This is a genomic window from Massilia terrae, from assembly GCF_024753145.1.
GTDB classification, from domain to species: domain Bacteria; phylum Pseudomonadota; class Gammaproteobacteria; order Burkholderiales; family Burkholderiaceae_D; genus Telluria; species Telluria terrae.
Map to the genome: position 1 here is coordinate 281,728 of NZ_JANUGU010000005.1, position 55,448 is coordinate 337,175.

The window sequence follows — 55,448 nt, forward strand, 5'->3', positions numbered from 1 at the left end:
GCCGCCTTCTCGATGCACGGCCTGACGCTGGGCGACGAACCGCGGTTCCAGAAGCGCCACCACCTTTTCAAATACCTGGGCGGCCTGAAGGAGTTCCCTTCCATCCTCGGCAAGAACCTGCGCAAGAGCAGCCGTGCGAAGATCGTGCAGACGCTGACCGAGGTGTATCGCGCCGACGCCCGCCTGTACGACGGCGTCGCCGACCTGATCAAGTCGCTGGTGGCCGCGCCCGACGTGGCGGTCGGCCTGGTCACGCGCAACATCACCAATGAGCCGATCGAGACGCTGGGCAAGCTGTTCCAGCGCCACGACATCGACATCAAGGAACTCGATTTCGTCGCCCACATCCCGCTGAGCGAAACGAAGACCGAGCAGTTCCGGCAGATCCGCGTCCGCTTCGGCATCAATCCCGCGCTGTCGTACGTGTGCGGCGACGAGCACAAGGATTATCTGGCGGCGGTCAACACCGGCATGCATCCGTTCATGGTGTCGTACGGCTTCGAGGACCATGACCGCCTGGCCGGAAAATTCGAGATCCCGACGGAGATCATTTCGCGCTCGCCGCGTGAACTATGCGGACGCGTGCGCCACGCGCTGATGCTCGATACCTAGACCCGGAACGAGTACACGTACAGCGCGGCGCCGACCAGGCCGAACATCCAGTAGTCGACCGGCGCGCCGAGCACCCAGCGCTTGTGCCAGTGGATGTGCTCCTGCCTGAAGCGCTTCACGCCGAAGGCCGGGTTGATGACGAACCACAGGAAGTCCTCGAGGATCCAGAAAAACATCACGCAGGCTGCGACACGCGCTTCGAGGTGGAACGACCACTGCGCCATCACGAACAGCGGGAAGTGGAAGACCAGTCCGATGAAGGAAAAGATCCACGCGTGGTAGCCGGTCATGGGACGGCCGCCCCAGAAGACATCGAGCAGCCAGTGGTTTTCGATGCGCCAGGTGGGCAGGTTCGCAGCCCAGCCGGCATCGCCTTCGATGTGGACCTCCGCATTGGCGAACAGCCAGGCCAGCAGGAACACGCCAACGATGGGCATCACGAACGGCAGCGCGAAATCAGGCATGGATCTCCACTTTCTTCAAGACGGTCTTGATGACGCGCCCGGCCGCATCGACGCGGCCGAGCATCTGTGCGCGGCTGCGCATCGCATCCAGTTTCCCAGGATGCGCCATCAGGTAGCGCAGGCGGTATTCGAGCGATGGCAGGTCGAAGGCGCGCAAGGCCGCGCCGTGTTCGAGCACGTAGTTGGCGTTGCGGTCTTCCTGGCCGGGAATCGGCGACATCACGATCATCGGCAGGCCCATCGCGAGGCATTCGGCGGTGGTGACGCCGCCGGGCTTGGTGATCACGAGATCGGCGCAGGCCATCAGGCGTTCGACCTTGTTGGTGTAGCCTTGCGGCGCGAGCTTGCCGGGATGCGCGGCCGCCAGCGCCTGCAGCTTCGCCAGCTCTGCCTCGTTCTTGCCGGCCAGTGCGATCAGCTGGAATTTTCCAGGCAGGTCCAGCACCCGCCGCGCGGTCGCGCTCAGGCCGCCGATGCCGGCGCCGCCGCCCATCAGCAGGAAGGTCGTCACGCCCGGATCGAGGCCGAGCTCGCGGGCGCATCCGGCGCGTTCGGGCTTGCGCGAGAAAGCCGGCATGATCGGCATGCCGGTCACGTGGATGGTCCCTGGTGCGATGCCCTGCTCGCGCATCCGGAACGCGACCTCGCTATTGGTGGCGAAGTAGCCATCGATATGCGGGTGCACCCACATGCGGTGCAGGTCGTAGTCGGTCACCTGCACCCACACCGGGCAGCTCAGCTCTCCGGCGCCGATCTGCTGCGACAGGATCTCGGCCGGCAGGAAGTGTGTGCAGATGATCAGTTCCGGTTCGATGCGGGCGATCTCGTCGACCAGCTTCTGGCAATCGCGGCGCTCGACGCGGCGGCGGATCCGGTTGGTCCATCCGCCGGGCCGCGCTTCGTTGGTCATGCGGTAGACGTGGCTCCACAGCGAGGGGGCGCGCTGCACCAGCGACAGGTAGAACTGCGAGTAGATGCGGCGCAGGCGCGGGGTGACGAATTCGAGGGCGTCCAGGTGGATCGCTTCGGCGTCGGGCAGCGCCTGCGCCGCCTCCACCCGCAAGGCCTCCGCTACCCGCATGTGGCCTGCGCCGGCGGAGACACTCAATAACAGGATTTTTCGGCGGCCAGTGGTCGACATATCAGCCGAAGTCTATCGGCCGATTGTGTCAGCAAGGTGACCGATCCTAGCCCTCGCAAAAAAGAGATCGCCGTTCCCGCCTTCGCGACGTTCTCTCCTATTATTCGGTCCAGCTCAAAGCGCCCGGTCGATCAGCTCGATCCAGTGCGCCACTGGAATATCCGTCCCCGACTGCAGGTGCGTGAGGCAGCCGATGTTGGCCGATACGATTTCGTCCGCGCCGGTCGCTTCGAGGTGGGTCAGCTTGCGATCGCGCAGCGCCATTGAGATTTCCGGCTGCAGCACCGAATACGTCCCCGCCGACCCGCAGCACAGATGGCTCTCCGCACACAGCGTCACATCCACGCCCACCGCACGCAGCACGCCTTCGACCTTGCCGCGGATCTGCTGGCCGTGCTGCAGCGTGCACGGCGGATGGTAGGCGACGCGCTTGCCCACCCTGCCCTTCATGCGCTCGGCCAGCTGCGCCTCGAACTGCGGCATGATTTCCGACAGGTCGCGCGTCATCTCCGAAATGCGCTTGGCCTTGGCGGCGTAGGCGCCGTCGTGTTGAAGCAGGTGCCCGTACTCCTTGACCGTGACGCCGCAACCGGACGCCGTCATCACGATCGCCTCGACCTGATCGACGTAAGGCCACCATGCATCGATATTGCGGCGCATGTCGGCAAGGCCGCCGTCCTGGTCGTTCATGTGGTAGCGCAGCGCGCCACAGCAGCCGGCCTTGGGCGCGATCACCAGCTGCACGCCCAGCGCATCGAGCACGCGCGCGGTGGCGGCGTTGATGTTGGGCGCCATGGCGGGCTGCACGCAGCCGTCGAGCACCAGCATCTTGCGTGCATGCTGGGTGGTCGGCCACTGTCCCGCCGGGCGCGGCGGCTGCAGCTTGTCCTGCAGTTTGGCCGACAACAGCGGACGCGCCATCAGGCCGGCCTTGAACCCGGCCTTGAACAGGCCCGCCCGCGGCAGCGCTTCCTTCAGCGTGGTGCGCTTGATGCGCTCGCCCAGCGGACGCGCCACGCGCTGCTCCACTACCTTGCGGCCGATGTCGACCAGGCGGCCATACTTCACGCCCGAAGGACAGGTCGATTCGCAATTGCGGCAGGTAAGGCAGCGGTCCAGGTGCAGCTGGGTCTTGTGGGTCGGCTCGGCGCCTTCCAGCACCTGCTTGATCAGGTAGATGCGGCCGCGCGGGCCATCCAGTTCGTCGCCGAGCAGCTGGTAGGTCGGGCAGGTCGCGGTGCAGAAGCCGCAGTGCACGCAGGCGCGCAGGATCGCTTCCGCTTCCGCGCCTTCGGGCGTGCCTTTGATGAAATCGGCCAGGTTGGTTTGCATGGTTCAGTACATCCGTCCGGGATTGAATACGTTCGACGGATCGAATGCCGCCTTCATGCGCTCGTGGATGCGCGCGACCGCCGGCGCCAGCGGCTGGAACACGCCGACGCGCTTGTCGCCGCCGCGGAACAGGGTCGCGTGGCCGCCAGCCGCCGCGACGGTGGCGCGGATGCTCTCGGCGGCATCCGACGGCGCACGCAGCCAGCGCTGGGCGCCGCCCCACTCGATCAGCTGCGCGCCCTTGAGCACCAGCGCGCTGGTGGTCGACGGCACCGACAGGCGCCACAGCGCTTCGTCGCCATCGAAGAAGGGATGCTGCTGTTCGCGCAGCGCGAGCCAGAACTGGTCGGCGTTTTCGACGATGTCGCCGCCCAGCGACTTGACCGCCGCATCCACCGCGGCCTGCGCACCGGACAGGCGCAGCGCCAGCACGCCGTTGTGCCAGCAGCTCGCCGACACCGGCAGCGGCTGGCCGCCCCACTCGTTCAGCCTGCGGAGCGCGGCGATCTCGTCGATGTCGAAGCGCAGCGTGGTTTCGCGCACCGCGCACGGCAGCACCTTGACCGACACCTCCAGCAGCAGGCCCAGGGTGCCGAGCGAGCCGGCCATCAGGCGCGAGACATCGTAGCCGGCCACGTTCTTCATTACCTGGCCGCCGAAGGATAGAACCTCGCCCTTGCCGTCCATGACCTTGGCGCCGAGGACGAAATCGCGCACCGCGCCGCAGTTGGCGCGGCGCGGGCCGGACAGACCGGCCGCGATGGCGCCGCCGAAGCTTGCGTTCGGCCCGAAGTGCGGCGGCTCGAAGGCCAGCATCTGGTTGCGTTCGGCCAGCGCCGATTCGATCTCGGCCAACGGCGTGCCGCAGCGCGCCGTGATCACCAGCTCGGTCGGCTCGTAGTCGACGATGCCGCGGTAGCCGCGCGTTTCGAGGATGTCGCCGTCGAAGTGCTGGCCGTACCAGTCCTTGGTGCCGCCGCCGCGGATGCGCAGCGCGCCCTTGCGCGCAGCCGCCGCGAGTACCCGCTCACGAAAGTATTCAATATCTTGCATATTCTAGAAGCGCTCCAGGTGCGGGAACGGCAGCGCGCCGCCCGAGACATGCATCCTGCCGAATTCGGCGCAGCGGTGCGGCGTCGGGATGGCCTTGTCGGGATTGAGCAGCATCGGCACATCGAAGGCGCGCTTCACCGCGAAGAAGGCGTCCAGCTCCTCGCGGCGGAACTGCACGCACATCGAATTGATCTTCTCGATGCCCACGCCGTGTTCGCCGGTGATGGTGCCGCCGACTTCCACGCACAGCGCGAGGATCGCGGCGCCGAAGGCTTCCGCGCGTTCGAATTCGCCAGGCTGGTTGGCGTCGAACAGGATCAGCGGATGCAGGTTGCCGTCGCCGGCGTGGAACACGTTGGCGCAGCGCAGGCCGAAGGTGGTCTCCATCTGCTCGATGCCGGTCAGGACTTCGGCCAGCCGCTTGCGCGGGATGGTGCCGTCCATGCAGTAGTAATCCGGCGAGATGCGGCCCGCCGCCGGGAAGGCGTTCTTGCGGCCGGACCAGAAGCGCATGCGCTCCGCCTCGTCGCAAGACACGGCGATCGCGGTCGCGCCGGCGCCATCCAGCACCGCTGCCATGCGCTCGATTTCCTCGGCCACTTCGAGTTCGGTGCCGTCGGCCTCGCACAGCAGGATGGCGGCAGCCTCGGTGTCGTAGCCGGCCTTCACGAACGGTTCGACCATGCGCGCCGAGGTGCGGTCCATCATTTCGAGACCGGCGGGGATAATGCCGGCCGCGATCACGCTGGCGACCGCATTGCCGCCGGTGACCACGTCGTCGAAGGACGCCATGATCACGCGCGCCTGCACCGGCTTGGGCACCAGCTTGACCGTCACTTCGGTGACGATGCCCAGCATGCCCTCGGAGCCGATGAACACGGCCAGCAGGTCCAGGCCCGGCGCGTCGAGCGCCTCGCTGCCAAGCTCGATGATCTCGCCGTCGATGGTGGCGACCCGCACGCGCAGCACGTTGTGCACGGTCAGGCCGTATTTGAGGCAGTGCACACCGCCCGAGTTTTCGGCCACGTTGCCGCCGATGGTGCAGGCGATTTGCGAGGACGGGTCCGGCGCGTAGTACAGGCCGTGCGGCGCGGCCGCCTCCGAGATGGCGAGGTTGCGCACGCCCGGCTGGACCACGGCGGTGCGCGCGTAGGGGGCGACGCGGACGATGCGGTTCAGGCGCGCGGTCGAGATCACAACGCCTTCCGCGATCGGCAGCGCGCCGCCGGACAGGCCGGTGCCTGCGCCGCGCGGGACGATGGGTACCTGCAGCTCCCGGCACACATTGAGGATTTCCAGCACCTCGGCCTCACTGGTGGGCAGCGTGACGATCATCGGCAGCTGGCGGTAAGCCGCCAGGCCATCGCATTCGTAAGGACGGGTATCTTCGGGGTCGGACAGGACGCAGTGCGCGGGCAGCCGCGTGCGCAGTGCGTCCGATACCTGCCGGCGGCGTTCGGGATTGGTGGAAGCGGGCGCGTTCATAGGGAGATTGTAGGCACAATAAGCGTGTTTTGTCGTATCCTCCAGCTATCTTTTTTTGCACGTTAGGCATAAACATGGGCAATCGACTTTCAAAAATCGCCACGCGAACCGGCGATGACGGCAGCACCGGACTGGGCGACGGCAGCCGCACCGGTAAAGACAGCGCGCGCATCGCGGCGCTCGGCGAAGTCGACGAACTGAACTCCTTCGTCGGCCTGCTCCTGTGCGAGGACATGCCGGCGGCGCTGCGCGACGAGCTGGTCACGGTGCAGCACGACCTGTTCGACCTCGGCGGCGAACTGTGCATCCCGGGCTACCAGCTGATCACCGACGACCACGTCGCGCGGCTCGACGGCCTGCTCGAGAAGTACAACGCTGACCTGCCGCGCCTGAAGGAGTTCATCCTGCCGGCCGGCTCGCGCGCGGCCTCGCTGGCGCACGTGTGCCGTACCGTGTGCCGCCGCGCCGAGCGCAGCATCGTCGCGCTGTCGAAGGACGAGGACATCAACGCGCAGCCGCGCCAGTACGTGAACCGCCTGTCGGACCTGATGTTCGTGCTGGCGCGCGTGCTCAACCGCTACGCCGGCGGCAGCGACGTGCTGTGGCAGCACGACCGCAAGCCCCGTCCCAAAGACGCGCAGGAATGACGGCAGGCCCGCGCTTCGAGGTCCGATTCCGTGCCGGCGGCAGGCGCCGCGCGGGGAATCCGTTCAACTTCAACGGCATGGGCTCGATCAGCTTCGAGCCGGACTTCGTGGTCCTGCGCGGGAGCCGCTACCGCACCCTGCGCGCGTCCGCCCCCGAGGAGCAGCGCGTGCGCGTGGTCGATATCGTCAACGCCTGCACCGATGGCAAGCAGGTCGAGTTCGAGATCGTCGGCGTGAAGAAGGACGAGAAGGTCGGCTTCGACGTGCCCAATCCGGTCGACATCGAGGACATCCTCAGGCTGCTGCCGGCGCGGCAGACACCGGAATTCGCGACCGAGATGGCGGAGAGCGCCGTGTTCCATGACCGGATCGACCACTGGACGCCGCGCACGCCGATGATCTTCGCGCTGCTGGCGATGAATATCGCCGTGTACGTGCTGATGATGTTCGATCCTTCGGGTGGTTCGCCGGCGGCGGATTCGGCGAAGCTGGTGCGCTGGGGCTCGAACGCGGGACCGTTGACGCTGCACGGGCAGTGGTGGAGGCTGGTGACCTCGATGTTCATCCATGGCGGTCTGCTGCACATCAGCTTCAATATGTACGCGCTGTGGCAGGCGGGGCGGCTGGTCGAGCGCATGTTCGGCAGCGCGCGCTTCATTGCGCTCTACATGATCGCGGGGGTGTGCGGCAGCATCGCCAGCGTGGCGTGGAATACGCAGGTGAACAGCGTGGGGGCGTCGGGGGCGATCTTCGGGATTATCGGGGGGCTGCTGGCGTTTATCCGCAGGCCGGATAGCGGGGTGCCGCCGACGATCGTAAAGGATCTGCGCGGGTCGCTGGGGGGATTCCTGCTATTTAATATCGCCGCTGGCCTGGTGTATCCACACACGGATAACGCGGCGCATATTGGGGGGCTGGTGGGTGGCTACATCGCCGGTCACCTGCTGGCGCGCTCGCTCTACGTCCCGCACCACTAAACTCCGTCGTCCCGGCGGAGGCCGGGACCCATGCTGAGCGAACCGGCTCGCGGCAATCGCTCCACTATTCAAGCGTTCAATGGGTCCCGGCCTTCGCCGGGACGACGGTCTTTAAGCTAACGAATTACATCAGGCGTTGTTGACGACCAAGCGAGGCTCCGCCACGCCCGCACGCTCACGAATCGAAGCAGCGATGCCCTTCGCATCCAGCCCGACGGACGCCAGCAGCAAGCCCGGATCGCCATGGTCGATGAACTTGTCCGGCAGGCCCAGGTGCAGGATCGGCTTGGTGATGCCTGCTTCCGCCAGCGCTTCCGCCACCGCCGAACCGGCGCCGCCCATGATGCAGCCCTCTTCCACCGTCACCAGGTAGTCGTGGTCGCGCGCCAGGCGCGTGACCAGTTCCACGTCGAGCGGCTTCACGAAGCGCATATTTGCCACCGTGGCGCCCAGCTGCTCGCCCGCGCCAAGGCTCGGCGCGACCATCGAGCCGAACGCCAGGATCGCAATGCCCTTGCCCTCGCGGCGCACTTCGCCCTTGCCGATCTCGATCGACTTCAGCTCCTGCTCCGTCTTGGCGCCGACGCCCGCGCCGCGCGGATAACGCACCGCCGCCGGTCCCGGGAAGTGGTAGGCAGTGGTCAGCATCTGGCGGCACTCGTTCTCGTCCGACGGCGCCATCACCACCATATTCGGGATGCAGCGCAGGTAGGCCATATCGTAGTTGCCTGCGTGCGTCGCGCCATCGGCGCCGACGATGCCGGCGCGGTCCAGCGCGAAAGTCACGTCCAGGTTCTGCAGCGCCACGTCATGGATCAGCTGGTCATAGGCGCGCTGCAGGAAGGTCGAGTAGATCGCCACCACCGGCTTCATGCCCTCCGTCGCGAGGCCGGCGGCGAAGGTCACCGAATGCTGCTCGGCGATGCCGACGTCGAAGTAACGCTCCGGGAACTGCTGGTGGAACTTGACCATGCCCGAGCCTTCGCGCATCGCCGGCGTGATCCCGACCAGCTTCTTGTCGACTACCGCCATGTCGCACAGCCAGTTGCCGAACACCTCGGTGTAGGTCAGCTTGGACGGCGCCGCGGCCGGCTTGATGCCTTCGGTCGGATTGAACTTGCCGGTGCCGTGGTACAGGATCGGCTCGGCCTCGGCCAGCTTGTAGCCCTGGCCCTTCTTGGTGACCACGTGCAGGAACTGCGGGCCCTTGAGGTTCTTGATGTTCTCCAGCGTCGGGATCAGCGAGTCGAGGTCGTGGCCATCGATCGGGCCGATGTAGTTGAAGCCGAATTCCTCGAACATCGTGGCCGGGACCACCATGCCTTTCGCGTGTTCTTCCAGGCGCTTGGCCAGCTCGCGCATCGGCGCCGGCAGCACGGTCTTGCCGACGTTCTTGGCGGCGGCGTAGAACTTGCCCGACATGAGGCGCGCCAGGTAGCGGTTGAGCGCACCGACCGGCGGCGAGATCGACATGTCGTTGTCGTTCAGGACGACCAGCAGGTCGCAGTCGTCTTCCACGCCGGCGTTGTTCAGCGCCTCGAAGGCCATGCCGGCGGACATGGAGCCGTCACCGATGACGGCGATCGCGTGGCGCTTCTCGCCTTTCAGCTTGGCCGCAGCGGCCATGCCCAGCGCCGCCGAGATCGAGGTCGACGAATGCGCGGTGCCGAAGGTGTCGTACACGCTTTCGTCGCGCTTGGGGAAGCCGGACAGGCCGTCCAGCTGGCGCAGCGTGGGCATGCGCTCGCGCCGGCCGGTGAGGATCTTGTGCGAATAGGTCTGGTGGCCGACGTCCCACACGATGCGGTCGTACGGCGTGTTGAACACGTAGTGCAGCGCGATGGTCAGTTCGACGGTGCCGAGGTTGGACGACAGGTGGCCGCCGGTCTTGGACACGGAATCGAGCAGGAAGCTGCGCAACTCATGCGCGAGCGGCGTCAACTGCGCGCGCGGGAGCTTGCGCAGGTCGGCGGGATCGTTGATGGTTTCTAGCAGTTTCATTTATGCCTTCCGCTGCACGATGAGGTCAGCCAGTTCGCGCAGCCGCAATGCTTGTTCGCCAAACGGCGCCAGCGCCTCATGCGCGTCGCGCCGCAGTTGTTCGGCCAGCGCCCGCGAGGGTTCCAGGCCAAGGATCGACACATAGGTCGGCTTGTTGTCGGCCGCGTCCTTGCCGGCGGTCTTGCCGAGCGTGGCCGAATCGGCGGTCGCGTCGAGCACGTCGTCGACCACCTGGAACGCCAGGCCGATCGCCTTCGAATACGCGGCCAGCGCGTCCAGCTCGTGCGGCGCCAGGTCGCGGCCGGCCAGTGCGCCGAGGATCACGGAGGCGCGCAGCAGCGCGCCGGTCTTCAGCTGGTGCATGCGCTCCAGCTGCTCCAGCGTCAGCGCCAGGCCGACGCTGTCCAGATCGATCGCCTGGCCGCCGCACATGCCGCTTGATCCCGCCGCCTCGGCCAGCAGGCGCAGCATCGCCACCAGCCGCCCGGCCGGCAGCGTGTCGCTTTCGGCCAGCACCTGGAAGGCCTGCGACTGCAGCGCATCGCCCACCAGCAGCGCGGTCGCTTCGTCATATGCGACGTGCACGGTCGGCTTGCCGCGCCGGAGCTCGTCGTCGTCCATGCACGGCATGTCGTCGTGGACCAGCGAATAAGCGTGGATCATCTCGACCGCGCAGGCCGCGCGCGCCAGCGCCTTGGGATCGGCGCCCGACAGCGCGCCGCTCGCGTACACCAGCAGCGGACGCACGCGCTTGCCGCCGCCCAGCGTGGTGTAGCGCATCGCCGCGTGCAGCTTGGCGGGCACCGCATCCACCGCGGGCAGGTAGCGGTCGAGCGCCTGCTCGACTTCATCCTGCACGTCCTTCATCCAAACGCCGAAAGCTGCCGTCATTGCGCGCCCTCGCCGGCGGTATCCGCGGCAAACGGCTTGAGCATGTCGCCCTCGAGCACCTTGACCTGCGATTCGACCTTGTCCAGCTGCGCGGCGCAGTACTTGACCAGCTCCGAGCCGCGCGCGTAGGCCGCGACCGAGGCTTCCAGCGGCAGCTGGCCGGATTCCATTTGCGTGACCAGCTGGGCCAGTTCGGCCATCGCCTGCTCGAACGATTCGGGCGGCGGTGACGAGGAGGTAGTGTTCGACATAGTTAATCTTTTTCTAACGACCGCGCCGCCAGCCCGCAACACGTGCGCCGCCGCTAAGTCCAATCGCGTATTTTAGAACAATCCAACCGCCCGGGTGGCGATAAGCGTGTCGCGTCACCCTCTTGCCAATCAATCCACATTGTAAGGTATCGACCCCGGACCTCATGAAAACCATGCAGTTCAGGCAATATCTTTCCACCTCGACACCACAATGTCGCGATGGGCCATTACGGTAGACCTCGTTAGACGGTATAATCTCCGGTTCTGTTCCGAAATACCGTATTACGTCGCCGAATACTGGTCTTTGGATTTTCTCTTCTTTGGCTCGCTCTTATTTAAGGGGGGTTGGGATGTCCGATCTGGCTACCCAGGCGAAGTTGTCGCGCTCGTGCGCGCAGCTTCCGGTAAGTGTTTATTTTGATGAAGCGCTTCTGCAGCGCGAAATGCAGGAACTGTTCCACAAGGGGCCGCGCTACGTCGGGCACGAACTGATGGTTCCGGAAGTCGGCGACTTCCACACGCTGGCGGCGGAAAAAGAAGGCCGCATGCTGGTCCGTAACCAGAATGGCATCGAACTGCTGTCGAACGTGTGCCGCCACCGGCAGGCGCTGATGTTCAATGGCCGTGGCAATACCGGCAACATCGTGTGCCCGCTGCACCGCTGGACCTATGACCTGAAGGGCGAGCTGATCGGCGCGCCGCACTTCGACGATACGCCCTGCCTGAACCTGTCGCGCACCCCGCTGCAGAACTGGAACGGGCTGCTGTTCGAACAGAACGGCTACAACGTGATGGAAAAGCTGGGCAAGCTGCCGGTCACCCGGGACCTCGACTTCTCGGGCTACATGCTCGACCACGTCGAGGTGCACGATTGCGACTACAACTGGAAGACCTTCATCGAAGTCTACCTGGAGGACTACCACGTCGAGCCCTTCCACCCGGGCCTGGGCAACTTCGTCACCTGCGAAGACCTGAGCTGGGACTTCGGCAAGGACTACAGCGTGCAGACCGTAGGCGTGAACCAGGGCCTGAAGCGCTTCGGCTCGGCCAAGTACCGCAAGTGGCAGGAAGAAGTCCTCAAGTTCAGCAACGGCGTGCCGCCCAAGTTCGGCGCGATCTGGCTGACGCTGTACCCGAACATCATGGTCGAGTGGTATCCGAACGTGCTGGTGGTCTCGACCCTGTGGCCGGACGGCCCGCAGAAGACGCGCAACGTGGTCGAGTTCTACTACCCGGAAGAGATCGTGCTGTTCGAGCGCGACTTCGTCGATGCCGAGCGCGCCGCCTACATGGAGACCTGCATCGAGGACGACGAGATCGGCCTGCGGATGGACGCCGGCCGCCGCATCCTGATGGAGCGCGGCGTGAACGAAGTCGGCCCCTACCAGTCGCCGATGGAAGACGGCATGCAGCACTTCCACGAGTGGTACCGCAGCAAAATCAACCTGTAATTCCTGCACCAGGCAAAACCGCGGCACACACAGGCCGCGGTTTTTTTTTCGAAGACCGTAACAATGCCCTCCCTCTGGATGCTCTTCGCCAGCTTTGCCTTCGCCGCCATGGGTGCGGCGGTCAAGCTGGCGTCCGATACCTTTTCCACTTCCGAACTGGTGATGTACCGCGGCCTGATCGGCTCCATCATCCTGTTCGCCACGCTGCGCGCGCATGGCGGCACGCTGCGCACGCCCTTCCCCAAGGAGCACTTGTGGCGCAGCGGCGTCGGCGTGACCTCGCTGTGGCTGTGGTTCTTCGCGATCGGCGCGCTGCCGCTGGCCACCGCCACCACGCTGAACTACACCGCGCCGATCTGGATGGCGGCATGGACCCTCGGACTGGCCTGGTACCACGGCGACAAGCATGCCGAATGGCCGCTGATCGCCGCCGTGCTGATGAGTTTTGTCGGCGTCACGCTGGTGCTGCGTCCCGCGGTCGAGATGCAGCAGTGGGCCGGCGGCCTGGCCGGCATCGCCTCGTCGGTGATCTCGGCGGCGGCCTACCTGCAGGTGCGCCGCCTGGGCCGGATGGGCGAGCCGGAGTACCGCGTGGTGTTCTACTTCTCCCTGACCACCGCCATCACCGGCTTCCTCGGCGCCCTCGCCACGCCCGATGCGGCGGGCGTGCACTTCCATGCATTCTCGACGCGCAATGCGCTGCTGATCCTGTTCATGGGCTTTGCGGGGCTGGTCGCGCAGGTCGCGATGACGCGCGCCTACCGCACCGGCAGCGTGCTGGTGGTGGCCAACCTGCAGTACACCGGCATCGTGTTCTCCAGCCTGTGGAGCATCCTGCTGTGGGGCGACCACTTCGACTGGCACGTGTGGCTCGGCATGGCGATCATCCTCGCCTCCGGCGTCGCCGCGACGTTCTACAATACCCCGGCAGCGGCCAGCGCCGCCATCAAGACCGATCCGATCGCAAGCGAAACCTGAAAGGCAACCATGTACACGACACTGATCGCCGCGGCCGACCTGGCCCGCCATATCGATGATGCAGGCTGGGTGGTGGTGGACTGCCGCCACGACCTCGCCAACCTGTCCGCGGGCCGCGAGGGCTATGCGGTGGCGCACCTGCCGCACGCGGTGTTCGCCGACATGGAGACCGAGCTGTCGGGCGCCAAGCGCGGACCGGACGGCGTATTCCGCGGCCGCCATCCGCTGCCGGAGCGTGAGGCCCTGATCGAAACGCTGCGCGGCTGGGGCGTGAACGAAGGCACCCAGGTGGTGGCCTACGACGCCCACGGCGGCATGTTCGCGGCGCGCCTGTGGTGGCTGCTGCGCTGGGTCGGCCACGAGGCGGTGGCGGTGCTGGACGGCGGCATGGCCGCATGGCAGGCGCAGGGCCTGGCGCTGACCGCGCAGGTGGACAGCAAGCCGCGCGGCGATATCGCGGCGCACGCGTCGCTGGTGTCGACCGTCAGCGCGGACGAGGTGCTGGCGAACATCGGCGGCGGCGCGCGTGTCGTCGTCGATGCGCGTGCGCCGGACCGCTACCGCGGCGAGAACGAGACCATCGACCCGGTCGGCGGCCATATTCCGGGCGCGAAGAACCGCTTCTTCAAGGACAACCTCGGGGCCGATGGCCGCTTCAAGGACGCGCAGGCGCTACGCGCGGAATTCGCGCAGATCGTCGGCGATCCCAAGGCGGCCATCATGCAATGCGGGTCGGGTGTCACGGCATGCCATAATCTGCTGGCACTCGAAGTGGCCGGCCTGGGCGGCGCGGCGCTTTACCCTGGCTCGTGGAGCGAGTGGTGCGCCGATCCGCAGCGCCCGGTCAGCACGGGCGCGAACCCATAACCATAAAACGAGGAGTTCGCGGTGATCAAACTCTATGCCTTTGGCCCCGCTTTCGGCCTACCCGACCCCAGCCCCTTCGTCATGAAAGCCGAGCTGCTGCTCAAGCTGGCCGGCCTGCCCTACCAGATCGACACCCGAGGCTTCAACCGCGCGCCCAAAGGCAAGCTGCCCTACATCGATGACGACGGCGTGATCGTGGCCGACTCCTTCCTGATCCGGACCCACCTCGAACAGCGCCACGGCATCGACTTCGACGGCGGCTACGACGCGCGCAGCCGCGCCACCGCCCGCGCGGTCGAAAAGATGCTGGAGGAGCACCTCTACTTCGCGCTGGTGCACGAGCGCTGGATGAAGGACGAGAACTTCAAGCGCGGCCCCGCGAGCTTCTTCAAGGGCGTGCCGGCTCTGGTGCGCCCGCTGGTCCAGCGCATGGTGCGCGGCCAGGTGCGCAAGACACTGCACGGCCACGGCATCGGCCGCCACAGCGAGGCGGAAATCGCGATGATGGCATGCGCCGACCTGGACGCCTTGTCCGCCTTGATCGGCGAGCGCTCCTGCCTGCTGGGCGAACGTCCATGCGGCGCGGATGCGACCGTACTCGCCTTCGTCGCGGGATCCCTGTGCGAACAGTTCGACTCGCCGGTGCGCGCTCATGCCGAAAAGCTTCCTAACCTGGTGGCCTACCGCGACCGCTGGATGGCGCACTACTACGGCGGCGGGCAGGAAGCCGCCGCTGCACACGCCGCCTGAGCGTATCACTTGAGATAGAACGTCGTTCCCGCGCAGGCGGGAACCCCATTTTTGCGCGCCTGGCCACTCACGCGAAACGAGGTCCCCGCCTCCGCGGGGGCGACAACAAGAAAGCACGATGCGCCGCTACGACGCAAGATTTGATCAGTGCCCGTGCGTGAGCAGCAGGACGATCCCGACGCCGGCCGCGATCAGCAGCACCTGCGGCACCGATTCGCGCACGGTGGCGCGGCGCTGCATCTGCGGCATCAGGTCGCTCACCGCGATATAGATGAAGCCCGACGACGCGAACACCAGCACGTAGGGGATCAAGCCGCTGGCGCGGTCGAGGGTGAAGTAGCCGAGCAGGCCGCCGGCCACCGCCAGCAAACTGCACAGCAGGTTGAAGATATAGGCGCGCACCCGCGAGAAGCCGGCGTTGAGCATCACGATGAAGTCGCCAATCTCCTGCGGGATCTCGTGCGCGACGATGGCCAGGCCGGTGACGATGCCAAGTTCCGGATTGGCGAGGAAGGCCGCGGCAATCAGGATGCCGTCGGTGAAGTTGTGCATGCCGTCGCCGACCAGGATCATCCACCCCGCCTTGCCGGCTTCGCGCTTGTCATGGCCGTGCGCGTGGTGATGGCCGTCGCCTTCGTGGTGGTGCGAGTGGCGCAGCAGCGCCGCTTTTTCGAGCAGGAAGAAGGCCAGCAGGCCGGCCAGCAGCGTCGCGAACAGCGTGCGCGGATCGGCTTTCGACTCGAACGCTTCCGGCAGCGCATGCAGCAGCGACGTCGAGAGCATGATCCCGACCGACAGGCTGACCATGCGCTCGACTACCTTGGACAACAGGGCGAACGAAAAAACGGCTGCGGCGGAAATGCTGACGACACCGGCGAAGATGGTCGCCAGCAGGATGGAAATAAGCGTGGGGTCGATTTGTTAGCCTCTTGTTCTTGACGGCGGCTGCAAGCACGCCGAGCAGCATTGTACCGCCCCGCGTGCCTGCGCGTGCGGCTCAGCCCACCCCGTGCGAGCGGAACCACTCCAGCGCGCGCTTCCAGCCGTCCTTGGCGTCGGCCTCCACATAGCTCGGGCGATAATCCGCATTGAAGGCGTGGCCGGCGTCCGGATAGACCACGAAGGTCGATCCGCTGCGGCCCTTGGCCAGCTCCGCCTTCATGCGCTCGATCGACGATTGCGGGATGCCGTTGTCCTTGGCGCCATATAGACCGAGCACCGGCACCGTCAGCGTGGCCGCGAAGTCGATCGGCTGCTTCGGATTGTTCGGCGATGCATCGCCGACCAGCCGCCCGTACCATGCGACGCCCGCCCTCACCTTGGGATTGTGGGCGCAATACAGCCAGGTGATGCGCCCGCCCCAGCAAAAGCCCGTGATGCCGATCTTGTCGACATTGCCGCCATGCTGGCGCGCCCAGTCGACGCAGGCGTCGAGGTCGCCCATCACCTCGGCGTCGGGGGTCTTGGAGATGATGTCGCGCATCAGGTCCGCGATGTTGGCGACCTTCTGCGGATCGCCCTGGCGCACGAACAGGTCCGGCGCCAGCGCCATATAGCCCTGCTTGGCGAAGCGGCGCGCGACGTCGGCGATGTGCTCATGCACGCCAAAGATTTCGGATACGACGAGGATGACCGGCGGATTGGCCTTGTCGGCGGGCTGGGCGCGGTACACCGGCACCTCGGTGCCGCCGACCTTGATGCTGATCGTGCCGGCGGTAAGTCCAGCGGTATCGGTCTTGATGACCGACTGCGCCGCGACCGGCAAGGTGGCCGCGGCAAAGCCGCTGCCCAGTGCCACCTTCAGGAAGTCACGGCGGTCGACGCCGTCCGTGAAAGCGCTGCTGGCGACCAGGGAGTCGCCGTCCTGAACCAGGTCCTTCATCTGCGATACCTCCGACGTTGTTGGACAGGGTTGCTATCTTAACAGCGCTTCAGCGATATCGCGCACTCTCAAAAACGTCGTCCCGGCGGAGGCCGGGACCCATGCTGACTCTCCGAATTCGGAAGCGGTGGGTCCCGGCCTGCGCCGGGACGACGGTGTTATTACAGTAGTCGTGCTTACGGAGTGAGCGTGAAGTTCACGCCGGTCTGGTTACCCTTCGACAGATCGACCGCTGCGACCGACTTCGTGGTGTAGCCGGTGGCCGAGGCTTCGAGCGAATACACGCCCGGGGTCACGCCGCTGGCGGCATTGAACGCGAGCGGCAGCGTGGTGCTGTAGGCAGCATACTGCGGCGCCGCCAGCGGCAGGTTGGCCAGGGTGTAGGCATTGGTCAGGTCCACGCCCTGGTACTTGATCGCGACCGGGCCGGAGGCCAGTGTCTGCTTGGCGGTCACGAACGGCGTCGCGGTGGCACTGACCGGGTTCAGTGTCACGCTGCCGCTGACCGAACCGGTGGCCGACTGCGCCAGCGCGATCGGCGCGGCGGCGGTGCTGACCGAGGTGTTGCCGGTGGCGGCGACCGGCACGGCGGAGATCACCGAGGCGGCGCTGTTGTCGGAGGTGATCACCAGGTCGTAATTACCGGCCGTGAGGTGCGAGACCACAAACACGCCAGTCTGCACGTCAGGCGTGGTGGAAGCGATGATCTGCCCATTCTGCTCGGCCGCGATCATCACGTGGTGGGTCAGCGCGGCGGCGGCGATCACGCCCGAGATGCCGTTGTTCGCGGCCGGCACCAGGGTCAGCACCGGCTTGAGCGCGTAGCTGCCATTGCCCTTGCTGACCACCGATTTGCAGGCGTCGAAGTCGATCACGAGGTTGGTGGTGGCGCCGGCGGTCACGTCGAAGCCGCCATTGATCTTGATGCCGCTGGTGACGCCGCTCGGGGTGTCGAGCGCCAGTTCGCCGGTGCTGCCGGTACGTACCACGGTGTTGGCGGTGCCGCTGGAGTTCGCATCCAGCACCAGGCGCACCTGGCCGTAGTGGCCGGCGTCCAGCGAGCCCGTTGCCAGCGTGTCCACCACGCCGTTGGTCAGCGACAGCAGGTTGATCTTGCGCGCCGGGCTCAGCGGCAGGCTGAGCCAGCTGGCGTCGGTATCGGACGCGGTATCGCTCTTGTTGACCATCACCTTGGTCACGGTGACGTTGACGGAATCAAAGCCGCAGGCCGGCGCATCGGTCAGCGCGACGGCGACCGTACCGGTGCTCGACGTGACGGTCGGCGTGGTGGTCGACCCCGACGACCCGCCACCGCCGCCGCAGGCCCCGAGGACCGCCGCAGCCAGCGCGCTCCCGGCCAGCAGGCCGACTTTGGTGAGTTGTTGTTTCATTATGTGCCTTTCAAAAATCGCCATGGGAGGGTGAAATTCATGTACATATCGTATATTCCTTCATGCAATTTTGCAGCCCGCACACGGGGATTGAAACGTCTGCTTACAACAGTTACCGAACTGTCGCCGCGTTCAGCAACATCAGTGTGCCTGCTCCCAGTTGGGGCCGACGCCGGTCTCGGCCAGCAGCGGCACCTTGAGCGTCGCCACGCCTGACATCAGTTCCGGCAGGCGCGCCTTGACCAGCTCCAGCTCGGCCTCGGGCACTTCCAGCACCAGTTCGTCGTGCACCTGCATCACCATGCGGGTGCCCAGGCCCTCGCGTTCGATCCAGCCCTGCACCGCGATCATCGCCAGCTTGATCAGGTCGGCGGCCGTACCCTGCATCGGCGCATTGATCGCCGCGCGTTCGGCGGCGGCGCGGCGCGGGCCGTTGGGCGAATTGATCTCGGGGAGCCACAGGCGGCGGCCGAACACGGTCTCGACGTAGCCGCGCTGCTTGGCTGCGAGGCGGGTCTCGTCCATGTACTGCTTCACGCCGGAGAAGCGGTTGAAGTAGCGCTCGATATAATTCTGCGCGGCGGAGCGCTCGATGCCGAGGTTGGACGCCAGGCCGAATGCGCTCATGCCGTAGATCAGGCCGAAGTTGATGACCTTGGCGTAGCGGCGCTGCTCCGACTGCACCTCTTCCTGCGCCAGGCCGAAGATTTCGGCGGCGGTTGCGCGGTGGATGTCGGCGCCTTCCGCGAACGCGCGCAGCATCGCCTCGTCGCCCGAGATGTGGGCCATGATGCGCAGCTCGATCTGCGAATAGTCGGCCGACACGATCACATTGCCCGGCCCCGCCACGAAGGCTTCGCGGATACGGCGGCCTTCGGCGGTGCGCACGGGGATATTCTGCAGGTTCGGGTCGTTCGAGGCCAGGCGCCCGGTGACGGCCACCGCCTGCGCGTAATTGGTGTGCACGCGGCCGGTGTTCGGGTTCACGCCCTTGGGCAGTTTGTCGGTGTAGGTCGACTTCAGCTTGGACAGGCCGCGGTGCTCCAGCAGGATTTTCGGCAGCGGATAGTCCTCGGCCAGCTTCTGCAGCACTTCCTCGTCGGTCGACGGCGCGCCGGTGGCGGTCTTCTTGATCACCGGGAGCTGCAGCTTGCCGAAGAAGATCTCGCCGATCTGCTTGGGCGAGCCGAGGTTGAACGGGCCGCCGGCCAACTCGTAGGCCTGTTGCTCCAGCTGCGCGATGCGCGTGGCCAGTTCGCGGCTCTGCTGATCCAGCAGGGCGGCGTCGATCAGCACGCCGTTGCGCTCGATCTTCTGCAGCACCACCTGGGTCGGCAGCTCGATATTGCGGTACACGTACTTCAGGCCTTCGTTGCTCTCGACGTGAGGCAGCATGCTGTGATGCAGGCGCAGCGTGATGTCCGAATCCTCGCCCGCGTACTCGGTCGCGCGCGCCAGCTCCACCTGGTCGAAGCAGATCTGGTTGGCGCCCTTGCCGCAGACATCGACGTAGGGAATGGTGGTGTAGCCGAGGTGGCGCATCGCCATCGTGTCCATGTCGTGCGGCTTGTGCGACTCGAACACGTAGGACTGCAGCAGCGTGTCGTGCTCGATCCCGCGCAGCTTCACGCCGTGGTTCTCGAACACGTGCATGTCGTATTTCAGGTTCTGGCCGAGCTTGGGCTTGTCCGGATTTTCCAGCCACGGCTTCAGGCGCTCCAGCACCAGCTCGCGCGGCAGCTGCTGCGGCACGCCGGCGTAGCGGTGCGCGACCGGGATGTAGCAGCCCTTCTCCTTTTCCACCGACAGCGAGATGCCCACCATTTCGGCCTGCATCGGGTCGAGCGAAGTGGTCTCGGTGTCGACCGAGGTCAGCGCGGCGGCGTCGATGAGCGCGATCCACTTGTCCAGCTGCTCTTCGGTCAGTACGGTCTCGTACTCGCCGCGGATGATCGGCATGCCCGGCAGCGTGGCCTGGGCGCCTTCCGGCGACGACAGCGGCGCGGCCGGCGCGCCGGCGGTGCCGTTGCGGGCGGTGAGCTCGCGCAGCATGGTCTTGAAGCCGTAGCGCTCGAAGAAGGCGACCAGCGCCTCGCGGTCTTCCGGCCGGCCGATCAGGCTTTCTTCGAACGAAATCACGTGGCCGGCCAGGTCGCAGTCGGTCTTCACGGTGATCAGTTCGCGGCCCTTGGGCAGCCATTCCAGCGCGGCGCGCAGGTTCTCGCCGACCGCGCCGGTGATGGTGTGCGCGTTGGCGATCACGCCGTCGAGCGAACCGTGCAGGGTCAGCCACTTGAGCGCGGTCTTCGGGCCGCACTTGTTCACGCCCGGGACGTTGTCGACGGTGTCGCCGATCAGGGTCAGGTAGTCGATGATGCGGTTGGGCGGCACGCCGAACTTGGCCAGCACGCCGGCTTCGTCGAGCTTATCGTTGGTCATGGTATTGATCAGCATGACCTTGTCGTTGACCAGCTGGGCCAGGTCCTTGTCGCCGGTCGAGACGATGGTGTCCATGCCCTTCGCGTACGCCTGCACGGCCAGGGTGCCGATCACGTCGTCCGCTTCCACGCCGTCGACCATCAGGATCGGCCAGCCGAGGAAGCGCACGGCCTCGTGGATCGGCTCGATCTGCTTGCGCAAATCGTCGGGCATCGAGGCGCGCGTGGCCTTGTACTCGGGGTAGAGATCGTCGCGGAAGGTCTTGCCGGAGGCGTCGAAGACGCAGGCGATGTAGGCCGCCGGATAATCGGCGCGCAGGCGGCGCAGCATGTTGACCATGCCGTGCATCGCCCCGGTGGGGAAGCCGTCCGGGCTGCGCAGGTCGGGCAGCGCATGGAAGGCGCGATAAAGGTAGCTGGAACCGTCGACTAGGAGCAGGGTATTTTGCATAGGGTGGCGATGTGGTGGTGGGACGCTCGCGCGCCGCGCTCGATCTGCGCATTATCGCAGAATCCGGCATGGGAAAAACGCAAGCTTGCAGGGTTCGTATATGGGGGCGGTGCGCCAGTTTTCACTGGCTCGCCACGGCTTTGCTACAATGAACAAAACGATAAAGGTGAATATCATGTCGCGCTCCAGCCTGATTCTCAAACTTGCGCCGCTCGGCCTGCTCGCGTGGTCCGCGTTGGCCGCTGCCCAGCAGCAAGCGCAAACCCCAACCACGCCGCCCCCGGGCGACAAGCCGCCGCGCCTCGAACGCATCGAGCCGGGCAGCGACGTCCCGGCGACCACCATCCCGCCCAAGGGCGGCACCCAGATCAAGGAACGCAAGGAAGGCGGCGTCGTTACCGAGGTCGAGGTACAGGCCGGCCCCAGCCACTACACGATGCGCCCCGCCCACCCGGCCGGCACCGGCCAGCCCGGCACGGTCGAAACCAACAGCGGCGTACGCGCGCCGCAGTGGCAGGTGCTGGAGTTCGACCTGAACAAAAAGCGCAAGCAAGCCAGCGAACAGCCGGCGGCCGCCGCACCGGCCGAGGAGCTCGCTCCCGCCGAGGTGCCGCCGCCACCGCGCCCGGCGCAGAAGTAAACTGGCAACCCATCCGTGCGCGCAGCGATGCGCGCATCCCGCATAGCTACCGACTTTTACCTTTTGCTTGAACATGGCAGTATTCACCACGGTCACGCTGGATGACCTCACCCAGTGGATCAGGCAGTTCCCCCTCGGCCAGGCGCGCGCGCTGAAAGGCATTGCGAGCGGCATCGAGAACACCAACTACTTCCTGACGACCGAGCGCGGCGAATACGTGCTCACGATTTTCGAAAACCTCGATTTCGCGCAGCTGCCGTTCTACGTGCAGCTGATGGCGCACCTGGCCAGGCGCGGCATCCCGGTGCCGGACCCGGTGGCCAACGACCAGGGCGAACTGGTGGTGCCGCTGCAGGGCAAGCCCGCCGTCATCGTCAGCAAGCTGGAAGGCGCGTCGCAGATGGACCCGCAGCCGGTGCACTGCGCCGAAGGCGGCCGGATGCTGGCGCGGATGCACCTGGCCGGGCGCGACTTCCCGCTGCGGCAACCCAACCTGCGCGGCCTGGACTGGTGGCTGGAGACGGCGCCCAAGGTCATGCCATTCCTGTCGGCCGCCAACGAGGCGCTGCTGGCAACCGAAATCGCGTACCAGAAAGCGTTTGCCGATACCCCCACCTACCGCGGCCTGCCGCGCGGCCCGGTGCACGCGGACCTGTTCCGCAATAACGTGATGTTCGTGGGCGACAAGCTCACCGGCTGCTTCGACTTCTATTTCGCGGGCTGCGACACCTGGCTGTTCGACGTCGCGGTCACGGTCAACGACTGGTGCATCGACCAGGCCACCGGCGCGCTCGACGCGGCGCGCACGGAGGCGATGCTGGCGGCCTACCAGGCGGAGCGCCCGTTCACGCCGGAAGAGCGCGAAGCCTGGCAGCCGATGCTGCGCGCGGCCGCGCTGCGCTTCTGGCTGTCGCGCCTGTACGACTTCCACCTGCCGCGCGAAGCCGAAATGCTGACGCCGCACGACCCGACCCATTTCGAGCGCATCCTGCGCGACCGCCTGGCCCTGCAGGCGCCGGAGCTGCCGGCATGAGCAGCCTGCCCGCGCGCACCGGCCTGGATTGGCTCAAGCAAGGCGCGGCCCTGTTCCGCAAGCAGCCGGCCGGGCTGACCGCGCTGCTGTTCGCGAACTTCTTCATCAGCATCCTGCTGGCGTCGCTGCCTGTGCTCGGCCAGTTCGCGGCCGTGATCCTGATTCCTTCGCTGTCGATGGCATTCATGCAGGCCTGCCTGATGATCGAGAACGGCGAGACGGTAACCCTGCGCGTGCTGGCGACCGGTTTTCGCAAGCCGGCGGTGGCCGAGCTGTGCAAACTCGGCGTGGTGTACCTGATCGTGTCGGGCGTGCTGACGCTGCTCTCCGGTGTGCTGATCAATGACGCCTTCTGGCAGCAGTTGCGCGACCAGGGCTCGGTGCCGCAGAAGCTCGATATCGCGCCGCGCGACATGCTGGGCATGCTGGCGCTGTTCGTGATCGACCTGTCGGCGCTGATCTCGCTGGCGTTCGCGGCGCCGCTGGTGTACTGGGAGAAGATGGGACCGGGAAAGGCGACGTTCTACAGCTTCTTCGCGGTGGTGAAAAGCGCACGCGTGTTCGTGGTGCTGCTGGGCGCGTGGTTCGGGCTGTTCTGCCTGGCGTCGCTGTTCATCACGCTGGTGCTCGGGCCGCTGCATATCGCGCAGGCGGTGATGTACGGGATGCTGTTTATCTTCGTGCTGTTGCTGCAGTGTGCGATCTACGTTGGCTACCGCCAGATTTTCGGCAAGCCAATCGAGCCTGCGCCCGCCCACTCTGTATAACCGTCGTCCCCGCGCAGGCGGGGACCCATGGACCATTCGAACAGCCGCACCGGAGGCCGCGTGCCTGCCAACTCAGCATGGGTCCCCGCCTGCGCGGGGACGACGGATTTTAGAGCCGTTCGAGCTTCGCCACCGACAGGTCCAGCACCTTCATCCCCGCCGCGCCGAAGTTGATCTGCGCGCGCGCCGCTCCCGCCCCGCCTTCGATATTGACGATCACGCCTTCGCCGAACTTGGCATGCGCCACCGACTCACCGATCCGCCAGCCGGAGCTGTGGCCCGACTTCTGCGTGATCTGCTTGGCGATCTTGTTGTCCACGCCGCCATTGCGGAACTCGGCGTCATCCCAGGCCGTCGTCGACTTGCGGTTGGCGAACCAGTTGCCCTGCACCCGCGGCGACAGCCACTTGAGCGACTCCTCCGGCAGCTCGTCGAAGAAGCGCGACTTCATGTTGAAGCGCGTCTGCCCATGCAGCATGCGTTGCTGGGTGAAGCTCATGTACAGGCGGCGCCGCGCGCGCGTGATCGCCACATACATCAGGCGACGCTCCTCGTCCACGCCATCGGCCTCGCGCGAGCTGCTCTCGTGCGGGAACAGGCCTTCTTCCATGCCGGTGATGAACACCGCGTCGAACTCCAGGCCCTTGGCCGAGTGCACCGTCATCAGCTGCAGCGCTTCCTGGCCGGCCTGCGCCTGCGCGTCGCCCGCTTCCAGCGATGCGTGCGACAGGAAGGCCGACAGCGGCGACATCACGGTCGCCAGCGGCGCATCGGCGTCAAGAATCGCGACGCCGTCTTCGGTCACGATCTGCTCGCCCGCGACGGCGGCGGCTTGCGGGCCGAGATGCGCCGGGGCCTGCTGGCCGAAGCCCTCTTCCTGCACGAACTGCGCAGCCGCGTCGACCAGCTGTTCCAGGTTTTCGATGCGGTCAGCGCCTTCCTTCTCGGTGGCGTAGTGCGTCAGCAGCGTGCTGCGTTCGAGGACCACGCGCACCATCTCCGGCAGCGGCAGGTTTTGCGTTTCGAAGCGCGCGCCCTCCACCAGCTTGACGAAGGCGCCCAGCGCGGAGCCGGCCTTGCCGGTCATGTAGGGCACCGCCGCGTACAGCGAAATCCCGTACTGTTCGGCCGCGTTCTGCAGCAGCTCGATGCTGCGCGCGCCGATGCCGCGCGTCGGGAAGTTCACCACGCGCAGGAAGGCGGAGTCGTTGTGCGGGTTGTCCATCAGCTGCAGGTAGGCGATCGCGTGCTTCACCTCCGCGCGCTGGAAGTAGCGCAGGCCGCCGTACACGGTGTACGGCATGCCGGCCGCGAACAGCGCGTGCTCGATCACGCGGCTTTGCGCGTTCGAACGGTACAGGATGGCGATTTCATTGCGCGGCGTGCCGTCCGCCATCAGGCTCTTGGCTTCCTCGATGATCCATTGCGCCTCCTCGAGGTCCGACGACGATTCGTACACGCGCACCTGCTCGCCCTGGCCGGCGTCGGTGCGCAGGTTCTTGCCGAGGCGGTTGCGGTTGTACGAGATCAGGTAGTTGGCGCTGTCGAGGATGTGGCCGTGCGAGCGGTAGTTCTGCTCCAGCTTGATCAGGTTGGTGACCTTGAAGTCGCGCTCGAAGGCGCTCATATTGCCGACGTTCGCGCCGCGGAAAGCGTAGATGCTCTGGTCGTCGTCGCCCACCGCGAACAGCGCGCCGCCCTGCCCTTCGCCGTAGCCGGCCAAAAGCTTGAGCAGCTTGTACTGCAGGTCGTTGGTGTCCTGGAACTCGTCCACCAGGATGTGGCGGAAGCGCGTCTGGTAGTGGTGGCGCAGCGGCTGGTTGCGCGACAGGAGCTCGTAGGTGCGCAGCAGCAGCTCGGCGAAATCGACCACGCCTTCGCGCTGGCACTGCTGGTCGTACAGCTCGTACAGTTCGACGAACTTGCGCGTGATCGGCTCGTGCGCTTCGACGTCCTGCGCGCGCAGGCCCTGGTCCTTCGCGTTGTTGATGAAGTAGAGCAGGTCCTTGGCCGGGTATTTTTCGTCGTCGACATTGTTGGCCTTGAGCAGGCGCTTGATCATCGACAGCTGGTCTTGCGTGTCGAGGATCTGGAAGGCCTGCGGCAGCGCCGCGTCGCGGTAGTGGGAGCGCAGCAGCCGGTTGCACAGGCCGTGGAAGGTCCCGATCCACATGCCGCGCGTATTCACCGGCAGCATCGCGGACAGGCGGGTCAGCATCTCCTTCGCCGCCTTGTTGGTGAAGGTCACCGCCATGATGCCGCTCGGGCCGACCTGGCCGGTCTGGATCAGCCAGGCGATGCGGGTGGTCAGCACCCGCGTCTTGCCGGAGCCCGCGCCGGCAAGGATCAGTGCGCTCTGGGGCGGCAGCGTGACGGCGGCCAGTTGTTCGGGATTCAGCTTATGAAGGAGATTCTGCATCCAGCCATTATACCGCCGGGGGTCGGCCGCCGCCGCTGTTGCCAGCCTGTTATTGGCCCGGATTCTGCGCGCGCGGCGCAGCCTCGTTCACCAGCAAGGCCAGGTCGAAACGCTTGTCGGCGCCGCCCACGGAAACGGCGATCTTTTCGCCGAGTTTGCCCATGAGTCTGGGATGGTAATGCTGGTCGCCGGATGTCAGGTCCACGTCGATCATGTACGTCTTATCAAGCGCACTGACGGGCGTGATGACGAAGGCGGCGCGCCAGTTTCCCTTTTCGATGCCGAACTGGCCGCCGGCCGCTTCGATCAGGTGAGGCGATTTCTCGCCAGCCTTCTGGTCGATCGTATCGGCCGTGACGCGTGTCACGGCATCGGATTCGTTCATGTTGAGGATCATGATGTCATACAGGGGCTTGCCCGGCGCCGCGGGTTCGCTCGCCCGCGCGGCAATGCCCGCGTAAGCGCCGCCGGCAATCATGGATGCCACGAGCACGCGGCCGATCAGGCGCCGCTTTGCACGCGGCTGGTTCTGCAGGGTCATGAAACGCTCCTTTACGGGATGGTTGAATCGCCAGCTGCAGGCGACGGTGGTGGGTGCTGCGCTTGCAAGCGATTGCGATTTCAGCAGGGCCTGCGCGTAGCTGCGCAGCAGGCCGGGATGGCGGCGCAGCACGGCGGCGTCGCAGGCCATTTCCTGGTCGGCACGGAAGAACACGGCCGCGGCATGCACCAGCGGGTTGAACCAGAACAGGCACTGCAGCGCCGCCTGTAGCAGGTTCACGAAGACATCGGCGCGGCGCGCATGGACACGTTCATGCGCGATGATCAGGGCCTGCTCCTGCTCCGTGTAGCGCTGGGCGAAATCGGAGGGGACGATGATTTTCGGCCGCCACAAGCCAAGCAGCACAGGGCCGCTGGCGGGCGAGTCGCTGTAGAACAGGCGACCGGCCGGCGTCAGCTCGCCCAGCCCGCGCACAAAGCTGCGGTGCGCGCGCCAGAACCAGAGCGCCAGCGCCACCGCGCCGAGGCACCACAGCGCTTGCAACGCACCGACCCCGTGCACGCCCGCATGCCTGGCCGGCGCGGCCAGCAGCTCGGTCGATGCCCGGATCACCGCCACCACCGTCGGGCGATGCTGCACGGCCATTCGCGGCAGCAAGGCCACGCCGATCAGGATCGGGACCAACAGCCACGCCTGGTAGGCCAGCGTGGCGCCGAACAGCTTGCGGAGCGGCCAGCGCAGGGCCAGCACGAACACAATGGCGGCGCTGGCTGCCACGCAGGCATCCAGCAGGTGAGTCCACCAGTCAATCGCCATCGCGCATCTCCTTCACCAGGCGGGTCAGCTCGTCGAGGTCTTCCTTGGTCAGCTTCTGCTGCTTGCCGAAGTGCGCCACCAGCGGTGCGATGCGTCCGCCGAACAGGCGCTCGACCATGCCGACACTTTCGGTGGTCAGCCACTGCTCGCGCTTGAGCACCGGGCTGTACAGGTAGCGGCGCCCGTCCTTGCGCGCGCTGACGGCACCCTTCTTCAGCAAGCGGTTGAGCAGGGTCTTGACGGTCGCTTCCTGCCAGTCCTGCTCGGGGGCAAGCGCGGCCACGACGTCCTCCGCCGGCATCGCCGCGGCCGACTGCCACAACACTTCCATGACTTGCGACTCGGCGTCGCTGATCGCGATCTGCTTCTTCATTCGAATTCGATTACAGGCGTAATTGAATTCGAATGATTACAAAAGTAATCGTCAAGGTCAACAACTTTCGCTATTGGTTTTGTTGCCCTGCTCCAAGCTGCAAATATAGGTGTTGAAAAATGAATCGGGCATGTACATATGCTCTTGACGGGTTCATACGTGAACTTGCGTCTACACACTTTGCAGGAGGAGATGAAATGGCGATTTTTGATGATCCAGTCCAACCTTCCCACCCGATGGACCCGGTCGAGCATCCGCTCGATTTACTGCTGCGCGACCACGAGATGGTGCGCAAGCTGGCCGACAAATACTGCAACACCGACGACAAGGCAGTGAAAAAGCAGGCTGCAACGCAATTGGTTCAAGCCATCCATACCCACTCTCGCGTGGAAGAGTCCGTCTTCTATCCGGGCGTGCGCCAGATCGATGCGGCCATGATCGGCCACTTCGAGCAGGATCACCAGAAGGTCGATGACCTGATCGCGGCGCTGCAGGGCATGAAGCTTGACGAGCAGCAAGCAGACCGCCTGATGATGGAACTGATTCCCGCAGTGCTGCACCACATCGAGCAGGAAGAAAAGGAATTCTTCCCCAAGCTGGAGCGCGCCAATATGGACATGGCGCCGATCGGACTCCAGATGCAATCGTTCGAAGCGAACCTGATCCACATGCAAGCGCAAGCCGGCATCGACATGCGTCGCTGAGCGCGAAATCGTCGCATCCACGCCACCGTCCAGGTGGCGTTCTTTCTTCGTTGACAGCCACCGCCAGCCGCGCGCCACGCGCGAAGCGATTGGCTTAACTTAGCGGCCGATGCTTTGAAAGGAGATCCCGATGCTGAACCGAGTTGTGACCGTGGCCGCCCTTGCAGTGGGCGGCATGATGCTTCTATAAACCGGACGGGGCCGTGGAAAAAATCGGCGCCGCGCTGGGCGCCATGCGGCTGGAAGCGCGGCAGAACTTGCAGCGCTTTAAGGAAATGCTGGAGCAGCGCGGGCACGAGAGCGGCGCGTGGCGGGGATCGATCCCGCAGCAGTCCACGCACTGATGCGTGCGCGCCGGTCAAAAAAGAGAACGTCGTTCCCGCGTCCGCGGGAACGACGTTCTCTCTTATACAATCAGTTGCGATCACCAAACGCGGCAGCGCTTCTCCTTGACCATCGGCTGCCCCGCCTTGCACTGGAAGGCCTGCTGGAACTGCGGCATGTTCACCATCAAGCCGTTGACGCGGAAGCGGCCCGGCGAGTGCGGGTCGGTCATCGCGTGCACGCGCAGGTTTTCCGGACGGTCGTTTTCGCAGGCCCATTGTGCGTAGCCGACGAAGAAGCGCTGCTCCGGCGTCAGGCCATCACGCATCGGCTGGGCTTGCTGCGGCAAGCTCGCCATCTGTTCCTTCCATGCCATCCAGCCGAGGATCAGGCCACCGAGATCGGCCACGTCTTCGCCCAGCGTCAGCTTGCTGTTGATCTTGATGTCGTCCACCACCGTGTACTGCGCGTACTGGTCGACGATGCATTGCGCACGCTCCTCGAAGGCCTTGGCGTCCTTCTTCGTCCACCAGTCCTTCAGGTTGCCATGTTCGTCGAACTGGCGGCCTTCGTCGTCGAAGGCGTGGGTCAGCTCGTGGCCGATGGTGCCGCCGGTGTTGCCGTAGTTGGGCGCGTCATCCATTTTCGGATCGAACAGCGGCGGCTGCAGCACGCCAGCCGGGAAGTTGATGTCGTTCATCTGCGGGTTGAAGTAGGCGTTCACCGTCGGCGGCGTCATGCCCCATTCGCTGCGGTCAAGCGGCTTGCCGATCTTGGCTAACTGGCGCTTCACTTCGAACTCGTTGCCGCGCACCACGTTGCCGACGAAGTCGCCCGGCTTCACGACGTAAGCCGCGTAATCGCGCCATTTGTCCGGGTAGCCAATCTTGTTGACGATCGCGGCCAGCTTGGCCTGCGCGCGCTTCTTGGTATCCGGGCTCATCCAGTCGAGCTCCTCGATGTCCTTCTTCATCGCGTCTTCGATCTGGCGCGTCATGTGCAGGGACTTGGCCTTGAGCTCGGGCGCGAAGGCGCGCGCCACGAATTCCTGGCCCAGCGCTTCGCCGAGCTGGGTGTCGACCAGGCGCACGCAACGCTTCCAGCGCGGCGGCTGCTGCTGGACGCCGCGCAGGGTCTTGCTGAAGAAGGCAAAATTTTCCTTGTCGAAGTTCGACGACAAGGCCGGCGCCATCGAGTGCATCACGTGCCAGCGCAGATAGGTCTGGATCGCCGCCAGGTCCTTGCTGCCCAGCAGCTTGGCGAATTCCTTGAAGAAGGCCGGCTCGGTGACGTTGAAGCTGTCGAGCTTCGGCTTGCCGACAGCGGCCAGGTAGGCGTGCCAGTCGAAGCCGGGTGTCAATGCCTGCAGGCCCTTGTCGTCCATCTTGTGGAACAGCTTGTAGGGATCGCGCTTGTCGACCCGCGACAGCGAGGCCTTGGCCAACGCGGTCTCGATCTCCATCACCGTGGCGGCGGCGCGTTGGGCCTGCGCGGCGCTCGCGCCGGACAGCTGGAACATATGGGCGACGTGGGCCACGTACTTGTCGCGGATTTCCTTCGACTTGGCATCAGTCTTCAGGTAGGAATCGCGGTCCGGCAGGCCGAGGCCGCCTGCGCCCGCAAAGGCGATCACGCGGCTTGCATCGGCAAAGTCCTGGCCGGAATCGAAGCCGAAGAACAGGCCGGCATCGGCCAGGTCCATGTGCAGCGATGCCAGCACCGGGGCCAGGTCCTTCACCGAATGCATGGTGGCGATGCGGTCGAAGTAAGGCTTGAGCGGCGCGGCGCCGCGTTGCTCGATGGCCGCTTCGTTCATGCAGGCGCCGAAGTAGTCACCGATCTTCTGCTGGGTCGCGTTGCGGCCTTCCTTTTTCTTGGACAGCTCGTCGAGCACGCCCCACAGGAAGCGCTGGTTGTCCTGCGCCAGCTTGCCGTACACCGACCAGCGCGCCTGGTCGGCCGGAATCGGATTGTTCTTCATCCAGCCGCCACAGGCGTACTGGTAGAAATCGACGCAGGGATCGGCGCTCTTGTCCATCGCGCTGGTGTCCAGGCCCGGCGTGTACGGGAAGGAAGTCGCGGGCTTGTCCTGCTGGGCGGGTGCGGTCTGGGCGGCGGCAAGGGCGCCGGCGCCGGCGCAAACGAGGGTGACGGCAAGGCGAATCAGGTGGCGCATGGGGGCTCCAAAGGCGGGGTCACGACCGCCGGTATGCTGCCACACAATTGTCTAGCTATCAATAATGATCCGACGCGCAAACAAAAAGGCGAGGACTCGCGCCCTCGCCTTCGTCATTTGAAACGAAGGAATCAGAATGCGTAGCTGATGCCGGCCTTGTAGTTGGTCAGGTCCAGGCCCGGGCGCTGCACTTCGATGCGCGCCGACACCTTTTCCGTCAGCTTGTAGTTCGCGCCAACACCCAGCAGCGCGCGGGTGGTGTCGTCCTTGAAGGAGTACATGCCGTTGCCGGTCGGGACTTCGCCGCGCATCGAGATCTGGTTGACGCCCAGGCGGCCGTAGATGCTCAGTTGGGAAGTGACCGGAACCGAACCAAGCAGCGACAGCGATGCCTGGTTGCCGCGCTCGCTGGCGCCATAGCCGCTCCAGTCGTACAGGCGACCAAAGCCGGCCTCGACGGCGAAGTTCGGGTTCAAGGTGTAGCCGGCGAAGGCGCTGTAGCTGGTGCGGTTGCCATCGGCGGCGCCGGTCAGCTTGGTGGCGCCGACGTCGCCGCCGATGTACATGGCGCCCGGCGCGGAGAACGGGGCGGCGGCCGGCTCGGCGGCGTTGGCAAGGGCGGCGATGCCGGCAAGCGCGGCGGTAGCGATGATGTGCTTGATCATAGGGATCCTTTTGATTTTGAAAAAATGGTCATCGCAACCAGTCGTTTATGTATTGACTAAGTTGCTGACCCGCAATTTATCAAAAAGGATTTGCCCGCTCATCAACTGAAACAGATTCTTACAGCGACATCTGCATGTCGGCGAAGGGGCACCGCCCCTTCGCTGCGGGACAATCAGCCGAGCGGCGCCGGTTGTGCCAGCCCCTTCGCCTGCGCTTCGCGGATCAGCTCGCCCACGGTCTTGTCGGCGCTTTTCGCTTCCCGTTCCATCTGCTTGCCGAGTTCGCCCATCTTCTTGCCCAGCTCGTCCATCGGGACGCGCAGCTCTTCCATCTGGCCGCTGGTGGCCTTCATCGACACCTCGACCTGCTGCTGGATCTGCGGCTTGATCTGCTCGCCGAAACGGCGGCCCAGTTCCTCCATCTGCCTGCCCAACTCGCTCATCTTGCGTTCGAGACGGTCGCGCTCGGCGCCGTCGGCGCTGGCGAAGCGCTCGCCCAGCTTGTTCATCTGGCGGCCCAGCTCGTTCATCTTGCGTTCGAACTCGCGGCTGGTTTTCTGGTCCATGGGCTTGATGCGCGCTGCGTCCGCTTCGATCTGCTTGCCGAGCACGGCCATTTTCTTGCCGTGCACGTCCATCTGCTCGCCGTAGACATTCATTTGCTCGCCCAGCTTGTCGACCGGCGCCCAGGCCGCGTCGACGCGGCGGAGGATGTCCTGGTCCTGCACGATGTAGGACTTGCCGCCGTCGCGGAACCACAGGAATTCGCCGTTCACGTGGCGCTTGATCTCCTTGATCTCGCTGCGGTGGCGCGAATCGCCGTTGATATTGGTGCCGTGCACATCATCGCGGACCAGGGCATAGCTGTCGTCGGCATCGCGCTGCTGGTGGACGGCGGCATCGCGCGCGGCGGGCTTGTCGGTCGCGGCCTGGGCCGTGCCGGCGTGGGTGTAAATGGCGGCGCACACGGCCAGGCCAAGGATGGGCAGTGCGAGCTTCCAGTTCAGCGGTTCGGATTCGGGACGAACCAGGCGTTTAATGCGGGACATAAGGTCTCCTCCATGGGCTGCATGGGCAAGTTGCGGGGTGGACAGCTGGAACAGATCCAGCTCGGACAATGCAAGTGCCAGGCGCCGCGGTTCGCCGAGCGTGCTTGCGGCTAAGTCATCGGCAATCTGTTCCCGCTCGACGCGGATGCGGTTCGACAACCACCACACTGTGGGGTGGTAGAACAACAGAATTTCGATTGCGCTTTGAATCAAATTGACGAGGTAATCGAAGCGGCGCACGTGCGCCAGTTCATGCGCCAGCAAGGCTTCCAGCAGATCCGGCGGCATGCCCGACAGCAGTGATGCCGGCACCAGCACGACGGGCCGCCACCAGCCGGCGGTGACCGGGCTGCCGAGTTCATCGACCACGCCGAGCGTGACGCGGCGCGCGATGCCCATTGCGGCGGCGAGCCGGTCGAGCCTCGCTTGCCATGCGGGATTGCGGGCGTAGCGGCCGGGACGGCTCAGGCGGCGCACCCACAACAGGCCGAGCAGCATGCGCAGCGCCAGCAGGCCCGCGCCCACCGACCAGGCGAGGATGACCAGGGGCAGGCGCTGCTGCAGGGCAGCTTGCCATATGGCGAGCTGGTCAACCGGCAAGGCGACGCCAGCGGGGACGGCTTGTGTGATGGCGGCCGCATCGGCCAGGGCCAGCGGCAAACTGCTGGCGGGGGCGCCCTGCTCGGCCAGCATGCGGTGGACGGTGCCGGCGATCGGCAAGGCCGCGCACAGCAGCAGCGCCGCGCAAGCGATCGCATAGCGCACTTGCGGCCGCGCCTTGCCGAGCAGCGCCAGCAGCAGCGCCGCGCACCAGCCGACCAGCAGGCCCTGCCAGACGAAGTCGAGCAGCGCCCAGCCCAGGCTGGGGACGAAAGCGGACAGGATCGCGTTCATGGACGCCTCTCCTGCGATGTGGTTCGCTCGCGCATGTCTCCCCCGTTGTTGTTCGAATCAAGGTTAAGAGAACTAGAACAAAAAGTCTAGAACTTTTTTTCTACTTCTTGGCGGACGGTTGCCGTTGGTGACAACTTTAGGGGAATGGAATGGGCGGGGCTATCGGTGTGCGACGGCCTGCAGGATTTGCGGGATGCGCGACAAAAAACGGAGGGTAGAACGTCGCCCTCGCGAAAGCGGGGGCCCCATTTTGCGTGCGCGGCTGCGGTACGAAATGGGATTCCGGCGTGCGCAGGAACGACGATCTCTTTACGGCGAGCGCCGGAGCTTAATACACGACCACCGAGCGGATCGACTCTCCTGCCTTCATCAGGTCGAAGCCCTTGTTGATGTCTTCCAGCTTCAGGTGGTGGGTGATCAGGTCGTCGATGTTGATCTTGCCTTCCATGTACCAGTCGACGATCTTCGGCACGTCGGTACGGCCGCGGGCGCCGCCGAAGGCCGAGCCTTTCCACTGGCGTCCGGTGACCAGCTGGAACGGTCGCGTGGAAATTTCCTTGCCCGCTTCCGCGACCCCGATGATGACCGACTGGCCCCAGCCCTTGTGGGTGCATTCCAGCGCCTGGCGCATTAGCTGCACGTTGCCCACGCATTCGAAGCTGTAGTCGGCGCCGCCGTCGGTCAGCTGGACGATGGTGTCGACCACGTTCTCGACATCCTTCGGGTTGATGAAATGGGTCATGCCGAACTTGCGTGCCATTGCCTCGCGACCCGGGTTCAGGTCGACACCGATGATCTTGTCCGCGCCGACCATCTTCGCCGCCTGGATCACGTTCAGGCCGATGCCGCCCAGGCCGAACACCACCACATTCGCGCCCGCCTCCACCTTGGCCGTGAAGATCACGGCGCCAATGCCGGTGGTGACGCCGCAGCCGATGTAGCAGACCTTGTCGAACGGCGCGTCCGAGCGGATCTTGGCCACCGCGATTTCCGGCACCACGATGTAGTTGGAAAAGGTGGAGGTGCCCATGTAGTGGAACAGCGGCTTGCCGTCGAGATGGAAGCGCGTGGTCGCGTCGGGCATCAGGCCGCGGCCCTGGGTGCTGCGGATCGCCTGGCACAGGTTGGTCTTTTGCGACAGGCAGAATTTGCACTGGCGGCATTCCGGCGTGTACAGCGGGATCACGTGGTCGCCCTGGCGCAGGCTCTTCACGCCCGGGCCGGTATCGACCACGACGCCCGCGCCTTCATGGCCGAGGATCGCGGGGAAGATGCCTTCCGGATCTGCGCCGGACAGCGTGTAGTAGTCGGTGTGGCAAATGCCGGTGGCTTTCACTTCGATGAGGACTTCCCCTTCGCGCGGGCCGTCGAGATCGACTTCCTCGATCATCAGCGGTTGACCCGCCTTCCATGCAATTGCTGCCTTGGTCTTCATGTGTTCTTCCTGTTATCGGTTCGCGGCACTGCCGCGGGATTTGCCATCATAGCAAGCCGCACGCGAGCATGCAGCCACGCGCGGCAAACGAAACCCTCCTTCGGCGGCTCGCGTGTGGATTGGATAAAATTGATCCTTATTCATTTTTCTCATAAAGGACGCCGCGTGAACCAAGCTCCCGCAAGCCGCTGGTACTTCGGCTGGAACATCGTCGCCGCCGCCACCGTGCTGACCCTGCTCACGGTCGGCCTGCGCATGAGCATTGGCCCCTTCCTCGTGCCGATGGCGACCAGCCTGGGCATGTCGCGCAGCGAACTGTCTTCGATCATTGCCGTCGGCATGCTGTTCTATGGCGCCGGCATGCCGCTGGCGGGCTACCTGGCCGGGCGCTTCAGCACACGCTTCGTGCTGCTGGCCGGCACCGTCATCGTGGTCGGCGCGATCCTGTGGACCGTCGCCGCACGCTCCGCGCTGTCGCTGTTGCTGTCCTACGGCGTGCTGCTGTCGCTGGGCCTGTCCTTCACCGGCCAGGTGGCGCTCACGCCTGTCATCAGCCGCTGGTTCACGCGCCAGCGCGGCATGGCGCTGTTCCTCGTCTCGAGCGGATCGATGGCGGGCATGGCCCTGCTGACGCCGCTGTTTTCATTCGCGATCCGGACCTTCGGCTGGCAGAACACCCTGCTCGCGTTCGGCGCCGTGCTCGCCCTGGCTACCGTGCCGTCGGCCCTGTTCATCATTCGCGACGACGCGCCGGAGCATACCGACCTGCTGCCCGGCCAGATCGCCGCGACGCCGGCCCGGACTGCGCTTGCCCCCAGCCTGACGCTGGGGGAGGCGGTGCGCACTGCCCCCTTCTGGAAAGTCGCGGCAGGCCTGTTCGCCTGCGGCTTCAGCATGAACCTGCTGGGAACGCATGGCGTCCCGATGCTGATGGACCATGGTTTCGACGCCTCGACCGCCGCCTTTGGCATCGGCCTGATCGGCGTGGTGGCCATCGCCGGCACCCAGATGCTGGCGCGCGTGGCCGACAAGCTGCCGCGCAAGAACATCCTGGCGACCATTTATTTCGTCCGCGGACTGGGTTTCTTTGCGCTGCTGCTGGTGGGGACGCATTTCGAGCTGTACGCCGCTGCCGCGATCGGCGGCCTGGTCTGGGCCGGCAGCGTCGCACTGTCGTCCGCCATCATCGCCGACGTGTACGGGGTGCGGCTGGTGGGTGTGCTGTACGGCTATGCCTACATGGTGCACCAGGTCGGCGCCATGATCAGCTCGTGGCTGGGCGGCTGGGGTTACGAGCACTTCGGCTCGCACTGGATCGCATTCGGCGCTGCAGGTGCTTTGCTGCTGATCGCCGCCGGGGTATCGCTACGTCTGCCGGTGAAGGGCTTCAGCTTCGCCAGGGGGCAGGTCGTCACGCCCTGACGGCTCAAGGCTGCAGCCTGCTCGACGGCATAGTTCGGCAAGTTCGTCTTGTCCAAAAGTCCAAATTCGGTCGTTTGTCAAGTCGTTCAGCCTTGTGGCAGGAATGTCGAGCCGGGCGGCCGCTTCCTCAGGAGTCCACCGCTGGTTTTGGATGTGCCTGGTCAGCGCAATCAGGAAGCTCGCGCGTACTTTCATGTCAGCGGCATCCTCCGATGTATCCTCGATCGCATCCCAAACGCTGTCAAACATCTGGCCGGACTTGTTCATCGCACACCTCCACCAATGAAGGAACGATATCTTCTAGCTGCCATCGCAATATCTCCTTTCGATGTGCTTTGAGTTTTCTTTTGAAAGCAATGCAGCACGATGACTTGCGGACCGATGCTTGCCACATACATGACGCGGAAGGCTCCAGCCTCAGCATGTAGGTGAATCTCGATAACTCCCTGTCCTACGTTGGGCATTGGTTTCCAGTCTCGGGGCATCCCTCCCTCCTGAACCCTCTGCAGCTCGACACCCGCTACCCGCCGAACCTGCTTCGGGAAGGCCTGCAAATCGGCGAACGACGTGCCCAAAAATAGAAGACGCTTCATCGATCGTCCGGTTCCAGTATAGAGGTTTGCGCGAGAATCGCGGTTCCGCGAGACCTACTTTATACGGGCAGGCCAGCCATCAGGCGCTGCGGTGGCACAAAAGGGCGTGACGCATGCCGGCATGCGTAAAACCGCGCGGTCGCTCGGTCATCTATAATGGTCCTTTTCGCCAAATTTACACGCCATCACCATGGAATTAGCCAAGTCTTTCGAGCCAGCCGATATTGAACAGTTCTGGCGCAGCGAGTGGGAGCAGCGCGGTTACTTCAGCGCCACCACCGATCCGTCCAAAGAGTCGTTCAGCATCCAGCTGCCGCCGCCGAATGTGACGGGCACGCTGCACATGGGGCACGCGTTCAACCAGACCATCATGGACGGCCTGACGCGCTACTACCGCATGCGCGGCCACAACACGGCCTGGATCCCGGGCACCGACCACGCCGGCATCGCGACCCAGATCGTGGTCGAACGCCAGCTGGACGCGCAGAAAATCTCGCGCCATGACCTCGGCCGCGACGCCTTCATCGAGAAGGTCTGGGAGTGGAAGGAAAAATCGGGCAGCACCATCACCGGCCAGATGCGCCGCCTGGGCGCGTCCGCCGACTGGGGCCGCGAATACTTCACGATGGACGAGCCGCGCTCGAAAGTGGTGGCCGAGGTCTTCGTGCGCCTGTTCGAACAGGGCCTGATCTACCGTGGCAAGCGCCTGGTCAACTGGGACCCGAAACTGGGCACCGCCGTGTCCGACCTCGAAGTGGTGTCGGAAGAAGAAGACGGCTCGATGTGGTACATCAAGTACCCGCTGGCCGACGGCAGCGGCTCGATCACGGTCGCGACCACCCGTCCCGAGACCATGCTGGGCGACTCCGCCGTCGCGGTCGATCCGACCGATGAGCGCTACCTGGCCCTGCACGGCAAAATGATCAAGCTGCCGCTGACCGGGCGCGAAGTGCCGATCGTCGCTGACTCCTACGTGGACAAGGAATTCGGCACCGGCTGCGTGAAGATCACGCCGGCGCACGACTTCAACGACTACGCGCTGGGCCAGCGCCATAACCTCCCGATGATCAACGTGTTCACGCTGGACGCCAAGATCAACGACAACGCGCCCGAGCAGTACCGCGGCCTGGACCGCTTCGCCGCGCGCAAGCAGATCGTGGCCGACCTCGAAGCGCAAGGCGCGCTGGAACAAGTCAAGCCGCACAAGCTGATGGTGCCGCGCGGCGACCGCACCGGCGTGGTGATCGAGCCGATGCTGACCGACCAGTGGTTCGTCGCGATGAGCAAGCCGGCGCCCGAAGGCACCTTCAACCCGGGCAAGTCGATCGCCGAAGTCGCACTGGAGAAGGTCTCCAGCGGCGAGATCAAGTTCGTGCCGGAGAACTGGACCACCACTTACAACCAATGGTTGAATAACATCCAGGACTGGTGCATCTCGCGCCAGCTGTGGTGGGGCCACCGCATCCCGGCCTGGTACGATGAAAAAGGCCACGTCTACGTCGCCCGCAGCGACGAGGAAGCGAAAGCCAAGGCCGAAGCGGCCGGCGAATTCGGCCCGCTGCACCGCGACGAGGATGTGCTGGACACCTGGTTCTCGTCGGCGCTGGTGCCTTTCTCCACGCTCGGCTGGCCGGAAGAGACGCCGGACCTGCGCGCCTTCCTGCCGTCGTCGGTGCTGGTGACCGGCTTCGACATCATTTTCTTCTGGGTCGCGCGCATGGTCATGATGACCTCGCACTTCACCGGCAAGGTGCCGTTCGATACCGTGTACGTGCACGGCCTGGTGCGCGATTCGAGCGGCCAGAAGATGTCCAAGTCGAAGGGCAACACGCTCGACCCGATCGACCTGATCGACGGCATCGGCGTGGACGCGCTGGTAAGCAAGCGCACCACCGGCCTGATGAATCCGCGCGACGCCGAGAAGATCGCCAAGGCCACGCGCAAGGAGTTCCCGGAAGGGATTCCGGCGTTCGGCACCGACGCCGTGCGCTTCACCATGGCGAGCTACGCTTCGCTGGGCCGCAACATCAACTTCGACCTGGGCCGCTGCGAAGGCTACCGCAACTTCTGCAACAAGCTGTGGAACGCGACCCGCTTCGTGATGATGAACACCGAGGGCAAGGACTGCGGCGCGCCGCATGCCGCGGACCTGTCGTCGGCGGACCGCTGGATCATCTCCCTGCTCAATCGCACCGAGCAGGAAGTGGCCAAGGGCTTCGACGACTACCGCTTCGATAACATCGCCTCCTCGATCTACAAGTTCGTGTGGGACGAGTACTGCGACTGGTACCTGGAAGTGGCCAAGGTCCAGGTCCAGCAGGGCACGGAAGCGCAGCAGCGCGCCACCCGCCATACCTTGCTGCGCGTGCTGGAAGTGGTGCTGCGCCTGGCGCACCCGATCATCCCCTTCGTCACCGAGCAGCTGTGGCAGGCGGTCGCGCCGCTGGCCGGCAAAACCGGCGACACGATCATGCTGCAACCCTATCCGCTCGCCGACGCCTCGGCCATCGACGAGAACGCGGAGCAGTGGATGGCGCAGCTGAAGGCGCTGACCGACGCCACCCGCAACCTGCGCGGCGAAATGCAGCTGGCGCCCTCGGTGCGCGTGCCGCTGATCGTCGAGCCGGGCAATGCCGAGGACAAGGTGCGCATGGAAGGCTTCGCGCCTTACGTGCAGTCGCTGGGCAAGCTATCGGAAGTGCAGATCGTGGACGCGCTGCCGGAGTCGCCGGCGGCGGTGTCGATCGTCGGCACCACCAAGCTGATGCTCAAGGTCGAGATCGACGTCGCCGCCGAGCGCGAGCGCCTGTCGAAGGAGATCACTCGCATCGAAGGCGAGATCGCCAAGTGCAACGGCAAGCTGGGCAACGAGAGCTTCGTCGCGCGCGCCCCGGCGGCCGTGGTCGAGCAGGAGAAGGAACGCCTGGCCAACTTCTCGGCGACCGTCGAGAAGATGCGCGAGCAGTTCGCGAAGCTGCCGCCGGCTTAAGCCATTCAGTTAGCATTAAAACCGTCGTCCCGGCGCAGGCCGGGACCCATACACAGCATCCGCAGTACGCGCCGCGTGCACAGATACTCAGCATGGGTCCCGGCCTCCGAACCGGGACGACGTTTTTGAACGGTTTATTGACGCTTCCCTCTAAAATCACCGCGTTCCGCTTGCCAAGCCAGCCCAACCATTCCTACACTGGCCCTTCCATAACAGAGAACAACAGGAGACCCACATGCGTACCCTGCTGCAAACCGCCGTGATCGCCGCCGTCTTCGCCATGCCATCGGCATGGGCCCAGAACAATTCCCCGGTCGGCCTGTGGAAGACCATCGACGACGCCACTGGCAAGCCGAAATCCTTGGTGCGGATTACCGAAAGCAATGGCGTTATTTCCGGCAAGATCGAAAAGCTGATCCGTGAGCCGAGCGAGGACCAGAACCCGGTCTGCAGCAAGTGCGACGGCGAACTGAAGGACAAGCCGGTGCTCGGCATGACCATCCTCAACGGCCTGCAGAAGGATGGCGACAGCTACGCCGGCGGCACCGTGCTCGATCCGCACAACGGCAAGACCTACAAAGCCAAGATCACCCTCAAGGACGAGGGCAAGAAGCTCGACATGCGCGGCTATATCGGCGCACCGTTGTTCGGCCGTACGCAGACCTGGATTCGCGAGCAGTAAAATATCCCGCAGGCGGGGCGCGCTGCCCCGCACCCGACGGGAGAGCTCAATGATCCGCAGCCACATGTACGTGCTGGCCGTGCCCGACCTGGCACGCTCGTCAGCGTTCTACCGCGACGTGCTGGGTTTTTCGATTCACGAGATGGGAGACCCGGGCTGGCGCATGTACTCGCGCGACGCCTGCCGCATCATGGCGGGCGAATGTCGCGACGCGCTGCCGCCGTCACAGCTGGGCGACCATTCCTACTACGCCTATCTGGTGGTGGACGATGTCGAGGCCTTCCACCAGCGCGTCGTCGACACCCACGTCGAGATCATCAAGCCTGTCACCAACGAACCGTGGCGCATGCGCGAATTCGGCATCCGCACGGTCGATGGGCACCGCATCATGATCGGGCAGGAACTGCCGCCTGCTTGAGCTGCCGCGCGATTCAGCATAAAGAGAACGTCGTTCCCGCCTGCGCGCGAACGACGTTCTCTCTTAAGCGTGATCTTGTGCGCCTACAGCCACCCCGCCTCGCGCGCCATGCGATAGGCTTCGATGCGGTTGCCTGCATTGAGCTTGCTGATCGCTTCCGACAGATAGTTACGCACCGTGCCATCGGACAGGTGCACCATCCGCGCGATCTCCGAGCTGGTCTTCCCTTCCCCGGCCAGGCGGAGCACCTGGCGTTCGCGGTCCGACAGCGGGTCGTGGCCCGCGTTCCAGCTTTCCAGCGCCAGCTCGGGTGCGATCGCGCGGCCGCCGGCCGCCACTTGGCGGATCGCGGCGGCGAGCGTGTCCGCCGGCGCGTCCTTGAGCAGGTAGCCGCGCACGCCGGCCGACAAGGCGCGCCGCAGGTAGCCGCTGCGCGCGAAGGTCGTCAGGATCATCACCTTGCACGGCAGGCCGCGCTCGGACAGCTGGGCGGCCAGCTCCAGGCCCGTCATCTGCGGCATTTCCACGTCGGTGAGCACGATGTCCGGCGTGAGCTGCTGGCACAGCGCCAGCGCATCCTTGCCGTTGGATGCGGTGCCGACCACGTCGAGATCGGGCTCGAGCCTGAGCAGCGCCGCCAGCGCCCCCAGCACCAGCGTCTGGTCTTCCGCGATCAGGACGCGATACATGCAGCTTCTCCCAATGGCAGGCGCAGTTCGAGCGTCAGGCCCGAACCGGCCAGGATGGACAAGGTGCCGCCGGCGGCGGCGGCGCGTTCGTGCATGCCGGTCAGGCCATTGCCGCGCTTGAGGTCCGAGTCGGCGCGCAGGCGGCCGTCGTCGGCCACGCGCAGCACGGCAACGCCGCCCTCGCGCGCGAGGTCCAGGCGGCAGTGCGTGGCGCCGGCGTGGCGCACCACATTGGTCACCGCCTCGGACAGCGCCAGCGCCAGCACATGCTCGCTTGCCGGCGCCAGCGGGAACTGCTGCACTTGTTCGTCGAGCTGGACGCTGGCCGCGGCCAGGCTGGCGCGCGCACTGGCCAGCGCGCTCGCGAGGCCGCTCTGGCGATAGCCGGTGACCGCCGCGCGCACTTCGGACAGCGCCTTGCGCGCCGCGGTTTCGATATCGCTGATCTCGCTGCGGGCCGCGGCCGGATCACGCTCGGCCAGCTTGCCCGCCAGCTCCGCCTTCAGCGCGATCAGCGACAACGAATGGCCGAGCAGGTCATGCAGGTCGCGCGAGATGCGTTCGCGCTCGGCGATGCGAGCCATGTGCTCGACTTCCTCCTGCTTGCGGATCAGGGCGCGGCGCGAGCGCCGCAGCCCCGACTCGGAGATCGCCGCAATCCCGACCGGAATGCCAATGATCAGGAAGGGCATCATGTACATGGTGCGCGAGGGCGACAGCGCCAGGCCGGCGGCGATCGCCACCGCGGTGGCGAAGGCCATCAGCTGGTAGGCACGGCGCATCGGCTGCACGCGGGCGCACATCGCGCAGGCGAAGATGAACAGGTTGGAGAATCCGTACTGCGCCCACATGGCGCCGAGCACGCAGGTGGCCAGCACGCAGGCTACCGCCTGGCGGGTGGTCGCGCGGTAGCTGTAAAAATAAACGGGCAGGAAGACGAAACCGGTCAGCACCAGCAGCACTGCCTCGAACACGGTCGGCGCCACGTACAGGTACTTCCACAGCACGAAGGCGAGCGAGCAGAGCCACATATAGGGCATCTTCCCGTACTCTTCCGGGATCCAGGGCATGCTGAGGAAGCGCTGCAGGGTGTTCATCGTCTTGACAGTATCGCGGTCACAAGGAGCGGGCGGCAGATGCACCTGCCATCAAATCGGCATGACAACTGTCATGCGCGAACGGCTAGAACGACGACCCGCCCGAGTATCCGTCCGGTGCGCCGGACGTGAAGGCGCCAATGAAGGTCAGTACCCAGACCAGGCCGCCCAGCAGGATCCACACGTAGTTGGCCCCGGTCAGCTTGTTATTGCGCGCGCCTTCCGGGTCGCCGCAGCTGGCGTTGATCATTGCCTGCGCCCTCAGCGATGAATACAGCAGCAGCACCATCCCGGCGAAGGACAGCAGGTCCGCCAATGGCATGCGGGGAAGGAACCGTTCCAGCAGGTCGAGCACGTTCAGGCCGACCAGCAGGCCAACGATGACCCAGGCATGCAGCTGGTCGCGCCAGGCCGCGACGCCTGGCTTGTCCGCGCCATAGGCCTTCACCTTGCTGAACAGCGAATGGACGAAGAACACCATGAACAGCGCGCGCGGCAGCGGCCAGATCGAGGGGCGCGTCCCCGTCGCGAGCTGGGAAGCATAGCGGTACTGGCTCCAGTTCTTGAAGAACCAGAACAGGCTGTACATGCCGAAGGTGGCGATGAACAGGATGGCGAATTTGCGGCGCGAGACGACGTAGAACATGCTGGCGTCGGCGGCGCCGGGTGCATCCGCCACGGCGTCGTCCAGCGGCGGAGTCAGGCTGATATCGGTCATGTGAGCCCTCGGTAGAGGCGCCGCGAGGGCGCCGGTGCCCCCTTGTACCGAATCTCCGCGCCGCGGTCAACCCGTCAGCGCCGCGAGGGGGCTCAGGGCAGGCTGTCCCATAGGTCCCCGGTGGGGCTGATGCGCGGCGCGGCGACGCCGAAATGCTGGTAGGCGGCCGGGGTGGCCACCCGTCCGCGCGGAGTACGCTGCAGGTAGCCCTGCTGGATCAGGTAGGGTTCGAGCACGTCTTCGATGGTGTCGGCCGCCTCGCCGATCGCCGCCGCCAGGTTGCCGATGCCGACCGGGCCGCCGCCGAACTTGAACAGCACCGCTTCGAGCAGCTTGCGGTCCATGACGTCGAAGCCGACCGTGTCCACGTCCAGCATGCGCAGCGCGGCGTCGGCCATCGGGCGCGTGATCTCGCCGTTGCCCTTCACTTCGGCGTAGTCGCGCACCCGGCGCAACAGGCGGTTGGCGATACGCGGCGTGCCGCGCGCGCGCTTGGCCACTTCGCGCGCGCCGTCCTCGTCGATCGGCGCTTCCAGCAGCGCGGCGCTGCGGGTGACGATCTTGGTGAGCTCGTCGACGTTGTAGAACTCCAGCCGCGCCACGATGCCGAAGCGGTCGCGCAGCGGATTGGTCAGCATGCCGGCGCGCGTGGTCGCGCCCACCAGCGTGAACGGTTGCAGGTCGAGCTTGACCGAACGCGCGGCCGGGCCCTCGCCGATCATGATGTCGATCTGGTAGTCCTCCAGCGCCGGATACAGGATCTCCTCGACCACCGGCGACAGGCGGTGGATCTCGTCGATGAACAGCACGTCGTTCGGTTCGAGATTGGTGAGGATGGCGGCGAGGTCGCCCGGACGCTCCAGCACCGGGCCGGAAGTCTGGCGCAGGTTCACGCCCATCTCGCGCGCGATGATGTGGGCCAGCGTGGTCTTGCCCAGGCCCGGTGGCCCGAACAGCAGCGTGTGGTCGAGCGCCTCGCGCCGCTTGCGGGCGGCGTGGATGAAGATTTCGAGCTGGTCGCGGATCTTCTGCTGGCCGACATATTCGTCGAGCTGCTTGGGCCGCAGCGCGCGTTCGATCGCCTCCTCGTTGGGCGAGGCGGGCGCGGCGTCGATGACGCGCTGCTCGGTGAAGTTGTCGGTCTGGATGCTCATTGATCAGGATTTGGACAGCGCCTTGAGCGCGAACTTGATGCCGTCGGATACGCTGGAGCCCGCCGGCAGGTTCTTGATCGCGGCCAGCGCCTCCTTGTCAGAATACCCCAAAGCGAGCAGCGCATTGAGCACGTCCGATTGCGCCTCGTCACGCGCGCCGCCGGCCACCGCGCCGATGTCCGCGCCGAGCTTGCCCTTGAGTTCGAGCAGCAGGCGTTCGGCGGTCTTCTTGCCGATTCCGGGCACCTTGATCAGGCGGCCCGATTCCTGCAGCGTCACGGCCTGGGCCAGGTCGGCCACCGTCATGCCGGACAGGATCGCCAGTGCGGTGCGCGCGCCGATGCCGGAAATCTTGATCAGCTGCCGGAACAGGGCGCGCTCGCTGGCGCTGCCGAAGCCGAACAGCAGGTGCGCATCCTCGCGCACGGTGAGGTGGGTGAACAGCACCACTTTCTCGCCGGTGTGCGGCAGGTTGTAGAAGGTGCTCATCGGCACGTCGACTTCATAGCCGACGCCGTTGCAATCCACCAGCAATTGCGGCGGATTCTTTTCCAACAGGATTCCGGACAGGCGACCGATCATGGGTGCTTCCTTTGCGTTAAACGAGACGGCCGCGTTTCATGCGCAGGCCGTCCATGCCGGGCGCCATCGCGCCGATCAGGGCCAGCGCGTCGTGGCTGTTGGCGTGACAGATCGCGACGCCGAGCGCATCGGCGGCATCCGTGCCGGGCAGGCCGGGCAGCTGGAGCAGGCGCGAGACCATGTCCTGCACCTGCGGCTTGGCCGCCTTGCCGGTGCCGACCACGGATTGCTTGATCTGGGTGGGCGAGTATTCGGCGACGTCGAGGTCGGCGCTGACCAAGGCAGAGATCGCGGCGCCGCGCGCCTGGCCCAGCAGCAGGGTCGAGTGCGGATTGACGTTGACGAACACCTTCTCGATGGCGGCGCAGTGGGGCTGGTAAGTGGAAACAATTTCGGCGACGCCGGCCAGGATCACCTTCAGCCGCGGCGGCAATGCGCCTTCCTGGCCGGTCTTGATGGTGCCGGAGGCGATGTAGCGCAGCTTCGCGCCCTGCTTTTCGATGACGCCGAAGCCGGTGGTGCGCAGGCCCGGGTCAATGCCGAGAATAATCATGTGCGCATGTTATACCGGCAAGCAAGTTTCGTGGGGAAATACTGTGCAAAAACACAGGTTTTTTGCACGCTAGCCTTAAACACGTCGTCCCCGCGGAGGCGGGGACCCATAGACAGCATCCGTAGTCCGAGGCGCGGAACTGAATGCTCAGCATGGGTCCCCGCCTCCGCGGGGACGACGTAGTAGAGCTAAGGATTAATGACGGAAGTGACGGGTGCCGGTGTACAGCATCACCACCCCACGCTCATCCGCCGCATCGATCACCTCCTGGTCGCGCATCGAGCCACCCGGCTGGATCACGCAGGTCGCGCCCGCGTCCACCACCACGTCGAGGCCGTCGCGGAACGGGAAGAAGGCGTCCGACGCCACCGCCGAACCGGCCAGCGACAGGCCCGCGTTCTGCGCCTTGATCGACGCGATGCGCGCCGAGTCCACGCGGCTCATCTGGCCCGCGCCCACGCCCAGGGTCATGCCGTTACCGCAGAACACGATCGCGTTCGACTTGACGAACTTGGCCACGCGCCAGGCAAACATCAGGTCCTGCATCTGTTGCGGGCTCGGCTGCAGCTTGGTGACGACGCGCAGCTCGCCCATGCCGACGTTCTTCACGTCCGGCGACTGCACCAGCAGGCCGCCGCCGACGCGCTTCAGGTCGAATGCGTTGTGGCCATTGCCCAGCGGGATTTGCAGCACGCGCACGTTCTGCTTGGCCGCCATGATCTGCAGCGCTTCGGCGGTGAACGACGGCGCGATCAGCACTTCGACGAACAGCTTGGCGACCGCCTCGGCCGCGCGGCCGTCCACTTCGACGTTGAAGGCGATGATGCCGCCGAAAGCCGAGGTCGTGTCGGTCTTCAGCGCACGCGAGTAGGCGTCCAGCGCATCGGCGCCGATCGCCACGCCGCAGGGGTTGGCGTGCTTGATGATGACGCAGCCGGCCGGCTGCTCGAAGCCACCCAGCGACTTGACGCATTCCCACGCCGCATCCGCGTCGGCGATGTTGTTGTACGAGAGTTCCTTGCCCTGCAGCTGCTTGTAGTTGGCCAGCGCGCCTGCGGCCGGCACCAGGTCGCGGTAGAACGCCGCGCTCTGGTGCGGGTTCTCGCCGTAGCGCATGTCCTGCACCTTCTCGAAGGCCATGTTGAAGGTCTGCGGGTAGGCCGCGCGGGTCGCGTGCGCCTTGTCCGGGCCGAGGCTGGTCAGGTAGTTGGTGATGGCCGAATCGTATTGCGCCGTGTGCGCGAACACTTTCTTGGCCAGCATGAATTTGGTGTCATAGCTGACGTCGCCGGCCACCGCGCCGGTGCCTTTCATCTCGGCCAGCACCAGGCCGTAGTCGGCCGGATCGCACACCACCACGACGTCGCGGTGGTTCTTGGCGGCCGAGCGCAGCATGGTCGGGCCGCCGATGTCGATGTTCTCGATCGCATCTTCCAGCGAGCACTGTTCCTTGGCGACGGTCTGCTGGAAGGGGTAGAGGTTGACGACCACCATGTCGATGGTCGGCATGGCGTGCTCGGACAGCTTGTCCATGTGCTCCGGCAGGTCGCGGCGTGCAAGGATGCCGCCGTGCACCTTCGGGTGCAGCGTCTTCACGCGGCCGTCCAGCATTTCCGGGAAACCGGTGTAGTCGGCGACCTCGGTCACCTGCACGCCGTTATCCTGCAACAGCTTGGCGGTGCCGCCGGTCGACAGGATGTTGACGCCGAGCGCGGACAGGGCGCGCGCGAAATCGAGCACGCCGGTCTTGTCGGAGACGGAAATAAGGGCTTGTTTGATCATGGGGTGTGGCCTGGGTTGTGAAAATTCTGCGATCGGGCGATGGCGCATGCCGCGGCCGCGCCCGATCGCACGGCCACGACTGCCGGCGCTTACAGGAGGCCGTGCTCCTGCAGCTTCTTGCGCAAGGTATTGCGGTTAATGCCCAGCATTTGCGCCGCGTGCGACTGGTTGCCGTCCGCGCGGTGCATCACGACTTCGAGGATCGGGCGTTCAACGGTCATGACCATCATGTCGTAGATATTGGTCGGTTTCTGCTCGCCCAGGTCGTTGAAATAGTCCTCAAGGCTTTTCTGGACGACTTCCTGAATACTTTCTTTGCTCATGTCTGCTGCTTCATCCTGGTTGATTTTTCCCTCACGCCGCTTCTTGGGCAGCGTTGTCCCCGGTTCTGCTTTTTTCTTCTGTTTTTATGCCGCCATCGCTTCGCCGTCCAATTGGGCGGGCCGGTATTGTAACCGTTCGCCATAACGGATCTGCGATTTGAAAAACCCGTCGACCGCGGCAAGCTGGTCGGCGGTCGATTCGAGCAGGTTCATACGCTGCCGGAATGCTTCCCCTCCCGGCAGATCGCGCACGTACCAGCCGATATGCTTGCGTGCGGTGCGCACGCCGACGTATTCACCATAGAAGGCGTAATGCGCTTCCAGGTGAGCGTGCATCAATGCCCGCACCTCGGCCACCAGCGGCGCCGGCAAATGGACGCCGGTGCGCAGGTAATGGTCGATTTCGCGGCAGATCCAGGGCCGGCCCTGGGCGGCGCGCCCGATCATCACGGCGTCGGCGCCCGTGACATCGAGCACGTACTTCGCTTTTTCGGGGGTGGTGATGTCGCCGTTGGCAACCACCGGAATCTTCACCGCCGCCTTCACGGCCGCGATGGTGTCGTATTCGGCATCGCCCTTGTAGCCGTCGGCGCGGGTGCGGCCGTGCAGGGTCAGCATGCGGATGCCGGCATCTTCGGCCAGGCGCGCGATGCGCAGCGCGTTCTTGTTTTCGCGGTTCCAGCCGGTGCGGAATTTCAGCGTGACCGGCACGTCGACCGCCGCCACCACCGCATCGAGAATGCGCGCGACCAGGTCTTCGTGCTGCAGCAGGGCCGATCCGCACCAGTTGTTGCAGACCTTCTTGACCGGGCAACCCATATTGATGTCGATGATCTGGGCGCCGCGATCGACATTGAATTTGGCGCAGTCCGCCAATTCCTCCGGCACCGCGCCGGCGATCTGCACGGCTTTCGGTTCCATTTCGCCGGCGTGGTCGGTGCGGCGCGCGCTCTTTTCGCTGGCCCACAGGCGCGGATTGGACGCGGCCATTTCGGACACCGCATAGCCGGCCCCGAGTTCCTTGCACAATTGGCGGAACGGGCGGTCGGTCACCCCGGCCATCGGGGCGACGAAAACGTTATTGCGGAGGATGTAGGGGCCGATTTGCACAGCAGCGGAAAACGTCGAGTCAGCGGGAACTCTCTATTTTAACCGAACCACTGCTCAATTTATTAGCACTATTTGTGAAGATTTGTGGCGGACGCGACAGTGTTGGGCCTCGGACTCAGCTCAATTCGTCGAGCACGCCCTGGCGCAAATGCTCGACCTCGCCCCAGCTGGCCAGCCCGAGCCCGCCGCTGTCGACGGTAAAACGATTGACACTGGCATTCTGGATCTTGAAGTCGCGCGGCGATTCGAGCGCCAGGCCGAGCGCGCTGCGGTAGGCGCATTCGAGCACCCCGCCGTGCGCGACCAGGGCCAGGGTCTTGCCCGGATGCGCCTTGGCCCAGCGCAGCAAGGCGCCGGTGGCGCGCTGGTGGAACTGGCGGAAGGTCTCGCCGCGGTTGACGCCCGGCGGCAGCACGGCGTCGACGTCGCGCGCCTGCCAGGCGGCGAACTGGAGCGGGAAGCGCTGCGCGATCTCGGTGTACAGCAGGCCTTCGAAACCGCCGTAGCAGCGCTCGCGCAGGGCCGGGTCGATCTGCACCGGCAGGCCGTGCGCGCGGGCGATGGCGTCGGCGGTCTGGCGCGCGCGGCTCAGGTCGCTGGCGGCGACGACATCGATGCGCTCGCCAGCCAGGGCGGCGCCCAGCAGCGCGGCCTGGCGTTCGCCTTCCGGGTTCAGCGCGATGTCGAGATGGCCCTGCAGGCGGCGCTCGGCGTTCCAGGCCGTTTCGCCGTGGCGGATCAGCAGGATGTTGGTGTTGGTAACTGCGGACATGAGGTTCCTTGACGCCCGAACCCCGGGGCGCGGATTATTTGTTGATGGTCGCGGCAACGGCCGGGTTGAGCGAATACACGCCGAAGACCTGGGCCTCATCGAGGATGTGGCCGACGATGGCGAGGCGTGCTTCCTGGCCGCTGAAGCGGCCTTCGAGCGGCAGGCGCGCGATGTCGAGCGCGTACAGGGTGAAGAAGTAGCCGTGCACCCGCTCGTCGTTCCACGGCGGACAGGGGCCATCATAACCGTAATATTCGCCGGCCATGTCCGGGTCGCTGGCGAACCAGCCGGTGTAGTCGTTCACGCCCTGGCGCAGCTCGTGCTCGGTGCCGTTCTTGATGGTGAAGGGGACCAGCGGGCCGCTCTTGCCGTGCGGCGTGACCATGTCCGAAAACATGCCTTCCGCGATGGATTTCAGGCTGACCGGGAGGTCGACCAGGGCCCAGTGGTAGAAATCGACGCGTGACAGCGAGGCCGGCACGGTGCGGCCTTCCTGGTTGACGTCGGTGCCGACGCTGGGCACGTCCGGGTCGTGGCATAGCAGCACCAGCGACTGGGTGCCGGCCGGCACTTCGTCCCAGGCGAGATGCGGGTTGCGGTTGCTGGACAGCTTGATGTGGCTGGCCGGGTCGATGACCGCAAACGCGCACTGCGGCGGGATGGCGCCGCCCTCGGCAAACGTATCGCTCCAGATTTTCATCGCTCTCTCCCCTCGCCTATGTCATTGACTACGGCGCGATACTGCAGGTTTCAACGTGATGCACCGACAGGATCAATCTGAAGCCAGAAAGTCACCGGGCCATCGTTGGTGAGCGACACTTTCATGTCCGCACCGAATCGGCCGGTTTCCACCTTGCCATGGGATGCGCGGGCGCGGCGCACGAAATAATCGAACAGGCGCGCACCGATGTCCGGGCCGGCCGCCGGCGAAAACGAAGGCCGGGTGCCGGAGCGGGTATCGGCCGCCAGCGTGAACTGCGGCACCAGCAGCAGCTGGCCTTCGATGTCGGTGATACTGCGATTCATCTTGCCGGCATCGTCGGCGAACACACGGTAACTCAGCAGTTTCGCCAGCAAAGCTTCGGCTTCGCGCTCGCTGTCGCCTTTCTCGGCGCAGACCAGCACCATCAGCCCGGCCTGGATCGCGCCGACGGTCTCGCCGTCGACCACGACGCTGGCCGAGCTGACCCGTTGCAGCAGGCCGATCATGCCGACAGGGTCACGCGGGCGAACTTGCGCTTGCCCACTTGCAGCACGAAGGTGGACGCTTCCAGCTTGAGGCCCTTGTCGCTGATGACGGCGCCATCGATGCGCACGCCGCCCTGGTCGATCATGCGGTTGGCTTCCGAGGTGGAGGCGCACAGCCCCGTTTGCTTGAGCAGCACGCCGATGCCGAGCGGGGCACCGGACACGGCCACTTCCTGCACGTCGTCCGGGATGCCCCCCTTGGCGCGGTTGACGAAGTCGGCCAGCGCGTCGTCCGCGGCCTGGGCCGAGTGGAAGCGGGTCACGATCTCCCTGGCCAGCGCGACCTTGGCGTCGCGCGGATTCATGCCGGCCTCGACGTCGGCCTTCAGTTGCGCGATGTCGCCGATCGAGCGGAATGACAGCAACTCGTAGTAACGCCACATCATCACGTCCGAAATACTCATCAACTTGCCGAACATGGTATTGCCCGGCTCGGTGATGCCGATGTAGTTGTTCTTGGACTTGGACATCTTTTCGACGCCGTCCAGGCCTTCCAGCAGCGGCATGGTCAGAATGCACTGGGGCTCTTGCCCGTAGTCCTTCTGCAATTCGCGGCCCACCAGCAGGTTGAATTTCTGGTCCGTTCCACCTAGCTCAAGGTCCGATTCCAAAGCCACTGAATCATATCCTTGCATCAGCGGATAAAGGAACTCATGAACACTGATCGGAGTCCCACTCTTGTAGCGCTTGGTGAAGTCGTCGCGCTCCATCATGCGGGCCACGGTGTAGCGCGAAGCCAGCTGGATCATGCCGCGCGCGCCCAGCGGATCGCTCCACTCCGAGTTGTAGCGGATCTCGGTCCGCTCGGGGTCGAGCACCAGCGAGGCCTGGCGGAAGTAGGTCATCGCATTGGTTTCGATCTGTTCGCGCGTCAGCGGCGGGCGCGTCACGTTGCGGCCCGACGGGTCGCCGATCATGGAGGTGAAGTCGCCGATCAGGAAAATCACCTGGTGGCCGAGGTTTTGCAGCTGGCGCAGCTTGTTCAGCACAACGGTGTGCCCAAGGTGCAGGTCCGGTGCGGTCGGGTCCAGGCCCAGCTTCACGCGCAGGGGCTTGCCGGTTTTTTCCGAACGCGCCAGCTTTTGCGCGAATTCGCTTTCGATCAGCAGTTCATCGACGCCCCGCTTGGTAATGGCGAGTGCTTCCTGCACCTTTTCACTTAATGGCAAGGTTGCTTTTTCATTAGCAGAATTCGCAGAAACGTTCATAAAAATCGTGTAGGAAAAGGACTATTTTGGTTGTAGGAGCTTGGATTTTGGTATAATGCGCGATCCCCTTAGTCTTGCCGCAGATAAAGATTAGACAACAAGAAGAACAAAAACAGCAGTGGTTCAGGGACGTCAAGCGGCAAATTTTAACTGATTGCATGAACCCTATACAGAAAATCACCGATCGACTGGCGCGCACCAGCCGCAAGACCCGCGTCGTCGCCGCTGGCGCGGGCGTGCTTGCGCTGTTTGCCCTCGGCGCCACCGCGGTCGCGCCGATCGCGCCGGATCCCGCCGACCTGCCCGTCAAGTCGGTCACCGAGCAGCTGGCCCTGCCGAACCTGCAGGCGCAGATCTCCGCGCTGCAGAACGACTCCCAGCAATTCATCCACGAAGAACGGATCCGCCGCGGCGACTCGCTCGGTTCGGTGTTCACCCGCCTCGGCATCGATGATGCGCAGGCCCAGAACTTCGTCCGCGCCGACAAGGTCGCCAAGCGCATCCTGACCCTCAAGCCGGGCAAGCGCATCCAGGCCGAGACCGACGAGAACGGCCTGCTGCTGTCGCTGCACGCCACCATCGACGGCAAGGACGCGCCGTCGATGATCACCGTGACCCGCAAGGGCGACAAGTTCGACGTGTCGGAAGGCGCGCCGCAACTGGAGCGCCGCATCGAGATGCGTTCGCGCGAAATCTCCAGCTCGCTGTACGCCGCGACCGACTCGGACGCCGACGGCGGCCGCATGCCGGACGGGGTCGTCAACCAGATCATCGAGATGTTCTCGAATAACATCGACTTCCGCTCCGACCTGAAGCGCGGCGACCATTTCTCGGTCGTCTACGAGACCTTCTGGCAGGACGGCGAGCTGGTGCGCACCGGCCGCATCCTGGCCGGCGAGTTCGTCAACCGCGGCACCACCTACCAGTCGGTCTGGTACGAAGACCCGGTCAGCCACCAGGGCGGCTACTACAGCCTGGACGGCAAATCGCTCAAGCAAGGCTTCCTCAAGTCGCCGGTCGCCTACACCCGCGTGTCGTCGGGCTTCTCGATGCGCATGCACCCGGTCTTCGGCGTGTGGAAACAGCACACCGGCATCGACCTGGCCGCGCCGATGGGCACCCCGATCCGCGCCGCCGGCGACGGCACCGTCGACTTCGTCGGCACCCAGAACGGCTACGGCAACATCGTCGTCCTCAAGCACTGGGCCAACTACAGCACCGCCTACGGCCACATGAGCCGTTTCGTCAGCGGCCTGCGCAAGGGCGAAAAAGTGCACCAGGGCGACGTCATCGGCTATGTCGGTGCGACCGGCTGGGCCACCGGCCCGCACCTGCACTACGAATTCCGCGTCGGCGGCACCGCCAAGGACCCGAACGGCATGAAGGTGGTGGCGCAAGCCCCGCTGTCGTCGTCGGAACTGTCGCGCTTCAAGATGGCGGCATCGGACATGAGCCACCGCTTCTCGCTGCTGGCTCCGGCCGGCCAGGCGATGGCGGCACGCTGATCGCAGCAGATTCGACAAAGACGCCTCCCCTGCTTCGGCACGGGAGGCGTTTTTTATTTCGACCGTTGCGGTTAAGCTAGCAAGATTCCCAGCCAATCACCTTCTCATGATGAGCAATTCTTCCTCCCTGTACATTGGCCTGATGTCCGGCACCAGCCTCGATGGCGTGGACGGCGTGCTGGCCGACTTTGGCGGCGGCGCGATCCGCACCATCGAAGCGGCCTTCGTCCCCTTCCCGCCCGCCTTGCGCGAGGAGCTGATGGCGCTGCAGGCCAAGAGCGACAATGAACTCGAACGCGAGGCGATCGCGGCCAACGGGCTGGCAGCGGCTTATGCACAGTGCATAGACGCGCTGCGGCCGGCGGCAAGCGGGCCGATCGCGGCGGCGGCGGTGCACGGCCAGACCATCCGGCACCGACCGGAACTGGGCTTCACGCGCCAGACCAACAATCCCGCCCTGGTGGCGGAACTGACGGGAATCGATGTGGTCGCGGATTTCCGCAGCCGCGACATCGCCGCCGGCGGCCAAGGCGCGCCGCTGGTGCCGGCCTTCCATCAGGCCGCCTTCGGCAAGGCCGGCGTGACGCGGGTGGTGGTCAATATCGGCGGCATCGGCAATATCAGCGTGCTGCGTGGCGACGGCAAGGTGAGCGGCTTCGACACGGGGCCGGGCAATGTGCTGATGGATTTGTGGATCGGGCGACACCTGGGCAAGGCTTACGACGCGGGCGGCGCGTGGGCGGCCAGCGGCCGGGTCAACCAGGCCCTGCTGGCGGTGCTGCTGGACGAACCTTACTTCCACCAGCCGGCGCCCAAGAGCACGGGACGCGACCTGTTCCATGCGGAATGGCTGGACGTGCGCCTGGCGCGCTGCCCGGGCGTGGCGCCGCAGGACGTGCAGGCCACGCTGACGCGGCTGACGGCCGTCACGATCGCGCGCGCCATCAAGGATGAGGGCGTGGACGTGGATGCGGTATATATCTGCGGCGGTGGCGCGTACAACGGGACGCTGCTGCGGGCGCTGGCGGAGGAGCTGGGGGGCGAGGTGCCGGTGGAATCGACGTCGGTGCTGGGGGTCGCGCCGAATCGCGTGGAGGCGCTGGCTTTCGCCTGGCTGGGTTATCGCTTCATGCGGCGGGAGCCGGGCAATATGCCGGCGGTGACGGGGGCAAAAGGCCTGCGCATCCTGGGCGCGCTATATCCCGCTTGATCCCGGCGCCACCCTGAAAACCGTCGTCCCCGCCTGCGCGGGGACGATAGTTTTATGCGGTTGGCTTAAGCCGAGAACGACGACCCGCAGCCGCAGGTCGACGATGCGTTCGGGTTCTTGATCACGAACTGGGCGCCTTCGAGGTCGTCCTTGTAGTCGATCTCGGCGCCGACCAGGTACTGGTAGCTCATCGAGTCGATCAGCAGCTGGACGCCGTTCTTGACCATGGTGGTGTCGTCTTCGTTGACGATTTCGTCAAAGGTGAAGCCATACTGGAAGCCCGAGCAGCCGCCGCCCTGCACGAAGACGCGCAGTTTCAGGTCGGGATTGCCTTCTTCCTCGATCAGCTGCGCAACCTTCTGCGCGGCGCTGTCGGTGAAGACGATGGGCATCGGGATGGTGGTGTCTTGGACGTCGGCGACTGCGGTCATGTGTTACTCCTGGTGATTTTGCGGTTGCATCCATTATAGTCGGAAGGCGCGACTCATGCTTCGGCCGCCATTTCCCCTACCGCCAGGTGAAACACCGGTTCGC

At 65.2% G+C, this 55,448-nt stretch carries 54 protein-coding genes (2 of these 54 only partly in view); 18 read left to right on the top strand and 36 right to left on the bottom strand.

Annotated elements, in window-relative coordinates; translation table 11 throughout:
- Positions 1 to 612: the 3' portion of an HAD family hydrolase gene (locus NX778_RS16380; RefSeq protein WP_258812835.1), read on the top strand. It extends 75 nt beyond the left edge of the window; only the last 612 of its 687 coding nucleotides appear in the window; the start codon falls outside the window, past its left edge; the stop codon is at positions 610 to 612.
- Here NX778_RS16380 and NX778_RS16385 read toward each other — a convergent pair.
- The 5 genes from NX778_RS16385 to NX778_RS16405 form a co-directional block, all read right to left on the bottom strand.
- Positions 609 to 1,076 carry a hypothetical protein gene (locus tag NX778_RS16385; protein WP_258812836.1) on the bottom strand — a complete coding sequence of 156 codons (468 nt, stop codon included), beginning with the start codon at positions 1,074 to 1,076 and terminating at the stop codon, positions 609 to 611. The genes NX778_RS16380 and NX778_RS16385 overlap by 4 nt on opposite strands.
- Complete coding sequence (locus NX778_RS16390; RefSeq protein ID WP_258812838.1) at positions 1,069 to 2,157, bottom strand: MGDG synthase family glycosyltransferase; 1,089 nt, start codon at positions 2,155 to 2,157, stop codon at positions 1,069 to 1,071. Before NX778_RS16390 ends, NX778_RS16385 begins: the two co-directional genes overlap by 8 nt.
- 174 nt (positions 2,158 to 2,331) lie before the next feature.
- Entirely contained in the window at positions 2,332 to 3,549 is a 1,218-nt protein-coding gene (gene glcF, locus NX778_RS16395) for a glycolate oxidase subunit GlcF (protein ID WP_258812839.1), read from the bottom strand.
- A gap of 3 nt (positions 3,550 to 3,552) precedes the next feature.
- Positions 3,553 to 4,602, bottom strand: a complete 1,050-nt coding sequence (gene glcE / locus NX778_RS16400) for a glycolate oxidase subunit GlcE (RefSeq protein ID WP_258812841.1) — start codon at positions 4,600 to 4,602, stop codon at positions 3,553 to 3,555.
- A gap of 3 nt (positions 4,603 to 4,605) precedes the next feature.
- A complete protein-coding gene (locus NX778_RS16405) occupies positions 4,606 to 6,087 on the bottom strand; it encodes an FAD-linked oxidase C-terminal domain-containing protein (protein WP_258812842.1) in 1,482 nt (493 codons plus the stop codon).
- A gap of 74 nt (positions 6,088 to 6,161) precedes the next feature.
- Here NX778_RS16405 and NX778_RS16410 point away from each other — a divergent pair, with 74 nt between their 5' ends.
- Complete coding sequence (locus NX778_RS16410) at positions 6,162 to 6,734, top strand: cob(I)yrinic acid a,c-diamide adenosyltransferase (RefSeq protein WP_258812843.1); 573 nt, start codon at positions 6,162 to 6,164, stop codon at positions 6,732 to 6,734.
- Complete coding sequence (locus NX778_RS16415; protein ID WP_258812844.1) at positions 6,731 to 7,711, top strand: rhomboid family intramembrane serine protease; 981 nt, start codon at positions 6,731 to 6,733, stop codon at positions 7,709 to 7,711. The genes NX778_RS16410 and NX778_RS16415 overlap by 4 nt, the downstream gene beginning before the upstream one ends.
- 129 nt (positions 7,712 to 7,840) lie before the next feature.
- On the opposite strand, the gene dxs is transcribed toward NX778_RS16415, so the two are convergent.
- From dxs to NX778_RS16430, 3 genes are read right to left on the bottom strand one after another with little or no spacing between them, the layout of a single operon-like run.
- The gene (gene dxs, locus NX778_RS16420; protein WP_258812845.1) at positions 7,841 to 9,712 is read right to left on the bottom strand and encodes a 1-deoxy-D-xylulose-5-phosphate synthase; all 1,872 of its coding nucleotides are present in this window, start codon (positions 9,710 to 9,712) and stop codon (positions 7,841 to 7,843) included.
- A complete protein-coding gene (locus tag NX778_RS16425) occupies positions 9,713 to 10,603 on the bottom strand; it encodes a polyprenyl synthetase family protein (RefSeq protein ID WP_258812846.1) in 891 nt (296 codons plus the stop codon).
- The gene (locus NX778_RS16430) at positions 10,600 to 10,854 is read right to left on the bottom strand and encodes an exodeoxyribonuclease VII small subunit (RefSeq protein ID WP_258812847.1); all 255 of its coding nucleotides are present in this window, start codon (positions 10,852 to 10,854) and stop codon (positions 10,600 to 10,602) included. The genes NX778_RS16425 and NX778_RS16430 overlap by 4 nt, the downstream gene beginning before the upstream one ends.
- 350 nt (positions 10,855 to 11,204) lie before the next feature.
- Between NX778_RS16430 and NX778_RS16435 the strand changes: the two genes are divergently transcribed.
- From NX778_RS16435 to NX778_RS16450, 4 genes are all read left to right on the top strand, one after another.
- The gene (locus NX778_RS16435; protein WP_258812848.1) at positions 11,205 to 12,305 is read left to right on the top strand and encodes an aromatic ring-hydroxylating oxygenase subunit alpha; all 1,101 of its coding nucleotides are present in this window, start codon (positions 11,205 to 11,207) and stop codon (positions 12,303 to 12,305) included.
- Positions 12,306 to 12,368: 63 nt separating this feature from the next.
- On the top strand, positions 12,369 to 13,283 hold the full coding sequence (locus NX778_RS16440; protein ID WP_258812849.1) for a DMT family transporter: 915 nt from the start codon (positions 12,369 to 12,371) through the stop codon (positions 13,281 to 13,283).
- Positions 13,284 to 13,292: 9 nt separating this feature from the next.
- On the top strand, positions 13,293 to 14,150 hold the full coding sequence (locus tag NX778_RS16445; RefSeq protein ID WP_258812850.1) for a sulfurtransferase: 858 nt from the start codon (positions 13,293 to 13,295) through the stop codon (positions 14,148 to 14,150).
- A gap of 21 nt (positions 14,151 to 14,171) precedes the next feature.
- Positions 14,172 to 14,900 (top strand): glutathione S-transferase family protein, encoded by a 729-nt coding sequence (locus tag NX778_RS16450; protein WP_258812851.1) that lies wholly within the window; start codon positions 14,172 to 14,174, stop codon positions 14,898 to 14,900.
- Positions 14,901 to 15,044: 144 nt separating this feature from the next.
- Here NX778_RS16450 and NX778_RS16455 read toward each other — a convergent pair whose 3' ends face one another.
- From NX778_RS16455 to polA, 4 genes are all read right to left on the bottom strand, one after another.
- Positions 15,045 to 15,782, bottom strand: a complete 738-nt coding sequence (locus NX778_RS16455) for a ZIP family metal transporter (protein WP_258812908.1) — start codon at positions 15,780 to 15,782, stop codon at positions 15,045 to 15,047.
- A 115-nt stretch (positions 15,783 to 15,897) separates the two neighbouring features.
- Entirely contained in the window at positions 15,898 to 16,782 is an 885-nt protein-coding gene (locus NX778_RS16460; RefSeq protein WP_258812852.1) for a dienelactone hydrolase family protein, read from the bottom strand.
- 176 nt (positions 16,783 to 16,958) lie between these two features.
- Positions 16,959 to 18,173, bottom strand: coding sequence for a DUF4382 domain-containing protein (locus NX778_RS16465; protein WP_258812853.1), 1,215 nt, complete (start codon positions 18,171 to 18,173; stop codon positions 16,959 to 16,961).
- Positions 18,174 to 18,314: 141 nt separating this feature from the next.
- A complete protein-coding gene (gene polA, locus NX778_RS16470) occupies positions 18,315 to 21,062 on the bottom strand; it encodes a DNA polymerase I (protein ID WP_258812854.1) in 2,748 nt (915 codons plus the stop codon).
- Between the two features lie 175 nt (positions 21,063 to 21,237).
- On the opposite strand from polA, the gene NX778_RS16475 reads away from it, so the two are divergent.
- From NX778_RS16475 to NX778_RS16485, 3 genes are all read left to right on the top strand, one after another.
- Positions 21,238 to 21,702 (top strand): hypothetical protein, encoded by a 465-nt coding sequence (locus NX778_RS16475; RefSeq protein WP_258812855.1) that lies wholly within the window; start codon positions 21,238 to 21,240, stop codon positions 21,700 to 21,702.
- 73 nt (positions 21,703 to 21,775) lie between these two features.
- Positions 21,776 to 22,735 carry a homoserine kinase gene (locus NX778_RS16480; RefSeq protein ID WP_258812856.1) on the top strand — a complete coding sequence of 320 codons (960 nt, stop codon included), beginning with the start codon at positions 21,776 to 21,778 and terminating at the stop codon, positions 22,733 to 22,735.
- Positions 22,732 to 23,502, top strand: a complete 771-nt coding sequence (locus NX778_RS16485) for a BPSS1780 family membrane protein (protein ID WP_258812857.1) — start codon at positions 22,732 to 22,734, stop codon at positions 23,500 to 23,502. The genes NX778_RS16480 and NX778_RS16485 overlap by 4 nt, the downstream gene beginning before the upstream one ends.
- Before the next feature lie 109 nt (positions 23,503 to 23,611).
- Here NX778_RS16485 and NX778_RS16490 read toward each other — a convergent pair whose 3' ends face one another.
- From NX778_RS16490 to NX778_RS16500, 3 genes are read right to left on the bottom strand one after another with little or no spacing between them, the layout of a single operon-like run.
- Positions 23,612 to 25,921, bottom strand: coding sequence for a UvrD-helicase domain-containing protein (locus tag NX778_RS16490; RefSeq protein WP_258812858.1), 2,310 nt, complete (start codon positions 25,919 to 25,921; stop codon positions 23,612 to 23,614).
- A 49-nt stretch (positions 25,922 to 25,970) separates the two neighbouring features.
- On the bottom strand, positions 25,971 to 27,239 hold the full coding sequence (locus NX778_RS16495) for a M56 family metallopeptidase (protein WP_258812859.1): 1,269 nt from the start codon (positions 27,237 to 27,239) through the stop codon (positions 25,971 to 25,973).
- Entirely contained in the window at positions 27,229 to 27,612 is a 384-nt protein-coding gene (locus NX778_RS16500; protein WP_258812860.1) for a BlaI/MecI/CopY family transcriptional regulator, read from the bottom strand. The genes NX778_RS16495 and NX778_RS16500 overlap by 11 nt, the downstream gene beginning before the upstream one ends.
- Positions 27,613 to 27,809: 197 nt before the next feature.
- On the opposite strand from NX778_RS16500, the gene NX778_RS16505 reads away from it, so the two are divergent.
- Positions 27,810 to 28,316 carry a hemerythrin domain-containing protein gene (locus tag NX778_RS16505; RefSeq protein ID WP_258812861.1) on the top strand — a complete coding sequence of 169 codons (507 nt, stop codon included), beginning with the start codon at positions 27,810 to 27,812 and terminating at the stop codon, positions 28,314 to 28,316.
- 203 nt (positions 28,317 to 28,519) lie between these two features.
- The gene (locus NX778_RS16510) at positions 28,520 to 28,660 is read left to right on the top strand and encodes a hypothetical protein (protein ID WP_258812862.1); all 141 of its coding nucleotides are present in this window, start codon (positions 28,520 to 28,522) and stop codon (positions 28,658 to 28,660) included.
- A gap of 80 nt (positions 28,661 to 28,740) precedes the next feature.
- On the opposite strand, the gene NX778_RS16515 is transcribed toward NX778_RS16510, so the two are convergent.
- The 4 genes from NX778_RS16515 to NX778_RS16530 form a co-directional block, all read right to left on the bottom strand.
- A complete protein-coding gene (locus NX778_RS16515) occupies positions 28,741 to 30,816 on the bottom strand; it encodes a M13 family metallopeptidase (RefSeq protein ID WP_258812863.1) in 2,076 nt (691 codons plus the stop codon).
- A 131-nt stretch (positions 30,817 to 30,947) separates the two neighbouring features.
- A complete protein-coding gene (locus NX778_RS16520) occupies positions 30,948 to 31,481 on the bottom strand; it encodes an outer membrane beta-barrel protein (RefSeq protein WP_258812864.1) in 534 nt (177 codons plus the stop codon).
- Between the two features lie 173 nt (positions 31,482 to 31,654).
- Complete coding sequence (locus tag NX778_RS16525) at positions 31,655 to 33,424, bottom strand: M56 family metallopeptidase (protein ID WP_258812865.1); 1,770 nt, start codon at positions 33,422 to 33,424, stop codon at positions 31,655 to 31,657.
- 328 nt (positions 33,425 to 33,752) lie between these two features.
- The gene (locus tag NX778_RS16530) at positions 33,753 to 34,859 is read right to left on the bottom strand and encodes an S-(hydroxymethyl)glutathione dehydrogenase/class III alcohol dehydrogenase (RefSeq protein ID WP_258812866.1); all 1,107 of its coding nucleotides are present in this window, start codon (positions 34,857 to 34,859) and stop codon (positions 33,753 to 33,755) included.
- Between the two features lie 165 nt (positions 34,860 to 35,024).
- Here NX778_RS16530 and NX778_RS16535 point away from each other — a divergent pair, with 165 nt between their 5' ends.
- Positions 35,025 to 36,281 carry an MFS transporter gene (locus NX778_RS16535; RefSeq protein ID WP_258812867.1) on the top strand — a complete coding sequence of 419 codons (1,257 nt, stop codon included), beginning with the start codon at positions 35,025 to 35,027 and terminating at the stop codon, positions 36,279 to 36,281.
- Here NX778_RS16535 and NX778_RS16540 read toward each other — a convergent pair.
- Positions 36,225 to 36,548: a helix-turn-helix domain-containing protein gene (locus NX778_RS16540; protein ID WP_258812868.1), complete on the bottom strand. Its 324-nt coding sequence runs from the start codon at positions 36,546 to 36,548 to the stop codon at positions 36,225 to 36,227. The two genes, NX778_RS16535 and NX778_RS16540, sit on opposite strands and share 57 nt — an antisense overlap.
- On the bottom strand, positions 36,545 to 36,874 hold the full coding sequence (locus NX778_RS16545; RefSeq protein ID WP_258812869.1) for a type II toxin-antitoxin system RelE/ParE family toxin: 330 nt from the start codon (positions 36,872 to 36,874) through the stop codon (positions 36,545 to 36,547). The genes NX778_RS16540 and NX778_RS16545 overlap by 4 nt, the downstream gene beginning before the upstream one ends.
- Positions 36,875 to 37,064: 190 nt before the next feature.
- Here NX778_RS16545 and NX778_RS16550 point away from each other — a divergent pair, with 190 nt between their 5' ends.
- The 3 genes from NX778_RS16550 to NX778_RS16560 all read left to right on the top strand — a co-directional run bounded on the left by NX778_RS16550 (position 37,065) and on the right by NX778_RS16560 (position 40,963).
- On the top strand, positions 37,065 to 39,863 hold the full coding sequence (locus tag NX778_RS16550) for a valine--tRNA ligase (protein ID WP_258812870.1): 2,799 nt from the start codon (positions 37,065 to 37,067) through the stop codon (positions 39,861 to 39,863).
- Between the two features lie 235 nt (positions 39,864 to 40,098).
- Positions 40,099 to 40,545, top strand: coding sequence for a DUF2147 domain-containing protein (locus tag NX778_RS16555; protein WP_258812871.1), 447 nt, complete (start codon positions 40,099 to 40,101; stop codon positions 40,543 to 40,545).
- A gap of 49 nt (positions 40,546 to 40,594) precedes the next feature.
- Positions 40,595 to 40,963, top strand: coding sequence for a VOC family protein (locus NX778_RS16560; protein WP_258812872.1), 369 nt, complete (start codon positions 40,595 to 40,597; stop codon positions 40,961 to 40,963).
- 83 nt (positions 40,964 to 41,046) lie between these two features.
- On the opposite strand, the gene NX778_RS16565 is transcribed toward NX778_RS16560, so the two are convergent.
- The 13 genes from NX778_RS16565 to tyrS all read right to left on the bottom strand — a co-directional run bounded on the left by NX778_RS16565 (position 41,047) and on the right by tyrS (position 52,199).
- Positions 41,047 to 41,652 (bottom strand): response regulator transcription factor, encoded by a 606-nt coding sequence (locus NX778_RS16565; protein WP_258812873.1) that lies wholly within the window; start codon positions 41,650 to 41,652, stop codon positions 41,047 to 41,049.
- Complete coding sequence (locus tag NX778_RS16570) at positions 41,637 to 42,749, bottom strand: sensor histidine kinase (protein WP_258812874.1); 1,113 nt, start codon at positions 42,747 to 42,749, stop codon at positions 41,637 to 41,639. The genes NX778_RS16565 and NX778_RS16570 overlap by 16 nt, the downstream gene beginning before the upstream one ends.
- An 85-nt stretch (positions 42,750 to 42,834) precedes the next feature.
- Positions 42,835 to 43,467 (bottom strand): hypothetical protein, encoded by a 633-nt coding sequence (locus NX778_RS16575; protein ID WP_258812875.1) that lies wholly within the window; start codon positions 43,465 to 43,467, stop codon positions 42,835 to 42,837.
- A gap of 92 nt (positions 43,468 to 43,559) precedes the next feature.
- The gene (ruvB, locus tag NX778_RS16580; RefSeq protein WP_258812876.1) at positions 43,560 to 44,621 is read right to left on the bottom strand and encodes a Holliday junction branch migration DNA helicase RuvB; all 1,062 of its coding nucleotides are present in this window, start codon (positions 44,619 to 44,621) and stop codon (positions 43,560 to 43,562) included.
- Positions 44,622 to 44,624: 3 nt separating this feature from the next.
- The gene (ruvA, locus tag NX778_RS16585; protein WP_258812877.1) at positions 44,625 to 45,203 is read right to left on the bottom strand and encodes a Holliday junction branch migration protein RuvA; all 579 of its coding nucleotides are present in this window, start codon (positions 45,201 to 45,203) and stop codon (positions 44,625 to 44,627) included.
- 16 nt (positions 45,204 to 45,219) lie between these two features.
- On the bottom strand, positions 45,220 to 45,756 hold the full coding sequence (gene ruvC, locus NX778_RS16590; protein WP_258812878.1) for a crossover junction endodeoxyribonuclease RuvC: 537 nt from the start codon (positions 45,754 to 45,756) through the stop codon (positions 45,220 to 45,222).
- A 195-nt stretch (positions 45,757 to 45,951) separates the two neighbouring features.
- Complete coding sequence (purH, locus tag NX778_RS16595) at positions 45,952 to 47,538, bottom strand: bifunctional phosphoribosylaminoimidazolecarboxamide formyltransferase/IMP cyclohydrolase (protein ID WP_258812879.1); 1,587 nt, start codon at positions 47,536 to 47,538, stop codon at positions 45,952 to 45,954.
- An 89-nt stretch (positions 47,539 to 47,627) separates the two neighbouring features.
- The gene (locus tag NX778_RS16600; RefSeq protein ID WP_258812880.1) at positions 47,628 to 47,861 is read right to left on the bottom strand and encodes a helix-turn-helix domain-containing protein; all 234 of its coding nucleotides are present in this window, start codon (positions 47,859 to 47,861) and stop codon (positions 47,628 to 47,630) included.
- Between the two features lie 84 nt (positions 47,862 to 47,945).
- Positions 47,946 to 48,971 carry a tRNA dihydrouridine synthase DusB gene (gene dusB / locus NX778_RS16605; RefSeq protein ID WP_258812881.1) on the bottom strand — a complete coding sequence of 342 codons (1,026 nt, stop codon included), beginning with the start codon at positions 48,969 to 48,971 and terminating at the stop codon, positions 47,946 to 47,948.
- 115 nt (positions 48,972 to 49,086) lie between these two features.
- Positions 49,087 to 49,743 carry a histidine phosphatase family protein gene (locus tag NX778_RS16610; RefSeq protein ID WP_258812882.1) on the bottom strand — a complete coding sequence of 219 codons (657 nt, stop codon included), beginning with the start codon at positions 49,741 to 49,743 and terminating at the stop codon, positions 49,087 to 49,089.
- 34 nt (positions 49,744 to 49,777) lie between these two features.
- Positions 49,778 to 50,443 carry a YbhB/YbcL family Raf kinase inhibitor-like protein gene (locus NX778_RS16615; RefSeq protein ID WP_258812883.1) on the bottom strand — a complete coding sequence of 222 codons (666 nt, stop codon included), beginning with the start codon at positions 50,441 to 50,443 and terminating at the stop codon, positions 49,778 to 49,780.
- 50 nt (positions 50,444 to 50,493) lie between these two features.
- Complete coding sequence (gene dtd / locus NX778_RS16620) at positions 50,494 to 50,952, bottom strand: D-aminoacyl-tRNA deacylase (protein ID WP_258812884.1); 459 nt, start codon at positions 50,950 to 50,952, stop codon at positions 50,494 to 50,496.
- A complete protein-coding gene (tyrS, locus tag NX778_RS16625; protein WP_258812885.1) occupies positions 50,949 to 52,199 on the bottom strand; it encodes a tyrosine--tRNA ligase in 1,251 nt (416 codons plus the stop codon). Before tyrS ends, dtd begins: the two co-directional genes overlap by 4 nt.
- A 158-nt stretch (positions 52,200 to 52,357) precedes the next feature.
- Between tyrS and NX778_RS16630 the strand changes: the two genes are divergently transcribed.
- Together NX778_RS16630 and NX778_RS16635 are read left to right on the top strand one after the other, a co-directional pair.
- Positions 52,358 to 53,704, top strand: coding sequence for a M23 family metallopeptidase (locus tag NX778_RS16630; RefSeq protein ID WP_258812886.1), 1,347 nt, complete (start codon positions 52,358 to 52,360; stop codon positions 53,702 to 53,704).
- Positions 53,705 to 53,813: 109 nt separating this feature from the next.
- Entirely contained in the window at positions 53,814 to 54,914 is a 1,101-nt protein-coding gene (locus tag NX778_RS16635) for an anhydro-N-acetylmuramic acid kinase (protein WP_258812909.1), read from the top strand.
- A gap of 65 nt (positions 54,915 to 54,979) precedes the next feature.
- Here NX778_RS16635 and erpA read toward each other — a convergent pair whose 3' ends face one another.
- Together erpA and NX778_RS16645 are read right to left on the bottom strand one after the other, a co-directional pair.
- Entirely contained in the window at positions 54,980 to 55,345 is a 366-nt protein-coding gene (erpA, locus tag NX778_RS16640) for an iron-sulfur cluster insertion protein ErpA (RefSeq protein ID WP_258812887.1), read from the bottom strand.
- Positions 55,346 to 55,398: 53 nt separating this feature from the next.
- Positions 55,399 to 55,448, bottom strand: the end of a protein-coding gene (locus tag NX778_RS16645) for a bactofilin family protein (RefSeq protein WP_258812888.1). 352 nt of this gene lie beyond the right edge of the window; only the last 50 of its 402 coding nucleotides appear in the window; the start codon falls outside the window, past its right edge; its stop codon occupies positions 55,399 to 55,401.

What these genes read in the sequence shown, in the direction of transcription:
- NX778_RS16385 (WP_258812836.1), bottom strand. Translation starts at nt 1,076, where the DNA reads ATGCCTGATTTCGCGCTGCCGTTCGTGATGCCCATCGTTGGCGTGTTC.
- NX778_RS16390 (WP_258812838.1), bottom strand. Translation starts at nt 2,157, where the DNA reads ATGCGGGTAGCGGAGGCCTTGCGGGTGGAGGCGGCGCAGGCGCTGCCC.
- glcF (WP_258812839.1), bottom strand. Translation starts at nt 3,549, where the DNA reads ATGCAAACCAACCTGGCCGATTTCATCAAAGGCACGCCCGAAGGCGCG.
- glcE (WP_258812841.1), bottom strand. Translation starts at nt 4,602, where the DNA reads ATGCAAGATATTGAATACTTTCGTGAGCGGGTACTCGCGGCGGCTGCG.
- NX778_RS16405 (WP_258812842.1), bottom strand. Translation starts at nt 6,087, where the DNA reads ATGAACGCGCCCGCTTCCACCAATCCCGAACGCCGCCGGCAGGTATCG.
- NX778_RS16410 (WP_258812843.1), top strand. Translation starts at nt 6,162, where the DNA reads ATGGGCAATCGACTTTCAAAAATCGCCACGCGAACCGGCGATGACGGC.
- NX778_RS16415 (WP_258812844.1), top strand. Translation starts at nt 6,731, where the DNA reads ATGACGGCAGGCCCGCGCTTCGAGGTCCGATTCCGTGCCGGCGGCAGG.
- dxs (WP_258812845.1), bottom strand. Translation starts at nt 9,712, where the DNA reads ATGAAACTGCTAGAAACCATCAACGATCCCGCCGACCTGCGCAAGCTC.
- NX778_RS16425 (WP_258812846.1), bottom strand. Translation starts at nt 10,603, where the DNA reads ATGACGGCAGCTTTCGGCGTTTGGATGAAGGACGTGCAGGATGAAGTC.
- NX778_RS16430 (WP_258812847.1), bottom strand. Translation starts at nt 10,854, where the DNA reads ATGTCGAACACTACCTCCTCGTCACCGCCGCCCGAATCGTTCGAGCAG.
- NX778_RS16435 (WP_258812848.1), top strand. Translation starts at nt 11,205, where the DNA reads ATGTCCGATCTGGCTACCCAGGCGAAGTTGTCGCGCTCGTGCGCGCAG.
- NX778_RS16440 (WP_258812849.1), top strand. Translation starts at nt 12,369, where the DNA reads ATGCCCTCCCTCTGGATGCTCTTCGCCAGCTTTGCCTTCGCCGCCATG.
- NX778_RS16445 (WP_258812850.1), top strand. Translation starts at nt 13,293, where the DNA reads ATGTACACGACACTGATCGCCGCGGCCGACCTGGCCCGCCATATCGAT.
- NX778_RS16460 (WP_258812852.1), bottom strand. Translation starts at nt 16,782, where the DNA reads ATGAAGGACCTGGTTCAGGACGGCGACTCCCTGGTCGCCAGCAGCGCT.
- NX778_RS16465 (WP_258812853.1), bottom strand. Translation starts at nt 18,173, where the DNA reads ATGAAACAACAACTCACCAAAGTCGGCCTGCTGGCCGGGAGCGCGCTG.
- polA (WP_258812854.1), bottom strand. Translation starts at nt 21,062, where the DNA reads ATGCAAAATACCCTGCTCCTAGTCGACGGTTCCAGCTACCTTTATCGC.
- NX778_RS16475 (WP_258812855.1), top strand. Translation starts at nt 21,238, where the DNA reads ATGTCGCGCTCCAGCCTGATTCTCAAACTTGCGCCGCTCGGCCTGCTC.
- NX778_RS16480 (WP_258812856.1), top strand. Translation starts at nt 21,776, where the DNA reads ATGGCAGTATTCACCACGGTCACGCTGGATGACCTCACCCAGTGGATC.
- NX778_RS16485 (WP_258812857.1), top strand. Translation starts at nt 22,732, where the DNA reads ATGAGCAGCCTGCCCGCGCGCACCGGCCTGGATTGGCTCAAGCAAGGC.
- NX778_RS16490 (WP_258812858.1), bottom strand. Translation starts at nt 25,921, where the DNA reads ATGCAGAATCTCCTTCATAAGCTGAATCCCGAACAACTGGCCGCCGTC.
- NX778_RS16495 (WP_258812859.1), bottom strand. Translation starts at nt 27,239, where the DNA reads ATGGCGATTGACTGGTGGACTCACCTGCTGGATGCCTGCGTGGCAGCC.
- NX778_RS16500 (WP_258812860.1), bottom strand. Translation starts at nt 27,612, where the DNA reads ATGAAGAAGCAGATCGCGATCAGCGACGCCGAGTCGCAAGTCATGGAA.
- NX778_RS16505 (WP_258812861.1), top strand. Translation starts at nt 27,810, where the DNA reads ATGGCGATTTTTGATGATCCAGTCCAACCTTCCCACCCGATGGACCCG.
- NX778_RS16515 (WP_258812863.1), bottom strand. Translation starts at nt 30,816, where the DNA reads ATGCGCCACCTGATTCGCCTTGCCGTCACCCTCGTTTGCGCCGGCGCC.
- NX778_RS16520 (WP_258812864.1), bottom strand. Translation starts at nt 31,481, where the DNA reads ATGATCAAGCACATCATCGCTACCGCCGCGCTTGCCGGCATCGCCGCC.
- NX778_RS16525 (WP_258812865.1), bottom strand. Translation starts at nt 33,424, where the DNA reads ATGAACGCGATCCTGTCCGCTTTCGTCCCCAGCCTGGGCTGGGCGCTG.
- NX778_RS16530 (WP_258812866.1), bottom strand. Translation starts at nt 34,859, where the DNA reads ATGAAGACCAAGGCAGCAATTGCATGGAAGGCGGGTCAACCGCTGATG.
- NX778_RS16540 (WP_258812868.1), bottom strand. Translation starts at nt 36,548, where the DNA reads ATGAACAAGTCCGGCCAGATGTTTGACAGCGTTTGGGATGCGATCGAG.
- NX778_RS16545 (WP_258812869.1), bottom strand. Translation starts at nt 36,874, where the DNA reads ATGAAGCGTCTTCTATTTTTGGGCACGTCGTTCGCCGATTTGCAGGCC.
- NX778_RS16550 (WP_258812870.1), top strand. Translation starts at nt 37,065, where the DNA reads ATGGAATTAGCCAAGTCTTTCGAGCCAGCCGATATTGAACAGTTCTGG.
- NX778_RS16555 (WP_258812871.1), top strand. Translation starts at nt 40,099, where the DNA reads ATGCGTACCCTGCTGCAAACCGCCGTGATCGCCGCCGTCTTCGCCATG.
- NX778_RS16560 (WP_258812872.1), top strand. Translation starts at nt 40,595, where the DNA reads ATGATCCGCAGCCACATGTACGTGCTGGCCGTGCCCGACCTGGCACGC.
- NX778_RS16565 (WP_258812873.1), bottom strand. Translation starts at nt 41,652, where the DNA reads ATGTATCGCGTCCTGATCGCGGAAGACCAGACGCTGGTGCTGGGGGCG.
- NX778_RS16570 (WP_258812874.1), bottom strand. Translation starts at nt 42,749, where the DNA reads ATGAACACCCTGCAGCGCTTCCTCAGCATGCCCTGGATCCCGGAAGAG.
- NX778_RS16575 (WP_258812875.1), bottom strand. Translation starts at nt 43,467, where the DNA reads ATGACCGATATCAGCCTGACTCCGCCGCTGGACGACGCCGTGGCGGAT.
- ruvB (WP_258812876.1), bottom strand. Translation starts at nt 44,621, where the DNA reads ATGAGCATCCAGACCGACAACTTCACCGAGCAGCGCGTCATCGACGCC.
- ruvA (WP_258812877.1), bottom strand. Translation starts at nt 45,203, where the DNA reads ATGATCGGTCGCCTGTCCGGAATCCTGTTGGAAAAGAATCCGCCGCAA.
- ruvC (WP_258812878.1), bottom strand. Translation starts at nt 45,756, where the DNA reads ATGATTATTCTCGGCATTGACCCGGGCCTGCGCACCACCGGCTTCGGC.
- purH (WP_258812879.1), bottom strand. Translation starts at nt 47,538, where the DNA reads ATGATCAAACAAGCCCTTATTTCCGTCTCCGACAAGACCGGCGTGCTC.
- NX778_RS16600 (WP_258812880.1), bottom strand. Translation starts at nt 47,861, where the DNA reads ATGAGCAAAGAAAGTATTCAGGAAGTCGTCCAGAAAAGCCTTGAGGAC.
- NX778_RS16610 (WP_258812882.1), bottom strand. Translation starts at nt 49,743, where the DNA reads ATGTCCGCAGTTACCAACACCAACATCCTGCTGATCCGCCACGGCGAA.
- NX778_RS16615 (WP_258812883.1), bottom strand. Translation starts at nt 50,443, where the DNA reads ATGAAAATCTGGAGCGATACGTTTGCCGAGGGCGGCGCCATCCCGCCG.
- dtd (WP_258812884.1), bottom strand. Translation starts at nt 50,952, where the DNA reads ATGATCGGCCTGCTGCAACGGGTCAGCTCGGCCAGCGTCGTGGTCGAC.
- tyrS (WP_258812885.1), bottom strand. Translation starts at nt 52,199, where the DNA reads ATGAACGTTTCTGCGAATTCTGCTAATGAAAAAGCAACCTTGCCATTA.
- NX778_RS16630 (WP_258812886.1), top strand. Translation starts at nt 52,358, where the DNA reads ATGAACCCTATACAGAAAATCACCGATCGACTGGCGCGCACCAGCCGC.
- NX778_RS16635 (WP_258812909.1), top strand. Translation starts at nt 53,814, where the DNA reads ATGAGCAATTCTTCCTCCCTGTACATTGGCCTGATGTCCGGCACCAGC.
- erpA (WP_258812887.1), bottom strand. Translation starts at nt 55,345, where the DNA reads ATGACCGCAGTCGCCGACGTCCAAGACACCACCATCCCGATGCCCATC.